At 68.3% G+C, this 43,164-nt stretch carries 42 protein-coding genes and 2 pseudogenes; 37 read left to right on the top strand and 7 right to left on the bottom strand.

Going from position 1 to position 43,164, the window contains the following annotated elements:
- From FXN61_RS17345 to FXN61_RS17325, 5 genes are all read left to right on the top strand, one after another.
- A partial coding sequence (locus FXN61_RS17345) for a hypothetical protein (RefSeq protein ID WP_223165490.1) occupies positions 1 to 1,012 on the top strand: 1,012 nt, incomplete at its 5' end.
- A complete protein-coding gene (locus FXN61_RS17340) occupies positions 1,012 to 1,431 on the top strand; it encodes a hypothetical protein (RefSeq protein WP_167975108.1) in 420 nt (139 codons plus the stop codon). The genes FXN61_RS17345 and FXN61_RS17340, both read left to right, overlap by 1 nt.
- Positions 1,428 to 2,411, top strand: a complete 984-nt coding sequence (locus FXN61_RS17335) for a hypothetical protein (RefSeq protein WP_167975107.1) — start codon at positions 1,428 to 1,430, stop codon at positions 2,409 to 2,411. Before FXN61_RS17340 ends, FXN61_RS17335 begins: the two co-directional genes overlap by 4 nt.
- Entirely contained in the window at positions 2,411 to 2,860 is a 450-nt protein-coding gene (locus FXN61_RS17330; protein WP_167975106.1) for a hypothetical protein, read from the top strand. The genes FXN61_RS17335 and FXN61_RS17330 overlap by 1 nt, the downstream gene beginning before the upstream one ends.
- Positions 2,860 to 3,168 carry a hypothetical protein gene (locus tag FXN61_RS17325; RefSeq protein WP_246291673.1) on the top strand — a complete coding sequence of 103 codons (309 nt, stop codon included), beginning with the start codon at positions 2,860 to 2,862 and terminating at the stop codon, positions 3,166 to 3,168. Before FXN61_RS17330 ends, FXN61_RS17325 begins: the two co-directional genes overlap by 1 nt.
- Positions 3,169 to 3,266: 98 nt before the next feature.
- Here FXN61_RS17325 and FXN61_RS17320 read toward each other — a convergent pair.
- The 4 genes and pseudogenes from FXN61_RS17320 to FXN61_RS17305 form a co-directional block, all read right to left on the bottom strand.
- Positions 3,267 to 4,138, bottom strand: a pseudogene (locus tag FXN61_RS17320) (1,4-dihydroxy-2-naphthoate polyprenyltransferase).
- Between the two features lie 46 nt (positions 4,139 to 4,184).
- Entirely contained in the window at positions 4,185 to 5,288 is a 1,104-nt protein-coding gene (locus FXN61_RS17315) for a DUF8814 domain-containing protein (RefSeq protein ID WP_167975105.1), read from the bottom strand.
- A 77-nt stretch (positions 5,289 to 5,365) separates the two neighbouring features.
- Positions 5,366 to 6,397, bottom strand: a complete 1,032-nt coding sequence (gene menE, locus FXN61_RS17310; RefSeq protein WP_167975104.1) for an o-succinylbenzoate--CoA ligase — start codon at positions 6,395 to 6,397, stop codon at positions 5,366 to 5,368.
- Positions 6,397 to 7,299 (bottom strand): 1,4-dihydroxy-2-naphthoyl-CoA synthase, encoded by a 903-nt coding sequence (locus FXN61_RS17305; RefSeq protein WP_167975103.1) that lies wholly within the window; start codon positions 7,297 to 7,299, stop codon positions 6,397 to 6,399. The genes menE and FXN61_RS17305 overlap by 1 nt, the downstream gene beginning before the upstream one ends.
- Positions 7,300 to 7,370: 71 nt before the next feature.
- Between FXN61_RS17305 and menD the strand changes: the two genes are divergently transcribed.
- From menD to FXN61_RS17285, 4 genes are all read left to right on the top strand, one after another.
- A complete protein-coding gene (gene menD / locus FXN61_RS17300) occupies positions 7,371 to 8,942 on the top strand; it encodes a 2-succinyl-5-enolpyruvyl-6-hydroxy-3-cyclohexene-1-carboxylic-acid synthase (RefSeq protein ID WP_167975102.1) in 1,572 nt (523 codons plus the stop codon).
- Between the two features lie 54 nt (positions 8,943 to 8,996).
- Positions 8,997 to 10,502, top strand: a complete 1,506-nt coding sequence (locus FXN61_RS17295; RefSeq protein ID WP_167975101.1) for a M1 family metallopeptidase — start codon at positions 8,997 to 8,999, stop codon at positions 10,500 to 10,502.
- 95 nt (positions 10,503 to 10,597) lie between these two features.
- The gene (locus FXN61_RS17290; protein WP_167975100.1) at positions 10,598 to 11,143 is read left to right on the top strand and encodes a GrpB family protein; all 546 of its coding nucleotides are present in this window, start codon (positions 10,598 to 10,600) and stop codon (positions 11,141 to 11,143) included.
- 49 nt (positions 11,144 to 11,192) lie between these two features.
- The gene (locus FXN61_RS17285; RefSeq protein WP_223165489.1) at positions 11,193 to 11,945 is read left to right on the top strand and encodes an SDR family NAD(P)-dependent oxidoreductase; all 753 of its coding nucleotides are present in this window, start codon (positions 11,193 to 11,195) and stop codon (positions 11,943 to 11,945) included.
- Here the strand turns inward: FXN61_RS17285 and FXN61_RS17280 are convergent.
- Positions 11,942 to 13,174 carry an isochorismate synthase gene (locus FXN61_RS17280; protein ID WP_167975098.1) on the bottom strand — a complete coding sequence of 411 codons (1,233 nt, stop codon included), beginning with the start codon at positions 13,172 to 13,174 and terminating at the stop codon, positions 11,942 to 11,944. The genes FXN61_RS17285 and FXN61_RS17280 overlap by 4 nt on opposite strands.
- A gap of 165 nt (positions 13,175 to 13,339) precedes the next feature.
- Between FXN61_RS17280 and FXN61_RS17275 the strand changes: the two genes are divergently transcribed.
- The 8 genes from FXN61_RS17275 (at position 13,340) to FXN61_RS17240 (ending at position 18,683) form a co-directional block, all read left to right on the top strand.
- Positions 13,340 to 13,684: a DUF3592 domain-containing protein gene (locus FXN61_RS17275; RefSeq protein ID WP_446684940.1), complete on the top strand. Its 345-nt coding sequence runs from the start codon at positions 13,340 to 13,342 to the stop codon at positions 13,682 to 13,684.
- A gap of 9 nt (positions 13,685 to 13,693) precedes the next feature.
- Positions 13,694 to 14,632: a 1,2-phenylacetyl-CoA epoxidase subunit PaaA gene (gene paaA / locus FXN61_RS17270; protein WP_167975097.1), complete on the top strand. Its 939-nt coding sequence runs from the start codon at positions 13,694 to 13,696 to the stop codon at positions 14,630 to 14,632.
- Complete coding sequence (gene paaB, locus FXN61_RS17265) at positions 14,629 to 14,913, top strand: 1,2-phenylacetyl-CoA epoxidase subunit PaaB (protein WP_167975096.1); 285 nt, start codon at positions 14,629 to 14,631, stop codon at positions 14,911 to 14,913. Before paaA ends, paaB begins: the two co-directional genes overlap by 4 nt.
- Positions 14,910 to 15,794: a 1,2-phenylacetyl-CoA epoxidase subunit PaaC gene (paaC, locus tag FXN61_RS17260; RefSeq protein WP_167975095.1), complete on the top strand. Its 885-nt coding sequence runs from the start codon at positions 14,910 to 14,912 to the stop codon at positions 15,792 to 15,794. The genes paaB and paaC overlap by 4 nt, the downstream gene beginning before the upstream one ends.
- A complete protein-coding gene (gene paaD, locus FXN61_RS17255; protein WP_167975094.1) occupies positions 15,791 to 16,282 on the top strand; it encodes a 1,2-phenylacetyl-CoA epoxidase subunit PaaD in 492 nt (163 codons plus the stop codon). The genes paaC and paaD overlap by 4 nt, the downstream gene beginning before the upstream one ends.
- Position 16,283: 1 nt before the next feature.
- A complete protein-coding gene (gene paaE, locus FXN61_RS17250) occupies positions 16,284 to 17,339 on the top strand; it encodes a 1,2-phenylacetyl-CoA epoxidase subunit PaaE (protein ID WP_167975093.1) in 1,056 nt (351 codons plus the stop codon).
- Positions 17,340 to 17,377: 38 nt separating this feature from the next.
- Positions 17,378 to 17,944 carry a PI-PLC domain-containing protein gene (locus FXN61_RS17245; RefSeq protein WP_167975092.1) on the top strand — a complete coding sequence of 189 codons (567 nt, stop codon included), beginning with the start codon at positions 17,378 to 17,380 and terminating at the stop codon, positions 17,942 to 17,944.
- Between the two features lie 121 nt (positions 17,945 to 18,065).
- Entirely contained in the window at positions 18,066 to 18,683 is a 618-nt protein-coding gene (locus tag FXN61_RS17240) for a hypothetical protein (protein ID WP_167975091.1), read from the top strand.
- On the opposite strand, the gene FXN61_RS17235 is transcribed toward FXN61_RS17240, so the two are convergent.
- On the bottom strand, positions 18,668 to 19,501 hold the full coding sequence (locus FXN61_RS17235) for an inositol monophosphatase family protein (RefSeq protein ID WP_167975090.1): 834 nt from the start codon (positions 19,499 to 19,501) through the stop codon (positions 18,668 to 18,670). The genes FXN61_RS17240 and FXN61_RS17235 overlap by 16 nt on opposite strands.
- Before the next feature lie 109 nt (positions 19,502 to 19,610).
- On the opposite strand from FXN61_RS17235, the gene FXN61_RS17230 reads away from it, so the two are divergent.
- The 19 genes and pseudogenes from FXN61_RS17230 (at position 19,611) to FXN61_RS17140 (ending at position 40,754) form a co-directional block, all read left to right on the top strand.
- Positions 19,611 to 20,720, top strand: coding sequence for a glycosyltransferase family 4 protein (locus tag FXN61_RS17230; protein WP_188135155.1), 1,110 nt, complete (start codon positions 19,611 to 19,613; stop codon positions 20,718 to 20,720).
- Positions 20,717 to 21,814, top strand: a complete 1,098-nt coding sequence (locus FXN61_RS17225) for a glycosyltransferase (RefSeq protein ID WP_167975089.1) — start codon at positions 20,717 to 20,719, stop codon at positions 21,812 to 21,814. The genes FXN61_RS17230 and FXN61_RS17225 overlap by 4 nt, the downstream gene beginning before the upstream one ends.
- Before the next feature lie 36 nt (positions 21,815 to 21,850).
- Positions 21,851 to 22,564: a demethylmenaquinone methyltransferase gene (locus FXN61_RS17220; RefSeq protein ID WP_167975088.1), complete on the top strand. Its 714-nt coding sequence runs from the start codon at positions 21,851 to 21,853 to the stop codon at positions 22,562 to 22,564.
- A gap of 71 nt (positions 22,565 to 22,635) precedes the next feature.
- Positions 22,636 to 23,900, top strand: a pseudogene (locus tag FXN61_RS17215) (geranylgeranyl reductase family protein).
- A gap of 266 nt (positions 23,901 to 24,166) precedes the next feature.
- The gene (locus FXN61_RS17210) at positions 24,167 to 24,532 is read left to right on the top strand and encodes an NADH-quinone oxidoreductase subunit A (protein ID WP_167975087.1); all 366 of its coding nucleotides are present in this window, start codon (positions 24,167 to 24,169) and stop codon (positions 24,530 to 24,532) included.
- A gap of 7 nt (positions 24,533 to 24,539) precedes the next feature.
- Positions 24,540 to 25,091, top strand: coding sequence for a NuoB/complex I 20 kDa subunit family protein (locus tag FXN61_RS17205; protein ID WP_188135154.1), 552 nt, complete (start codon positions 24,540 to 24,542; stop codon positions 25,089 to 25,091).
- Positions 25,088 to 25,831, top strand: a complete 744-nt coding sequence (locus FXN61_RS17200) for an NADH-quinone oxidoreductase subunit C (protein WP_312877798.1) — start codon at positions 25,088 to 25,090, stop codon at positions 25,829 to 25,831. The genes FXN61_RS17205 and FXN61_RS17200 overlap by 4 nt, the downstream gene beginning before the upstream one ends.
- Complete coding sequence (locus FXN61_RS17195; RefSeq protein ID WP_167975086.1) at positions 25,828 to 27,183, top strand: NADH-quinone oxidoreductase subunit D; 1,356 nt, start codon at positions 25,828 to 25,830, stop codon at positions 27,181 to 27,183. Before FXN61_RS17200 ends, FXN61_RS17195 begins: the two co-directional genes overlap by 4 nt.
- On the top strand, positions 27,180 to 27,899 hold the full coding sequence (gene nuoE, locus FXN61_RS17190; protein WP_167975085.1) for an NADH-quinone oxidoreductase subunit NuoE: 720 nt from the start codon (positions 27,180 to 27,182) through the stop codon (positions 27,897 to 27,899). Before FXN61_RS17195 ends, nuoE begins: the two co-directional genes overlap by 4 nt.
- A 9-nt stretch (positions 27,900 to 27,908) precedes the next feature.
- Positions 27,909 to 29,189, top strand: coding sequence for an NADH-quinone oxidoreductase subunit NuoF (nuoF, locus tag FXN61_RS17185; RefSeq protein WP_167975084.1), 1,281 nt, complete (start codon positions 27,909 to 27,911; stop codon positions 29,187 to 29,189).
- Positions 29,186 to 31,651 (top strand): NADH-quinone oxidoreductase subunit G, encoded by a 2,466-nt coding sequence (locus FXN61_RS17180; RefSeq protein WP_167975083.1) that lies wholly within the window; start codon positions 29,186 to 29,188, stop codon positions 31,649 to 31,651. The genes nuoF and FXN61_RS17180 overlap by 4 nt, the downstream gene beginning before the upstream one ends.
- 23 nt (positions 31,652 to 31,674) lie before the next feature.
- Positions 31,675 to 32,970, top strand: coding sequence for an NADH-quinone oxidoreductase subunit NuoH (gene nuoH / locus FXN61_RS17175; RefSeq protein WP_167975111.1), 1,296 nt, complete (start codon positions 31,675 to 31,677; stop codon positions 32,968 to 32,970).
- A gap of 2 nt (positions 32,971 to 32,972) precedes the next feature.
- A complete protein-coding gene (nuoI, locus tag FXN61_RS17170; RefSeq protein ID WP_167975082.1) occupies positions 32,973 to 33,503 on the top strand; it encodes an NADH-quinone oxidoreductase subunit NuoI in 531 nt (176 codons plus the stop codon).
- A gap of 5 nt (positions 33,504 to 33,508) precedes the next feature.
- Complete coding sequence (locus tag FXN61_RS17165) at positions 33,509 to 34,351, top strand: NADH-quinone oxidoreductase subunit J (RefSeq protein ID WP_246291674.1); 843 nt, start codon at positions 33,509 to 33,511, stop codon at positions 34,349 to 34,351.
- On the top strand, positions 34,348 to 34,647 hold the full coding sequence (gene nuoK, locus FXN61_RS17160) for an NADH-quinone oxidoreductase subunit NuoK (protein ID WP_030473209.1): 300 nt from the start codon (positions 34,348 to 34,350) through the stop codon (positions 34,645 to 34,647). The genes FXN61_RS17165 and nuoK overlap by 4 nt, the downstream gene beginning before the upstream one ends.
- A 37-nt stretch (positions 34,648 to 34,684) precedes the next feature.
- The gene (gene nuoL, locus FXN61_RS17155; RefSeq protein WP_167975109.1) at positions 34,685 to 36,589 is read left to right on the top strand and encodes an NADH-quinone oxidoreductase subunit L; all 1,905 of its coding nucleotides are present in this window, start codon (positions 34,685 to 34,687) and stop codon (positions 36,587 to 36,589) included.
- On the top strand, positions 36,586 to 38,154 hold the full coding sequence (locus FXN61_RS17150) for an NADH-quinone oxidoreductase subunit M (RefSeq protein WP_167975081.1): 1,569 nt from the start codon (positions 36,586 to 36,588) through the stop codon (positions 38,152 to 38,154). Before nuoL ends, FXN61_RS17150 begins: the two co-directional genes overlap by 4 nt.
- A gap of 1 nt (position 38,155) precedes the next feature.
- On the top strand, positions 38,156 to 39,733 hold the full coding sequence (nuoN, locus tag FXN61_RS17145; protein ID WP_167975080.1) for an NADH-quinone oxidoreductase subunit NuoN: 1,578 nt from the start codon (positions 38,156 to 38,158) through the stop codon (positions 39,731 to 39,733).
- 19 nt (positions 39,734 to 39,752) lie between these two features.
- Positions 39,753 to 40,754: a polyprenyl synthetase family protein gene (locus FXN61_RS17140; RefSeq protein WP_167975079.1), complete on the top strand. Its 1,002-nt coding sequence runs from the start codon at positions 39,753 to 39,755 to the stop codon at positions 40,752 to 40,754.
- A 3-nt stretch (positions 40,755 to 40,757) separates the two neighbouring features.
- Here the strand turns inward: FXN61_RS17140 and rarD are convergent, their stop codons facing one another.
- Entirely contained in the window at positions 40,758 to 41,681 is a 924-nt protein-coding gene (gene rarD, locus FXN61_RS17135; protein WP_167975078.1) for an EamA family transporter RarD, read from the bottom strand.
- Positions 41,682 to 41,825: 144 nt separating this feature from the next.
- On the opposite strand from rarD, the gene FXN61_RS17130 reads away from it, so the two are divergent.
- Positions 41,826 to 43,164 (top strand): hypothetical protein (locus FXN61_RS17130; RefSeq protein ID WP_167975077.1); only part of this gene is annotated, 1,339 nt, incomplete at its 3' end.

The following is a 43,164-nucleotide window of genomic DNA, read 5'->3' as shown; positions in this document are numbered from 1 at the left end:
GCACGACAGCGACGGCCGGCCCGACGACGGCAAGCCGCATGACACTGACGGCAAGCCGCACGACAGCGAAGACGGCAAGCCCCACGACACCCAGCCCGGCCACGACAGCACCCCGGCCGACAACGCCGACCCGAAAACGCACGGCGACGACGCGGCCACCGGCAACGACGGCCAGGCCGAGAACGCCGGCGGCGGCCAGACGAGCAGTGGCCCGGACCTCAAGGGGCACTTCGACGCGGCCGCGATGGCGGCGCAGGGGCAGGGGTACCAGCACCAGCTCGAGCAGATTCTGCCCAACCAGGCTGAGCGGGACCGGTACGTCGAGCTGAGCCAGAAGCTGTCCACCGAGCTCTCGCCCTCCGAGGCGAAGGACGTGGCCGACGTCCGCAACCAGATCAAGGTCGGCACTGGCGACATCGTCACCAAGGCGCTGAACCAGGGCGCGCTCAGCACCTATCTACCGGACCAGCCTCACGCGCCGGGCACCAAGCAGGCGGACTGGCAGAACCAGATGGGCGGTTCGATCGCCAGGGGCCAGGACGTCGCCCCCATCAACACCCCGGCGGGCCTCAGGGACGGCCTCGCGCTGGACGACAAGGGCAAGGGCTGGACCCCCATCCCCGAGAACGCGCCGTCCGCGATGCAGTTGCGGTACGAGATCACCGATCAGAACGCCGGTGCGCACAACGTGCCGTTCGGCGGGCCGAAGAAGGACACGCCGGACTTCAACACGTTCGGTCCGCGCCAGGAGAGCGAGTACCAGTCGCCGCAGGAGCAGGCGCACTACGAGTCGTCGCAGAAGCAGATGGCCGCGGCGGGAGGGTCAGCCAAGGTCTACGACGGGTACGACCCGTTCACCGGCACCGGCTCCACGATGGGCGGTGTGCCGGAGTGGCGCGTCGACGGCGGCACGCCGTTGCCTGATCGTGCGGAGATCTGGCAGGTGAACGAGGACGGCAGTGAGAAACTGCATGCCGTGTACGACCGCAAGTTCGGCTGGACGAAGCTCTGATGACCAAGTACTCGCAGGAGATGGCCGAGTACCGCGGCGAGGTCTACTACGCGGGCAGCGAAGGCGAGAAGGACGTCTGGATCCGCAAGGTTCCCGGGGTGTCCTACGTCAACGCCGAGGGCTTCGAAAAGTACGGTGACCGGGAGTTCAAGACGGTGCCCGTCATGGAGCTCGACGCCTGGTACGTCGAGAAGATGACGGCCCTCTGGCGCGGGCAGCCGTTCAACGTCATCTCGGTGGAGAACGGCAAGGCCCAGGCGGGATACGCCGGCGGCGAGTACGTCTGGGCGGCGCAGAACGGCCTCGACGGCGACCAGTACAACGGCTACACGGCCACACTCGACGTCGGGGAGCTGGCGGACGTGCGGGTCGACCGCACCGACTACCTGGCGCGGTGGAAGGAGAGGAACCCGGGATGAGCACCCCACAGGCCGTCCGCAAGGCGGCCGGCATCGGGCCGGAGACCATCCTGCAGAAGATCGTGCATCCCGCGATCGCGCAGCTCTACCTGGGCAACGTCGTCGTGCCCGGCAAGTTCGAGCCGCACCGCACCGCCGGGTTCGTGACGCGCGGCCAGGACTTCCCGCAGGGCACCGCCGACCAGTTCGCCGAGGTGTTCGGCGTCGACAAGGTCGCGGACTGGCCGAGGGGAACGCAGTACCTGCTGCGGTTCCTCGCGCACAACACGGAGATCTTCGACACCAGCTTCGGTGGCCCGACGATCGAGGGCGCGCAGAAGATGGGCACGACCCGCGTCTACCCGGTGCCCTTCACCGGCACGGGGTACACGCCGAGTGCGCAGCCGATCCCCGAGTACGTCATGGAACTCTGCGAACTGCCTGCCGGCACTGAACTGTGGCGGTTCGAGCCGAACGGCGACGGGCGCAGCGTCGGCAAGTACCTCAACCGCCAGACCGGCTGGATCCCGACGGGTGACGTCGGCTTCGGGCCCGGAAGGTTTTGGCAGGCACCGGTTCCGCTGCGTCCGACCGTCCGGCGTGGACTGATCGGCCGGTACCGCGGTCAGGAGTTCGACATCGACTTCGGCCCGGCCCCTGGAAGCGTCCTGCTGCACCCGCTGGCCGGTCAGCCCGCGCCGCCGGACTTCACCGAGGAGAACGGGGCCAAGTTCCTCGAGGTGCCGGACGCGGTCGTCGAAGACCTCCAGCTGGTCCGCACGCTCTGCACCTACCGTGGCGCGGAGTTCGAGATCATCGGCGTCCTCGGCGAGCAGGCCGTGCTGCACTTCCTCGGCGAGAACTACGAAACGGCCCAACAGCTCGGTCTGTCCGAAGTAGACTTGCGGCAGTGGCGAACCCTCGCACAGCGCGCCGAGGTGAGCGACATCCGCGGTGACGCCAGGCCGATCCAGCGCGGACTCTTCGCGAGGGAGAACTGATGACCACCCCCAACGACAGCTGGAAGTCGCCGGAGCTGCGTGCGGCAGAGGCGCAGGTCGACGCTCGCTTCAAGGAGGCGCAGGACCTCGCGAACCGGCTGAAGGACACGCCGCTGCCGCCGATCCCGCCCGTCGACTTCAAGGCGATCGCCCAGCAGGTCGAGCGGGCCGCGCAGGAGAAGGACGCGCCGGAACAGCTGAAAGCTTTGAAGCGCAAGGTGGACGCGGGCGAGTTCTCCTGGGAGGACGTCGTCTCCGGCAAGGCCGCCCAGGATCCTGACGTGCAGGCCATGCAGCAGGAGAACGTAAAGAAGATGAAGCAGGCGTTCCAGATGCTGCAGGAGGGCATGACCGCCGACGAGATCATGAACGCGCAGGGCCCGCGCAGAGGCCGGGGTGACGACGGCGACGAGAACGACCCCGACATCTTCGCGGAGGACAAGTGGTGATGACGGCCTGGCGGACACCGGACATCCTCGCGGCCGAGGACTTCCTGACGAACGCCGTCGCTGAGACGGATCGCGCGATGCGGTCCGCCCAGCAGGCACTCAAGGGCAAGGAACCGTCCACTGAGGACGTTCGCAGGGTGATGCAGTTCGCCAAGTCCAGCGAGGCCTCACCGGCGATGCGCCAGCTGGCCGACCGCATCGCCCGTGGCGCCGGCCTGAGCTGGCGTCAGGTCCTCACCGGCGAGGCCGGCCACGATCCGCTGGTGCGCCAGGCACTCGATGCCGACCGCGCGAGCTCGACGAGCTGATCAAGGGCGAGACGGCACCGCCACCGGCCCCGCGCAGGCCGGCCAGGCAGGACGACGACGAGCCGACCCAGTTCACAGAAGACGCGTGGTGAGAAGCGTCAGTCCAGGAACAGCCCGGCGCTGACCAGGATCGCCCAGGCGAGCATGGCGAACCCGGTGAACTGCAGCACCGGGATCAGGTCACGGCCGCCACGCCCGGCGGCCACCCTGCGCACGGCGGGCAGCAACACCGGCGCCGCAAGGAATCCCAGCAACGCGAAAGGCACCCGCACGGTCATCCCCAGCGCGATCAGGAACGGCACCGCCACCAGCGCCAGGTACAGCCTGCGGGTGTCCTTGTCGCCCAGCACCACGGCCAGGGTTCGCTTGCCTGACACGGCATCCGTCGGGATGTCGCGCAGGTTGTTCGCCACCAGAACGGCAGCCGAGATGGATCCCATCGCGATGGCGCCGCCGATGCCGATACCGGTGATCTCACCGGACTGCACGTACAGCGTGCCCAGCACCGCGCCGGGCCGAAGAAGAGGAACACCGCGATCTCGCCGAGGCCCGCGTAGCCGTACGGACGCTTGCCACCCGTGTAGAACCACGCTCCGGCAAGGCACACGGCGCCGAACGCGATCATCCACCAGTACCCGGACAGCGCCACCAGCACGATCCCGGCCAGCGCACCCACGCCGAGCGAGATGAACGCGGCCAGCCGGACCGAAGAAGGCTCCGCGGCACCGGAACCGGTCAGGCGGAACGGCCCCACCCGGTTGTCGTCGGTGCCGCGGATGCCGTCGGAGTAGTCGTTGGCGTAGTTCACGCCGATCTGCAGCGCCACCGACACGACCAGAGCGAGCACCGTGTAGAGCACGTTGAACTCGTCGATGTGGTGTGCCGCCGCCGCGCCCACGATCACCGGAGCGATCGAGTTGGGCAGAGTGCGCGGGCGGGTCCCCTGGATCCACTGGACGACTGAGGCCATGCCTCCATCCTCCGCTATGGCTACTGAGGACCCGCCAACGGGTGTATCAGCAGCTAGTCGCTCCAGAGACACCTGCCACGTACGCCTTGGCGATGTGCTTGCCGGACGCGATGCGGTACCAGATGTTCGAGGTGCCCTGCGTGCCCGACACCGACTCGCCCGTCAGCTGGCACGTCACCCTGACCTTGGCGTAGTTCGCGGCCAGACCCACCTGCGACGTCGAGGAGTTCGCGCCGCTGCGGACGTTCACGGTGCCGTTGGCCGCGGAGGTGCGCACCGTCCCGACAGGACCGGAGCCGGTCCACAGGTACGTCACGGTCACCCAGGAGTTCGTGGTCAGCTTGAGGCCGTCCCAGAACGTGCCGTCAGCGAGGTCGATGCCCGCCGGGTTCGCCACCTCGCGGCCGAACTGGTCCTTGCCGCCGTTGTAATTGTCCTGGTAGGCGGCCTGCGCCTCCGGCTTGCCCTGCGGCAGGTTCTTCCACATCTCACGGGTCGCGGACGGGTTCCAGTAGTCGTCCTTGGTGTTCCACGGACCGACGTCCCACACGGGCGCCCACTCGCAACGGCCGTTCGACGCGCACACCTGCACGCTGTAGCTGCCACTGTTGTTGGGCGCCAAGCCACGCCGCGACGGCAGCGCGACGAAGTGGTCGCGCGAACGGATCGTGTGGCCGTTCGCGGTCGTGCCGCCGACGAGGCCCTCACGCGTCGCGTACACCCGGTACGAACGTCCAGCAGCAGCGACGGAAACATCCGAAGCGGCGGCAGGCGCCTGAGAAGCGGTCAGCTTCACGCGCGATGCCTTGCCACCGTTGAGAACCACGCGCGTCTGGACGGTCGAGGTGGTCACCGGCAACGTGGCCGGCGCCTCCAGCCACTCGGTCCACTGCCCGTCAGGACGCAGACCTCGCACGTCGACGACACCATCGCCGGTCACCGCCGCCGTGACCGCGTTGGCGGGCTGAGCGAGTCTGTGCGACCCGAGCTCGATCAGGCCCGTGCGAGGGGAACCGCCCCACGTGACGGCGTGGCCGCTGACATCGGCGGTCCACTCGTTCGACGGCGTTGGCTCATTTTGGGCCAGGGCAGGGGATGCCAGTCCGACCACCAACGTGGCACCGACGGCCAGAGGTAACAGGTAGCGCATGAGAAAACCCCCATCGCTAACGCGCGCGGCTGGGTTCCGCGTGCTTCGCGGGGAGAGTTGTCCTCAGCGGTAAAGGTTCACCTAAAGAGGTTGGCCACGGCCGTTCTGTCGACTTTGCCCGGTCCGCGCAACGGCAGCTCGGACACGAACCGCACGAGCTTCGGCGTCGCCGCCCTGCCCACGGCCTGCGCGACAGCGGCCTTCAGATCGTCGACCGAAGGCTCCGCACCACGGGCGACGACAGCCGCAGCGACGACCTGGCCCCACTCGTCGTCCAGCACGCCGACGACACACGCCTCCAGCACGCCCTCAACGGTCGCCAGGGCCCGTTCCACCAGCACCGGAGGCACCTTCTCGCCGCCCGTGACGATCACGTCGTCAGCGCGGCCCAGCACCTCCAGCCGCCCGTCGCGCAGCCGCCCGAGATCACCCGTGCGGAACCACTCGCCGAACGGTTCCGTGCTGCCGCGATAACCCAGCGCCAGCACGGGTCCGCTGATCTCGATCACGTCGTCGGTGCGCAGCCGGACGTCCCGCAGCGGCTCACCGTCGTACACACACCCTCCGGCCGTCTCGCTCATGCCGTACGTGGTGACGACCTGCACGCCGAGAGCGCACGCCTGCTGGAGGAGCTTCGACGGGGTGGCGGCTCCGCCGATCAGCACGCCGTCGAACTGCCGCAGCGCCTCGAGCCCCGGACCTTCGCCCACGACGAGCCGGGACAGCTGCGTCGGCACCAGTGCGGTGTAGTGGCGTCCCGGCTGGATCAGCACCGGCCGGGCGGCCTGCGCGAAGCCCATCGCCCGGAAGCCCTTCGACATGTCGAGCGCACCGGGCGTGGTGCCCGCGACGATCGACCGCACCAGCACCTGGATCCCGGCGATGTGGTTCGTGGGCAACGCCAGCAGCCACGTGCCGGGTCCGCCGAGCCGCTCGTGGGTGGCCTGCGCCGACGTGGTCAGCGCGTCGGCGTCGAGCAGCACGGTCTTCGGCTCGCCCGTCGACCCGGAGGTGGGCACGCCGAGCACGGCCCGCTTCTCCCAGCCGTCGAGCGGGCCGTCGACCAGCGGTTCTCCGCCGTTGAGCGCTGCGCGCAGGTCGTCCAGCATCAGAAGTAGTAAGGGTAGTTCGACCAGTCGGGGGCGCGCTTCTCCAGGAAGGCGTCACGGCCCTCGACGGCCTCGTCGGTCATGTACGCGAGCCGGGTCGTCTCACCGGCGAACAGCTGCTGTCCCACCAAACCGTCATCGATCAGGTTGAACGCGTACTTGAGCATCCGCTGGGCGGTCGGCGACTTCCCGTTGATCTCGCGGGCCCAGTCCAGCGCCGTGTTCTCCAGCTCGGCGTGCGGCACGACGGCGTTGACCGCGCCCATCTTGTGCATGTCCTCGGCCGAGTACGTGCGGCCGAGGAAGAAGATCTCGCGCGCGAACTTCTGCCCGACCTGCCGTGCGAGGTAGGCCGACCCGTAGCCGCCGTCGAACGAGCCGACGTCCGCGTCGGTCTGCTTGAACTTCGCGTGCTCCTCGCTCGCGATGGTGAGATCGCACACGACGTGCAGGCTGTGCCCGCCACCCGCTGCCCAGCCGGGAACGACCGCGATGACGACCTTCGGCATGAACCTGATCAAGCGCTGGCACTCGAGGATGTGCAGCCGGCCCGCCCGCGCCGGATCCACCGTGTCCGCGGTCTCACCGGAGGCGTACTGGTAGCCGCTGCGCCCGCGAATCCGCTGGTCACCACCACTGCAGAAGGCCCAGCCGCCGTCACGCGGCGACGGTCCGTTGCCGGTCAGCAGGACGCACCCGACGTCGGACGACATCCGCGCGTGGTCGAGCGCCTGGTACAGCTCGTCCACGGTGTGCGGCCGGAACGCGTTGCGCACCTCCGGCCGGTTGAACGCGATGCGGACCGTGCCCTGGTCGAGCGCCCGGTGATAGGTGATGTCGGTGAAGTCGAAGCCCTCGACGGACTTCCACAGCGACGGGTCGAAGAGCTCCTGATCTGCCACGGACGAGAGCCTAGGCGGCCCGTGCTGAGACCAGCGGGCGACCTCTCAGCCCAGCCGGTGACAATTGGGGGATGAACCCGTCCACGACGCAGGCGAGGCTGATCGTCGACGAACTGGTGCGCAACGGCGTCCGCCACGTCGTGCTGTGCCCCGGTTCGCGCAACGCCCCGCTGTCGTTCGCGCTGCACCAGGCCGAGCACAAAGGCCTGCTCACGGTGCACGTGCGCATCGACGAGCGCAGCGGCGGATTCCTCGCGCTGGGCCTCGCGAAAACGGGCGAACCGGCCGTGGTGACGTGCACCAGCGGCACCGCTGTCGCGAACCTGCACCCGGCTGTCATCGAGGCGCAGCTGACGAACGTGCCGTTGATCGCGCTGACCGCCGACCGCCCGGTCGACCTCTACCGCACCGGCTCCAGCCAGACGATCAACCAGCACGACGTCCTGGGCATCCCGACGCTGCACATGCCGGAGGGCGCCGACGAGCCCACCACGCGCTCGCTGGTCTGCCGTGCCATCGCCACGGACGGGCCGTCGCACGTCAACGTGCCGTTCCGGCCGCCGCTCACGCCGGACGACGACGCGTGGCCGTCCTCGGACCGCGGCCCGTGGACGGTGACGGACCGCACGACCGGCGTCGAGACCCGGCCGTCTGACCTGCCCGCCCGTACGCTGGTGCTGCTCGGCGACGACCGCCCCGAGCGGCTGCGCAGGGCCGCGGGCCTCGGCTGGCCGGTGATCGCCGAGCCGACCGCGCCGAACGGCCTGCGGCACGGCTCGTTGCTGCTCAACGCAGGCCTGCCGGAACACCTGATGCCGGACGCGGTGCTCGTCGTGGGGCGCGTGACCCTCTCCAGGGGCCAGCAGGCCCTGTTGAAGAACGTCAAGATCGTGCACGCCGTCGGTGACCAGGCGCAGTGGCCGGACGTGCAGTTCACCGCCACGCGCGCGTCGACGTGGCTGCCGGAACCCGCGGAGCTCGACGGCGAGTGGCTGCAGGCGTGGCAGAGCGCGGTCAAGAACGTCAGCGTCGCCGTCGACGACCTGCTGGACGCCGAGCCATGGCCGACGGGCCTGCACATCGCCCGCGACCTCACGCAGGCGATGCCCTCGGGCTCGCTGCTGTTCGTGGGCTCGTCCAACCCGATCCGCGACGTCGACTTCGCGGGCGAACGGCGCTCGGACGTCACCGTGCACGCCAACAGGGGTGCCGCGGGCATCGATGGCAGCGTGTCCACGGCCATCGGGCTCGCCCTGAACCATCAGGGTCCGGCATACGCGCTGATGGGAGACCTGACGTTCCTGCACGACAGCAACGGGCTGCTGGCCGACTGCAAGCCGGACCTGACGATCGTCGTGCTCAACGACGACGGCGGCGGGATCTTTTCATTGCTGGAACAAGGTGCGCCGGAGTACGGCCGAAGTTTTGAAAGGATTTTCGGCACGCCCCACGGGACGGATCTGGCCGCTTTGTGCGCGGGCTACCGAATTCCTCACTCCAAAGTGGACGACAAGGATGAGTTCCGTAGCGCACTTGCGTCGCCGGAGGGCCTCCGAGTGGTCGAAGTGCAGGCAAAACGCGACGAGCTGCGCAGGCTGCACCAAAGTCTCAAGTCGACTGTGTCAACCGTTTTCGGCATGTAGGAAACATACGTAAGTCGGTGGTTCACACCTCAACGTGTGGATAGCGTCCCGCGCATGTCGATCAGATCCAAGGCGACGGCCGCGGTCGCTTCCGCGGCCGCGATGACGCTCTTCGCGGGGACGGCGCTGGCGGCGTCTCCCGGCGCACCCGGCGCCGGTGATCCGTACTTCCCGAAGTACGGCAACGGCGGGTACGACGTCTCCCACTACGACATCAGGCTCAACTACAACCCGAACGGCGACCAGCTGTCGGGCACGACGACGATCCTGGCGAAGGCCACCGAGGACCTCACGCAGTTCAACCTGGACTTCCTGCTCAAGGTGAAGTCGGTCCGGGTCAACAACGCGCCGGCCTCGTTCGTCTCCGACGACGGCGAGCTCACTCTCACTCCGCGCGGTGGGGTGCGCAAGGGCCAGGATCTGACGATCGTCGTCACCTACGCCGACACACCGTCTGCCGTGAAGGACCGCAACGGCTTCACGGCGTGGACGAAGACCTCCGACGGCGCCCTGGCCATCGGTGAGCCGGAGATCGCCTCCTGGTGGTACCCGTCCAACGACCACCCGACCGACAAGGCCACCTTCGACGTCAACGTCGCCGTCCCGAACGGCGTCGAGGCGATCTCGAACGGCACCTTCGTGGGTCAGACCCGCCAGATCAACGGCTGGACCCGCTGGAACTGGCGCAGTACCAAGCCGCAGGCGACGTACCTGACGTTCCTCTCCATCGGCCAGTTCGAGGTCCGCCAGTCCACGGCCCCCAACGGCCAGCCCGTCGTGAACGCGTACTCCGAGCGCCTCGGCGAGCACGCCGACGCCGCCAAGTCCAGCGTCGAGCGCACACCAGAGATCACCGAGTTCCTGACCGGCAACTTCGGCCCGTACCCGTTCGAAGCGCAGGGCGGCGTCGTCACGCCAGACCTCGGCTACGCGCTGGAGAACCAGACGCGCTCGAACTACGACGACGCGTTCTTCCGCCGAGGCGCCAACACTTACGTCGTGGCACACGAGATCGCCCACCAGTGGTTCGGCGACTCGGTCTCGGTGCACCACTGGCGGGACATCTGGCTGAACGAGGGCTTCGCCACGTACGCCGAGTTCCTGTGGTCCGAGCACATCGGCGAGGGCACGGCCCAGGAGAACGCCGACTTCACCTACGACCTCTACCCGGCCGACGACCCGTTCTGGCAGGTCCTGCCCGGTGACCCGGGTTCCTCGAACGTGTTCCACGGCGCCGTCTACGACCGCGGTGCGCTCGCCGTGCACGCCCTGCGCGTGGCCGTTGGTGACGAGAAGTTCTTCGAGATCCTCAAGACGTGGCAGCAGGAGAAGAAGTACTCCGACGCCACCATCGAGGAGTTCCTCGCGCTGGCGGAGCGGATTTCCGGTCAGCAGCTCGACCAGCTGTTCCAGACGTGGCTCTTCACCAAGGGCAAGCCGGCTGAGGCTCCTGGGCGTTCTGCCGACGTCGCGGCCAAGTCCCTTTCGGTGAAGGCCGAGCCGAAGTCGCGCGCCAAGATCCAGCTGACGCACGAGCTGCTGGACGCGCACAAGCACTGACTGTCAGACCTGCTGAGTACGTTGTGACGCAGGGGTTCCCAGCTCGGGGGTACCCCTGCGTCAGCGTTTCTTCAGGCCGATGACGGGCGGAATTGATGAGCGAGGGTGCCCCTGCGTGGGCGTATGAACGCGCAGAGATTCGTTCCCACGACCCTCGATGGGCCGTCCGGGCAGAGGCGGAACGCACACGCCTGACCGACCTGCTCGCACCCTGGCTCGTCGACGGAATCGAGCACATCGGATCGACAGCCGTCCCCGGCCTCGCCGCCAAACCGATCGTCGACCTGGCCGCCTCGGTGACCGACCTCGACACCGCAGCCGCAGGGGCCGCCGAACGCCTGGCCGCAGACGGATGGTCCTACGTACCCCCAACGCTCGACGGCCGGCCATGGCGGCGCTTCTACGTCAAACCAGACGCCACCGGACAGCGCCGCGAAGCGCACCTCCACCTGATCCAGGCCGGCCACGAGAGGTGGACCGACCAGATCAGGTTCCGCGACGCCCTCCGCAGCGACTCCAACCGGGCGCAGCAATACGAGGACCTGAAACGCCAGCTGTCTCAGGACAGCGGACACGACCGTGAGGCGTACACGGAAGGCAAGGCGGTGTTCGTGGCGAGCGTCCTGGCCGAACGTTCTTGAGGCAGAAATGGAGTGGCGGCCGCCGACCCGCGAACACCAGGATCGGCTCATGAAGTCACGTGTCGCGCTCGTCACCGGCGGTGGTTCCGGCATCGGCGCAGGTGTCGCCCAGGAGCTGGCAAGCCTCGGCCACCAAGTCGCCGTGCTGGACCGCGTCATCGAGGCCGCCGGCGAAGTCGCCGACCAGATCCGCGCGTCCGGTGGCACCGCCGTAGCGGTGCGCGCGGACGTCAGCGACCCAGTCGAGGTCGCCCAGGCCGTGGACGAGGTGACGGCGGCGTTGGGGCCGGTGGGCATCCTGGTCAACAACGCCGGGTTCGCCAAGGACAACATGGTCCTGGACATGCCGCTCGACGACTGGGACGCGGTGGTGGCCACGCACCTGCGCGGCAGCTTCCTGATGCTCAAGGCCACGGCACCGGCCATGCGCGAGGCGGGGTGGGGACGCATCGTCAACATCTCGAGCATCTCCGCGCTCGGTGACGACGATCGCGTCAACTACGTCGCGGCCAAGGCGGGGCTGGAAGGCTTCACGCGCGCCGCGGCGCTGGATCTCGCCCCCTGCGGGATCACCGTGAACGCGGTCGGTCCTGGCGTCGTGCACACGGGGATGACCACGGTGAGCGCGGCACGTGCGGGGCGGACTCTCGAACAGCATCTGGAGCTGCAGGCGAAGACGATTCCGGTCGGCAGGATCGGCACACCGCACGACATCGCACGTGCCGTGTTGTTCTTCGCCGCTGAGGACGCCGACTTCGTCACCGGTCAGGTCATCTACGTCAGCGGCGGACCGCACGGTTAGAGGCCTTCGAGCGCCTCGCGCATCGGGCGCATCTTGGCGTGCGCCTCCTGCACCTCGATGTCCGGATCCGAGTCCGCGACCAGCCCGCAGCCGGCGAACAACCGTGCGGTCGACCCGCTGATCTGCGCGCACCGCAAAGCGATCCCGAGCTCTCCGTCGCCGTTGCCGTCGATCCACCCGACGGGCCCGGCGTACCGCCCGCGATCCATCCCCTCGAGCTGAGAGATCAACGTCGTCGCGTCCAGCCGGGGCGTCCCGCCCACCGCGGCCGTGGGATGCACGGCCTCGCCGAGGTGCAGCAACGACGTGGGCGCCCCCAACGTGCCGATCACGTCGCTGGACAGGTGCGACACGTTCGGCAGCCGCAGAACCGAAGGTCCCTCCACCGACATCGTTGAGCAAAAGGGCCGGAGGGTCTCCGCGAGAGAAGTGATCGCGTAGTCGTGCTCTTCGAGGTTCTTCTCCGACGACATCAACGCCGAAGCGAGCTCCTCATCGCTGACCCCGTCGTGCGGCCACGTCGTCCCGGCGAGCACCCGCGAGTCGACGACGGAACCGGTGCGGCGCAGCAGCAGCTCAGGTGTGGCCCCCACGAGCCCGTCCACCGCGTAGGCCCAGCACTCCGGATACCGCCGGGCCAGCCCCTGCAGCACGAACCGCTGGTCCAGCCGCCGATCCGTCACTGCCACCAGATCGTGAGCCAGTACGACCTTGTCGAGCTCGCCGCCGCGCATCCGGGAAACGGCCTTCCGCACAGCCTCGCGGTACTGCGTGACCGGCAGCTGGCCGTTCGCGTACCGGACGGTCGAGGGCCTGGACAGCGGCGCGACGTCCGGTGCCGTGTCCGCGGCGCCGATCGTGGTGATCCACTGCTCGCCGTTGCGGCGCCCGACCACGACCTCGGGGACGATCAGCACCGAGTCGCCCGGATCGTCGGCGAAAGCCATCGAAATGAACGCCACGGGCCCGCTGCCGGGCACTCCCAGCTCGTCGTCGACCTCGAGGTGCGAGACGAACTCCTGCCACCACTTGTCGGCCTGTGCGAACCGATCCGGGCCGCTGATCTCCAGCCGTGCGGCCTCACCCCAGCCGACCAGACCGGACCCGTCGCGCACCCAGGCGAGCGCGTGCTCCGGGTTTGGCAGCAGTCCGAGCAGGTCACCGGCGGTGTCCCGCCTCGACCGGACGCGGATTCGCTGCCGTGCTCGCGATGTGGGTGCTGAGGTCACTCTCCGACTGTATGGACCTCAACCTGAAAGCGCGGCACCCGCCCGGCTCTAGACTTCTCAGTTGTGGTGGACGACGCACTGACCAAACCGCCGCTCGGTGTACGCGTCCGCCGTGCGGTTTGCCGAACTCTGCTGGTCGTCGGTGGGGTGGTCACGCTCGTTTGCGTGCTGTTGCCCATCGCGTGCTGGCGTGATGACGTGGCCATCGAACGGTCGATGGGGCAGGCGGTCGCGCAGGTCGACTCCGTGTCCTTCAACAGGACGGTTGTGCGCTACGCCACACCGGACGGCCGCGTGATCATCCCGTCGCAGGGCGTGCTGTACCCGGCGGGTCTGCAGGTCGGGGACAACGTGCGGGTCGAGTACGACCAGACGAACCCCGAGCTGACCCGTGTCGCCGGAAGGACGGCGGTGCTGTCCCTGCTCCCCGTCGGAACCTTCCTCGTGGCCGTCTGGATCGTCATCGCGGCGGTTGTGACAGTCCTGCGCAGATTCGGCCTGCAGGTGTAACATCGGAGCATGGCGGATGACCTGGAGCTGCGCTTCGAGCGCACCGTGCAGGCCGAATCGCGCATCGAGCCGCGCGACTGGATGCCCGACGGCTACCGCAAGACCCTGATCAGGCAGATCGCCCAGCACGCCCACTCCGAGATCATCGGCATGCAGCCGGAGGGCAACTGGATCAGCCGGGCGCCCTCGCTGCGCCGCAAGGCGATCCTGCTGGCGAAGGTGCAGGACGAGGCCGGGCACGGCCTGTACCTGTACTCGGCGACCGAGACGCTCGGCGCCGACCGCGAGGACCTGACGACCAAGCTCATCGAGGGCCGCCAGAAGTACTCCTCGATCTTCAACTACCCGACCCTGACGTTCGCTGACGTCGGCGTGATCGGCTGGCTGGTCGACGGCGCCGCGATCTGCAACCAGGTGCCGCTGTGCCGCACGTCCTACGGGCCGTACGCGCGCGCCATGATCCGCATCTGCAAGGAAGAGTCGTTCCACCAGCGTCAGGGCTACGAGCTGCTGATGACGATGATGCGCGGCACCCAGCAGCAGCGCGACATGGTGCAGGACTCGGTGAACCGGTGGTGGTGGCCGGCGCTGATGATGTTCGGTCCGCCGGACGCGGAGTCCACGAACACCGAGCAGTCCATGGCGTGGCGGATCAAGCGCGACACCAACGACGAGCTGCGGCAGAAGTTCGTGAACATGAGCGTGCCGCAGGCCGAAGCGCTCGGCGTGGCGTTCCCCGATCCCGAGCTCAAGTGGAACGAAGAGCGCGGGCAGTACGACTTCGGCTCGCCGGACTGGGACGAGTTCTGGCAGGTCGTCAAGGGTGGCGGCGTCTGCAACGAGCAGCGCATCGCCCACCGCCGCAAGGCCCACGAGGACGGCGCGTGGGTCCGTGAGGCCGCTGCCGCACACGCGGCGAAGCAGGCTGTGAAGGAAGGTGCCGCGTGAGCACGTCTTGGCCGCTGTGGGAAGTGTTCGTGCGAGGCAAGCGCGGCCTGAACCACGTGCACGTCGGTTCGCTGCACGCGCCGGACGCGGAGATGGCGCTGCGCAACGCCCGTGACGTCTACACGCGTCGCAACGAAGGCGTTTCGATCTGGGTCGTGCCCGCGGCCGCGATCACGGCCTCCTCGCCGGACGAGAAGGACCCGTTCTTCGCGCCGGCCGGGGACAAGGTCTACCGGCACCCGACGTTCTACGCGATTCCCGAGGACGTGCCGCACCTATGAGCTTCGACAACGCATACGAGTCGCTCCTCGGGCACGAGGACGCGCACTGGGCGTTCGGGACGGGCTTCTCCGAGGCCCTGTCCGGCGTGAACCGCGAGTTCCCCACCGGTGTGGACCGCGACGCTCTCGCCGCGTACTGCCTGATGGTCGGTGACGACGCGTTGATCTTGTCGCAGCGGCTCTCGGAGTGGTGCTCGCGCGCTCCGGAACTCGAAGAAGACATCGCGCTGGCGAACATCGCCCTGGACCTGCTCGGCCAGGCCCGCATGCTGCTGACGCGCGCCGGTGAGGTGCTGGGCCGCGACGAGGACGCGCTGGCGTACCTGCGCGACGAACGCGAGTTCCGCAACGTGCACCTGGCCGAGATCGACTGCGGACCAGGTCCCGGCGGTGACTTCGCCACGACGATCGCGCGCCTGCTGGTGTTCTCCTCGTGGCGCCTGGCCCTCTTCTCCTGCCTGCGCGGCTCGGCGGATCCGGTGCTGGCCGCCGTGGCCGAGAAGGGCCTGAAAGAGCTGGCCTACCACCGCGACCACGCCGCCCAGTGGACCGTCCGGCTCGGCGACGGCACCGACGAGTCGCACCGCCGCATGCAGGCGGGTCTGGAGCGCGTGTGGCCGTTCGTGGACGAGCTGTTCGCAAGGCACCGCGTTGAAGCTGCGTTGACCGGTGTGGCCGTCGATCCTGCTTCGTTGCGGTCCGAAGTGGACGGTGTGCTGGACGCGGTGCTGTCGGCCGCGGGTCTTACGCGTCCTGCTGACCGTCGAGCCGCGCGCGTTGCCGGCATGGCCGGTCGCGACGGCGTGCACACCGAGGCCATGGGCTTCCTGCTCGCCGAGATGCAGCACCTGCACCGCTCGCTGCCCGGAGCGGTCTGGTGACCACGGCACTCGAGATCGCGTCGGCCGTGCGGGACCCGGAGCTCCCGGTCCTCACGCTGGCGGATCTCGGCGTGCTCCGCGAAGTGTCCGAAGAGGACGGTCGCGTGGTCGTCACCATCACCCCGACCTACTCCGGCTGCCCCGCGATCGACGAGATGGGCGCTGACCTGCGCCGAACCTTGATCTCCGCGGGCTTCTCCGAGGTCGAGGTGCGCCTGTCGCTGTCGCCGGCCTGGACGACGGACTGGATCAGCCGGGAAGGCCGTTCGAAGCTGGCCGCCGCGGGCATCGCGCCTCCTGCGCGCGTCGGGCCGTCTGCCGCGGGTCCGGTGCCGTTGAACCTGGTGCCGCCGTCACGTCAGGTCGCCTGCCCGCAGTGCGGCTCGCTGAACACCTCGGAGATTTCTCGGTTCGGCTCGACCGCGTGCAAGGCCCTGCGCCGCTGCCACGCCTGCTCCGAACCGTTCGAGCACGTCAAGGAGATCTGAGTTGTCGCCCAAAACCGGAAAGCGGGGCGCAGCCTTCCACAAGCTGACGGTCGCCCGCGTCGACCGCCTCTGCGACGACGCCGTGGCCGTCACCTTCGACGTGCCGGCTGACCTGTCGGAGGAGTTCGCCTTCGCCGCGGGCCAGTACCTGACCCTGCGCCAGGGCGACGAACGCCGCTCATACTCGATCTGCGCCCCGGCCGGTGCCGCACCCCGAATCGGCGTGCGCCGCGTCGACGGCGGCCAGTTCTCGACGTGGCTCGTCGACCGCGTCTCCCCAGGTGATGTGCTAGAAGTCCTGCCGCCCCTGGGCAAGTTCACGCCTTCCGGCGTCGGCACGCACCACGGCCTTGTGGTCGCGGGCTCGGGCATCACCCCGGCCCTGTCGATCGCCGCGACCGTGCTGGCCACAGGCGCCCGCGTGACTTTGCTGTACGGCAACCGCCGCACCGACACGGTGATGTTCGCCGACGAGCTGGCCGACCTGAAGGACCGCTACCCGGCCACGCTCCAGCTGATCCACGTCCTGTCTCGCGAACCCCGCGACGTCGAGCTCTTCACGGGCCGCCTGAACGCGGAGAAGCTCACGGCCCTGTTCGACTCCGTTGTGCCGTTCGAGGCCATCGACGAGTGGTGGCTCTGCGGCCCCTACGAGATGGTGCAGGACGCCACCGCCGTGCTGCGCGAACGCGGCGTGCCGGTAGACCGTGTGCACCACGAACTCTTCTACGTCGACGAGCCCCCGCCCCCGCCGCGTCGAGCGGAAGCCGTGGTGGAGTCCGCCGCCACCGTGACGGTGGTGCTGGACGGCAAGTCGACCACCCTGCCGTTGCCTGCTGATGAGCCGATCCTGGACGCTGCCCAACGCGTGCGCGCCGACCTGCCGTTCGCGTGCAAGGGCGGGGTGTGCGGCACGTGCCGGGCGCTGGTCACGGAGGGCAGCGTCGAGATGCGGCGCAACTACGCGCTCGACGAGTCCGAGGTGGCGGCGGGGTTCGTGCTGACGTGTCAGGCGTTGCCGACGAGCGAGTGCGTGACGGTCGACTTCGACGCCTGATCGGAGTAGCTCGTTACTCCTTTGAGACCATATGGTCCATGTGGCATGGATTTCTGGACGAGTCGCGGCGAGGTACGACCTACCTGGTTGTCGCGGTGGTCGTTCGACCGCGTGAGCTGGACAGGATCCGCAGCGCTCTGCGTCGGCTGGTGAAGCCTGGTCAACGTCGAGTGCACTTCAAGAAGGAGAGCGACTCGCGCAGGCGGGAACTTGTCGCACGGCTGCGCGGCATGGGGCTGCGGGCGGCAGTGTGGACGGTTCGCGAATCGGACGACGTCCACGCCCGTCAGCTCTGCTTGTCCGCAGCGGCGACCTGGCTCCAAGAACTCGGTGTCGCCCGGCTGGCGATCGAGAGTTGTGCGCACCAGGACGTGCGCGACCGGCAGACACTGGCCTCGGCGCTGGAGAAGGTGGACGAACCGTTCACCTACGAGCATCTGCGTCCTGCCGAGGATCCGGTCCTGTGGGCGAGTGACGCGCTCGCGTGGTGTTTCGGTGCGGGAGGCGACTGGCGGCAACGCGTCGCGCCGATGGTCGACGCTGTCGTGCGGCTCGACCAGTGCCCAGAAAGCGCGAAACCCGGCAACCGACCGTCCGGACGGTGAACCGGGTCCACTTTCGGCTCCTACTGGAACCGACAACAAAAACTATAGCAGAGCAATGGTCCGCGACCCGAGTTCTCAGGTGGTCCACGAACCGGCGCCGAACGTGGCACGATCACGAGCCATGGGGGTCGTCGTCCGCTCAGCGCTCTGGGGAGCCGCAATCGGCACCGTGCTCATGGGTGCGCTCACGACGATCGTCGAGGTCTCCGTCCCGAGCGAGAAACCGTCTTCGGTCTTCGTGACGATCATCGCGATCCTCGTCCTCGCCTTCGCGTTCGGCGGCCTCCCGGGAGCGGTGGTCGGCACGGGCGTCGGCTTCATCCGCCGTTCCGTCCAAAGTCCCAGGCAGCCGAAGCCGGCGTATCCGCCGATCCCGCAGCAGCCCTACGACATGTGGTCCGAGCTGGTCGAACGTTGCGCGGAGTCCACCAGGCGGGTCGCGGCGGCAGTGCAGACCGTGCCGAAGTCGGCCGCCAAGGACTGGCTGCAGAGGATCAGCGAGCAGCTGACGAAGGAACTCGACGACGTGCGAGGAATCGCGCAGCTGGGAAGGGCGCTGGGCGCGGTTGACCGGCAGCACCCGGTGTACCAGCGGCTGCTCAAGGCGGCACACGACTTCCACCAGTTCGAGAACGAGGTCGGCAGGGTCGCGTTGCAGATGTTCGACCACCCGGAGCTGGACGAGGCGCGCACCCATCTTGAGGTGCTCGAGAAGCAGCTGCCTCAGTTGTCGGCCTGAAGCGCGGACTGCCACCAGCCCAGCACCTCGTCCGCGGCCTCGGGGGCGGCCACCAGCAACCCGTCCACGGGTAGTTGGGCGCCTTCGCCGCGTCGGTCCAGCACGACGGCACCGGACTCCACGGCCAGTGACACGGCGCCGGCGACGTCCCACTCGTGATAGCCGTGCAGGACGGCAGCAGCTACGTGGCCCAACGCCACCTGGGCGACGGCGAGGCATTTTGAGCCCAGGACGCGCACGCCCGTGCCTGCTATCGCGGCCTTCGAGATGAACTCGCCCATGCCTGGCCACGGCCCGGATCGGGTCATCTCCGTGCACACCACCAGGGAGTCGCCCTGGCGTTCGGTCAGGCGGACCGGCTTGCCGTTCGCGCGCATGCCGCGGCCGCGGGCGGCGGCGTAGATCTGCGAGCGGTACGGGTCGGCGACCACGCCGACGACAGGGCCCCAGCGGTCCACGAGGGCGAGGCTGTAGGCGCACCACGGCATGCCCGCGGTGTAGTTCGCGGTGCCGTCGACGGGGTCGACCACCCAGCGGAACTCGGAGTCGCCGGGGACGTCGACGTCGGAGTTCTCGCAGAACACCGGGATCGAGGGGAACTCGGCCGTGAGCACACGGCGGGTGTGGCGTTCCAGGGTGCGGTCGGTGTCGGTGACCCAGTCGAACGGCGACTCGTCGGAGTCGGGACGTACGCCGCGGCCGGCGGTGGCCATGATGACGTCAGAGGCGTCGTTCGCCAGGCGACCAGCCACTTCCAGCGCGATGGACACCAGTCCGGGGTCGACTGGCTGCGCGGGACGGGACGACAAGACGGTCATGCTGGCCTAGTGTCACCGCGTCGGATGACCGGCAACCTAAGCGAAGATGACGAATCGACGATCACCTGGCCACGACGCGAGGTGTTCTGACCACGTCAAATTTCGTGTCATGCGGACTTCACACGCGCACTACAAGGTGTCTTCTGTGCGCGTAGCGATCGTGACCGAGAGCTTCCTGCCCCAGGTGAACGGGGTGACCAACTCCGTTCTCCGCGTCCTGGAGCACCTGCGCCGCAACGGACATCAAGCGATGGTCGTTGCGCCAGGTGCCGGTGCGGACGAACACCACGGCACGCCCGTCGTCAGAGTTTCGGCGGTCGACGTGCCCATGGTGACCAGCTTGCCCATCGGTGTGCCGAGCCCGAGAGTGCTCCACGCGCTCGCTGACTTCGGGCCCGACGTCGTGCACCTCGCTTCACCGTTCGTGCTGGGTGCGTACGGCCTCAGAGCAGCGCGCAAGATCGACGTGCCCACCGTCGCGGTCTATCAGACCGACGTCGCCGGGTTCGCGGGCAGCTACGGGCTCGGGCTCACCAAGCGCGCGGCGTGGCGGTGGACCAAGCGCCTCCACACGCTGGCCGACCGCACGCTGGCGCCGTCGAGCTCGGCGGTCGAGGCGCTGGAGCAGCACGGTGTGCCTCGTGTGCACCGGTGGGGCCGTGGCGTCGACATCGACCTCTTCCACCCGCGTCCGAAGCACAACGACGAGCTCACCGTGGGCTATGTCGGCCGCCTCGCCCCGGAGAAGCAGGTGCACAGGCTCAAGGAGGTCCACGACCTGCCTGGCGTGAAGCTGCGGGTCGTCGGCGACGGCCCTGATCGCGAGCAGCTCGAGAAGGACCTGCCCAACGCCGAGTTCCTCGGCTTCCGCACCGGGCCCGCCCTCGCCGAGGCCTACGCCTCGCTGGACGCCTTCATCCACACCGGTCCGCACGAGACGTTCTGCCAGGCCGTGCAGGAGGCGCTCGCGACCGGTCTGCCGGTGCTCGCGCCGAACGCCGGCGGCCCGCGCGACCTGGTTCAGCACGGCCGGACCGGGTACCTGTTCGAGGACGACATCGCACAGTACGTGGACCTGCTGCGCGACCCGCTGCGGCGCAAGCGGTTCGGTCTCGCCGCCCGCAAGTCGGTGCTGTCCCGCACGTGGCCTGCGATCTGTGACGAGTTGATCGGCCACTACTCTGCAGTGATCGGACTAACTCACCAGGCGGCCGCTTGAGGATCGTTCAGCTGGCCAACTTCTACGGGCCCAAGTCGGGCGGACTCCGCACGGCACTGCACCACCTGGGCACCGGTTACGTGCAGGCCGGCCACGAGGTGGTGCTGGTCGTGCCGGGCGACGGCCGCGCGGACGAGGTGCTGCCCGGCGGCGTCCGGCGCATCACCCTGCCCGCCGTCAAGATCCCGTACACCGGCGGCTACCGCGTCGTGGACCCGTGGCGCGTGAAGTCGCTGGTGGAACACCTCAAGCCCGACCGGCTGGAGGTCTCCGACCGGCTGACGTTGCGCGGCATGGGCGCGTGGGCGAGCGAGCGCGACATCCCGAACATCGTGATCTCCCACGAACGCCTCGACCGCCTGCTGCGGTTCGTGCTGCCTCCCGGCCCTGCCGAGCGCGGTGCCGACTGGGCGAACCGCCGCATGGCTGCCTCCTACGACACCGTCGTGTGCACGACGGGTTTCGCCCGCGAGGAGTTCGACCGCATCGGCGCCCGCAACGTCACGCAGGTGCCGCTCGGCGTCGACCTCACCACGTTCACGCCGAGCCGTCACTCCGTCGACCTTCGCCGGGATCTCCTGCAGGGCAGGGAGAGCCTGCTCATCCACTGTGGACGGTTGTCGCCGGAGAAGCACGTGGAACGCTCCGTCGACACGCTGGCAGAACTGCACGAGCAGGGCCACTCGGCGCGGCTGGTGATCGCCGGTGACGGGCCGCGCAGATCGTTCCTGGAGAAGCGCGCGGTCGGTTTGCCGGTGACGTTCCTCGGCTTTGTGAAGTCACGTCTGGACGTCGCGTCGCTGCTCGCCTCAGCGGATCTCTCGCTGGCGCCGGGCCCGCACGAGACGTTCGGCCTGGCCGCGCTGGAGGCCTTGGCCAGCGGCACGCCGGTCGTCGTCAGCCAGAGCAGCGCGCTCAAGGAGATCGTCCAACCGTCGTGCGGCGCGGCCGTCGACGACCACGCCACGGCGTTCGCGAACGCCGCCCAACAACTCCTCGAAACCGGCTCACGGGAAGCCGCGCGGGCACGGGCGGAGGAATACCCCTGGCACGCGGCGGTCGACGGCATGCTGACCGCCCTGAAGGTGCCCTGAAGACGATCTCAGCGACCCTGACTTAGGCTCTTGACTATGTCGCGAGCCGGCTTGGACAAGAACCCCCGCGAGGTCGCCGAGATGTTCGACGGCGTGGCCAAGGGCTACGACCGCACGAACTCGGTCATGACGCTGGGCTTCGACCGCCGCTGGAGGGAGTGGAGCAGGCGCGTGCTCGACGCCCGCCCCGGCGAGAAGGTCCTCGACCTCGCCGCCGGCACCGCGGTGTCCACCGTCGAGTACGCCGCGTCCGGCGCCTGGTGCGTCGCCGCCGACTTCTCCGTCGGCATGCTCGCCTCCGGCGCCCACCGCCGCGTGCCCAAGGTCGCCGCCGACGCCCTGCGCCTGCCCTTCAAGGACAACTCGTTCGACGCCGTCACGGTGTCCTTCGGCATCCGCAACTTCAACGACACGGTCGTCGCCCTGGAGGAGATGGCCCGCGTCACCAAGCCCGGCGGCCGCATGGTGATCTGCGAGGTCTCCACGCCGGTGTGGAAGCCGTTCCGCTTCGTCTACATGCGGTACCTGCTCAAGCTGCTGCCGTTCATCGCGAAGTTCGTGTCGAGCAACCCGGTGGCCTACTCCTACCTGGCCGAGTCCATGGCCACCTGGCCGGACCAGCGCTCGCTGGGCGAGCTCATCGCCAAGGCGGGCTGGGAGGACGTCGCCTGGTTCAACCTGACCGGCGGCATGGTGGCCCTGCACCGCGCGACGAAGCCGGAGCCGAAGGCGGAAGAGCCGACGCCCTGACCCTCAGCGAACGCCGGTTAGAGTCGCGAGCAGAGCTGTGAGCTGTGACCGGTACACGTTAGGGAGTCTGGATGAGCAGGCGCGGGATCAACGAGGACGCCGACGTCATCGTGGTGGGGGCGGGACCGGCGGGCTCGACCGCGGCGACCTACCTGGCCAGGGCGGGCCTCGACGTCCTCCTCCTCGAGAAGAGCTCCTTCCCCAGGGAGAAGGTCTGCGGAGACGGTCTCACCCCCCGCGGCGTCAAGCAGCTGATCGACCTGGGCATCGACACCCGCGAAGACAACGGCTGGCTGCACAACAAGGGGCTCAGGGTCGTCGGCGGTGGCGTCACGATGGAGCTCGACTGGCCGGACCTGGCCACGTTCCCCAACTACGGCGTCGTCCGCCCGCGCATGGACTTCGACGAGATGCTCGCGAACACGGCGAAGGCGGCCGGCGCGCGCATGCACGAGAACACCACGGTCACCAAGGCCATCATCGAGAACGGCCGGGTCGTCGGCGTCGAAGCCAAGCAGGGGCCCGAGAAGAACCCCGTCACCTACCGCGCCCCGATCGTCGTCGGCTGCGACGGCGTCTCGGCGAGGCTCGCCCTCTCCGTGGGGCTCCAGAAGGACGACGCCAAGCCCATGGGCGTCGCGGTCCGCCGCTACTACGCGAGCCCGCGGACCAAGGACGACTACCTCGAGTCGCACCTGGAGCTGTGGGCGCCTGACGGCCAGCTCTTGCCCGGCTACGGCTGGATCTTCGGCATGGGCGACGGCAGCGTCAACGTCGCCTCGGCATTCTCAGCACGTCAAAGGCCTACGGCACCACGGACTACCGGCAACTTCTCCGCAGCTGGCTGGACGGAACGCCCGAGGAGTGGGGCTTCCGTGAGGAGAACGCGACGAGCCGCATCGGTGGCGCCGCGCTCCCCATGGGCCTCAACCGCAAGCCGCACTACCGGGCGGGACTGGTCCTCGTCGGCGACGCCGGCGGCATGGTCAACCCGTTCAACGGCGAGGGCATCGGCTACGCCATGGAGTCGGCCAAGATCGCGAGCGAGTCGATCGTCCAGGCCCTCGCGCGGACCGGCGTCAACCGTGAACGCGCGCTGCACGGCTACCCGGTCCGGATCGAACAGGCGCTCGGCAGTTACTACCGGCTCGGCAACGTCTTCTCGAAGCTCATCGGGAACCCGGCGGTCATGCGGACCGCAACGAAGTACGGAATGCCGCGAAAGCGCCTGATGAAACTCGTGCTCAAGCTGCTCGCGGGCCTCTACGACCCCAAGGACGGCGACTCAATGGACCGCCTGATCGTGGCCGCCACGAAGCTCGCGCCGACGGCGTAAATTACTCCGAACAGGCGACGGCACCGGCTCAATACGAGCCGGTGCCGTTTCGCATGTGTCGTCCAAGTTAAAGCCCCAGGTCAGACCCTGTGATCTAGGTCATTTACAGGCGTTCTACACTGGCGATCGACCTTGTGAATCACTTCACAACAGTGTGAGAGAGCTTGTGAACTGTTTCACAAGCGTTCGTTAGGTTCGCCTAACAAACGAGTCGCAGAACTACACCCATAGGGTGCGCCTCGACCGCGAGGAAAGGACGACGGAGCGTGCTGGACCCTTACCTCCCCCTCGTATTGATGTTCGCGCTCGCCGGGGCGTTCGCACTGTTCTCGGTGACCGCAGCGCCCTACATCGGACCCCGCCGCTACAACCGGGCCAAGCTCGACGCCTACGAGTGCGGCATCGAGCCGAGCCCGCAGCCGGTCGTGGGTGGTGGGCGCATGCCCGTCGCCTACTACCTGACGGCGATGCTCTTCATCTTGTTCGACATCGAAATGGTCTTCCTCTACCCGTTCGCCGTGGCTGCCGACAAGCTCGGCCTGTTCGGGCTGGTGGAGATCGTCCTGTTCGTCGCAACGGTCGGCTTCGCATACGTCTACGTGTGGCGTCGCGGCGGCCTCGACTGGAACTGAGGAAGTCATGGGTCTCGAGGAGAAGCTCCCGAACGGCATCCTGCTGGTCAGCGTCGAGAAGCTGGTCAACTGGACCCGCAAGTCCTCGCTGTGGCCTGCCACCTTCGGCCTGGCCTGCTGCGCCATCGAGATGATGACCACGGGCGGTCCGCGCTACGACCTCGCCCGCTTCGGCATGGAGGTCTTCAGGGCCTCACCGCGCCAGGCGGACCTGATGATCGTCGCCGGCCGCGTCACCAACAAGATGGCGCCGGTGCTGCGACAGATCTACGACCAGATGCCCGAGCCGCGCTGGGTGCTGGCGATGGGCGTGTGTGCCAGCAGTGGCGGCATGTTCAACAACTACGCGGTGGTGCAGGGCGTCGACCACATCGTGCCCGTCGACATGTACCTGCCGGGCTGCCCGCCGCGGCCGGAGATGCTGATGGACGCGATCCTCAAGATCCACGCCAAGATCATGGACGAGCCGCTGAACGCCGTGCGGGCCAAGGCACTCGCCGACTCGGGCTACCGCACCGATCTCATCCCGTCCTCCGAGCGTTTTGCGAGGAAGAAGTGACCGAGCCAGGGGGAGAGCACTCCAGCGCCGACCGCGCTGTCGAAGGGCTCGAGAAGACCAATGGCGCCGAAGCGAAGGCGCCGATCTTCGCCGGTAAGGAACGCAAGGGCCTCTTCGGCGTCTCCGGTTCCGGTGACACGTCGGGCTTCGGTGGCCTGCGCCTGCCCGCGCACGTGGCGGCGCCCTCCGAGCGCCCGTTCGGGGGCTGGTTCGACGAGGTCGCCGACGAGCTGTTCGCCGCGATCAGCGACAAGGGCCTGCCGGCCGACACGGTGCAGCAGGTGACGGTCGACCGCGGTGAGATCACCTTCTACCTCAGGCCGGAGACGTTGCTGGAGGTCGCGCGGATCCTGCGCGACACCCCGTCGCTGCGCTTCGAGCTCTGCAGCTCCGTGTCCGGTGTGGACTACGGCGCCGACGTCCCGCAGCGCCTGCACTCGGTCACGCACCTGACGTCGATGACGTACCGCCGCCGCATCCGGCTGGAGGTCGCGGTCGACGTCGAGAACCCGCACGTGCCGAGCCTCGTCGAGGTCTACCCGACGGCGGACTGGCAGGAGCGCGAGACCTGGGACATGTTCGGGATCATCTACGACGGTCACCCCGGACTGACCCGCATCCTCATGCCGGACGACTGGGACGGTCACCCGCAGCGCAAGAACTACCCGCTGGGCGGCATCCCCGTCGAGTACAAGGGCGCGGAGATTCCTCCGCCGGACCAGAGGCGGTCGTACTCATGACCGAGCGACTTTCCGACGTCACCACGGGTACCAACACCGAGATGCCAGAAGAGATCGCCGAGTCCCGCAGGACCACCGAGGGCACCGTCTACACGGTGACCGGCGGCGACTGGGACGACGTGCTCGCGGACGCGGTCCACGACGAGCGCATCGTCATGAACCTCGGCCCGCAGCACCCGTCGACGCACGGTGTGCTTCGCCTGATCCTGGAGCTCGAGGGCGAGACGGTCACGCACGCTCGCAGCGTCGTCGGTTACCTGCACACCGGTATCGAGAAGAACGTCGAGTACCGCAACTGGGTCCAGGGCGTCACGTTCGTGACGCGCACGGACTACCTGGCGCCGCTGCACCACGAGGCCGCGTACTGCATGGCCACGGAGAAGCTGCTCGGCATCACGGTTCCCGACCGGGCGCAGGCGATCCGCGTGCTGCTGATGGAGCTCAACCGGATCAGCTCGCACCTCGTCGCGCTCGCCACCGGCGGCATGGAGCTCGGTGCCCTCACGGGCATGACCTCCGGCTTCCGCGAGCGCGAGGAAGTGCTGCACCTGCTGGAGCACCTCACCGGTCTGCGCATGAACCACGCGTTCATCCGGCCCGGCGGCCTCGCGCAGGACCTGCCGAGCGACTCGATCGAGAAGATCAACGCGTTCCTCAAGATCATGCACAAGCGCTTGCCGGACTACGACAAGCTGCTCACCGGTCAGCCGATCTGGCGCAACCGCATGGCCGGCGTCGGGTACCTGCCCGTCGACGCGTGCCTCGCGCTCGGCATCACCGGCCCGATCCTGCGTTCCGCGGGTCTGGCCTGGGACCTGCGCAAGATCGAGCCGTACTGCGGCTACGAGAACTACCAGTTCGACGTGCCGACCTCGAACGCGGCGGACTGCTTCGCGCGGTACCTGCTGCGCCTCGAGGAGATGCACCAGTCGCTGCGGATCATCAAGCAGGTCGTGAAGAGCCTGCCGACCGGTCCGGTGATGGTCGAGGACGCGAAGATCGCGTGGCCCGCGCAGCTCACGATCGGCAGCGACGGCATGGGCAACTCGCTCGAGCACGTCCGCAAGATCATGGGCCAGTCCATGGAGTCCCTGATCCACCACTTCAAGCTGGTGACCGAGGGCTTCAAGGTGCCGGCCGGCCAGGTGTACGTGCCGGTCGAGTCGCCGCGCGGCGAGCTGGGCTACCACGTCGTCTCCGACGGCGGCACCCGTCCGATGCGCGTGCACCTGCGCGAGCCCAGTTTCATCAACCTCCAGTCGATGCCCGCGATGTGCGAGGGCGGCATGGTCGCCGACGTGATCGCGTCCGTCGCCTCGATCGACCCGGTGATGGGTGGTTGCGACCGATGACTCAAGCTCCAGAGAGCACCACTTTCGACCAGTCCACTGTGGACCGCGCGCAGGCGATCGTCGCCCGCTACCCGCAGGCCCGCAGTGCGCTGCTCCCGATGCTGCACCTGGTGCAGTCGGTCGAGGGGTATGTCTCCCAGGACGGCATCCGGTTCTGCGCCGGGCAGCTCGACCTGAGCGAGGCCGAGGTCAGCGCGGTCGCGACGTTCTACACGATGTACAAGCGCCGCCCGTGCGGTGAGCACCTGGTCAGCGTGTGCACGAACACGCTGTGCGCGGCGCTCGGCGGCGACGAGATCTACTCGACCCTCAAGAGCCACCTCGGTGTGGGTCACGAGGAGACCGCGGGCGAGCCGGGCACGCCGGGCTCGATCACCCTGGAGCACGCCGAGTGCCTCGCCGCGTGCGACCTCGGCCCGGTGCTGCAGGTGAACTACGAGTTCTACGACAACCAGACGCCGGACAAGGCGCTGGGCCTCGTGAAGGCGTTGCAGTCGGGGGAGAAGCCCGCTCCGACCCGCGGCGCTCCGCTCACCGATTTCAAGCAGGCGGAACTCCAGCTCGCCGGCTTCTTCGAGGGCCGCGACGCGGACCTCGACGGACCGTCGGCGGCACCGGAGACGTTGCGCGGCGCGCAGATCGCCAAGGACCGCGGCTGGGACGCGCCGAAGATGCCGGCCAACGCCGAGTTCCCCGCCCTGCCGGAAAAGAAGTAGGGGGAACCAATGGCCAACCCGCTGACTCCCGTTCTCACCACGCGCTGGACCGAGCCCAAGTCCTGGACCATCGAGACCTACGAGCGCACCGGCGGCTACACCGCCCTGCCCAAGGCGCTGGGGGCCCACCCGGACCAGCTCATCCAGCAGTGCAAGGACTCCGGGCTGCGCGGCCGCGGCGGCGCGGGCTTCCCCACCGGCATGAAGTGGGGCTTCATCCCGCAGGGCGACGGCAAGCCGCACTACCTCGTCATCAACGCCGACGAGGGCGAGCCGGGCACCTGCAAGGACATCCCGCTGATGATGGCGGACCCGCACTCGCTGATCGAGGGCGTGATCATCACGTCGTACGCGATCCGCGCGAACTTCGCGGCGATCTACGTCCGCGGCGAGGTCCTGCACTGCATCCGCCGCCTCAACGCGGCCGTGCGCGAGGCGTACGCCAAGGGCTACCTGGGCAAAGACATCCTCGGCAGCGGGTTCGACCTCGACGTGGTGATCCACGCCGGCGCCGGCGCGTACATCTGCGGCGAGGAGACCGCGCTGCTCGACTCGCTGGAGGGCCGTCGTGGCCAGCCGCGACTCAAGCCGCCGTTCCCCGCGACCTCGGGCCTGTACGCGTCGCCCACCGTCGTGAACAACGTCGAGACGATCGCGTCGGTTCCCTTCATCGTCAACGGTGGCGCCGACTGGTTCCGCGAGATGGGCCGTGACCGCTCACCCGGTCCGAAGATCTACTCGCTGTCCGGTCACGTCACGAACCCCGGCCAGTACGAGGCGCCGATGGGCACCACGCTCCGGCAGCTGCTGGACATGGCCGGTGGCATGAAGGACGGCATCCCGCTGAAGTTCTGGACGCCGGGTGGCTCGTCCACCCCGCTGTTCACCGCGGAGCACCTCGACGTGCCGCTGGACTTCGAGGGTGCCGCAGAGGCCGGTTCGATGCTGGGCACGACGGCGCTGCAGATCTTCAACGAGACCGTGTCCGTGCCGTGGGCCGTCATGAAGTGGACGGAGTTCTACAAGCACGAGTCGTGCGGCAAGTGCACGCCGTGCCGTGAGGGCACGTACTGGCTCGTGCAGATCCTGCAGCGGATGGTGCGCGGCGAGGGCAACGCGAGCGACATCGACACGTTGCTCGACGTCTGCGACAACATCCTCGGCCGCTCGTTCTGCGCACTCGGTGACGGTGCTGTCAGCCCGATCACCAGTGGCATCAAGTACTTCAAGGACGAGTTCCTCGCGCTGTGCGACACGAACTCCAAGGTCCTGGCTGGAGCGAACGCATGACCATCGCCCCTGACAAGAGCACGACCGCAGAGGTTGCCGTGCCCGAGGGTCACGTCAAGCTCATCATCGACGGCGTCGAGGTCATCGCGCCCAAGGGTGAGCTGCTGATCCGCACGGCGGAGCGCCTCGGCACGGTCATCCCGCGCTTCTGCGACCACCCGCTGCTGGAGCCCGCGGGCGCCTGCCGCCAGTGCCTCGTCGAGGTCGAGATGGGCGGCCGGCCGATGCCGAAGCCGCAGGCCTCCTGCACGATGACGGTCGCGGACGGCATGGTCGTGAAGACCCAGCTGACCTCGCCGGTCGCGGACAAGGCCCAGCAGGGTGTGATGGAGCTGCTGCTCATCAACCACCCGCTGGACTGCCCGATCTGCGACAAGGGCGGTGAGTGCCCGCTGCAGAACCAGGCGATCGCGCACGGCCGCAGCGACTCCCGCTTCCACGAGCACAAGCGGACGTTCCCGAAGCCGATCAACATCTCGACGCAGGTGTTGCTCGACCGCGAGCGTTGCGTGCTCTGCCAGCGCTGCACGCGGTTCTCCGCGCAGATCGCCGGTGACCCGTTCATCGAGCTGCTGGAGCGCGGTTCGCAGCAGCAGATCGGTACGGCGCAAGAGAAGCCGTTCCAGTCGTACTTCTCCGGCAACACCATCCAGATCTGCCCGGTCGGCGCGCTGACGTCGGCGGCCTACCGGTTCCGCGCCAGGCCGTTCGACCTCGTGTCGACGCCGGGTGTCTGCGAGCACTGCTCGTCCGGCTGCGCCGAGCGCACCGACTGGCGTCGCGGCAAGGTGCAGCGCAAGCTCGCCGGCGACGACCCGCAGGTCAACGAGGAGTGGATCTGCGACAAGGGCCGGTTCGCGTTCCGCTACGCCACGGCCGACGACCGCATCACGCGGCCGCTGGTCCGCGACCCCGAGACCGACGAGCTGCGCGAGTCCTCGTGGACCGAGGCGCTGCAGATCGCGGCGGCTGGTCTCGCCGAAGCCCGCGACGCGGGCGGTGTCGGCGTGCTGACCGGCGGCAGGCTGACCGTCGAGGACGCGTACGCGTACTCGAAGTTCGCCCGGATCGCGTTGCGCACCAACGACATCGACTTCCGCGCCCGGCCGCACAGCGCCGAGGAGCTGGAGTTCCTGTCCGGCACCACGGTGTTCACCAACCCGGACAACGGCGTCACGTTCCAGGGCATCGAGAAGGCGCCGGCCGCGTTGCTGGTCGCGTTCGAGCCCGAAGAAGAGGCGCCGATCGTCTTCCTGCGCCTGCGCAAGGCCGCCCGCAAGGGCACCACGAAGGTCTTCCACCTCGGCCAGTACACGACCCCGGCCGTGGAGAAGACGTTCGGCACGCTGCTCGCCTGCGTGCCCGGTGCCGAGGCGAACGCCATCAACGCGTTGGCGGAGCACGCTTCCGATGTCGTCGAGCTGCTCGGCAAGCCGGGATCGGTGATCCTGGTCGGCGAGCGCGCCGCCGAGGTCCCCGGCGCGTTCACCGCGGTCGCGAGACTGGCGGAGCGCACCGGCGCCAAGGTGGCGTGGATCCCGCGCCGTGCCGGTGAGCGCGGTGCGCTCGCGGTCGGTGCCACGCCGAACCTGCTGCCCGGCGGTCGCCACGTCGCGAACGCGGCGGCGCGCACGGAGGTCGAGCGCACCTGGGGTGTCGAGGAGGGCACGATCCCTGCGAGTCCGGGCCGTGACACCAACGGAATCCTCGAAGCCGCCGCGAACGGCGACCTGGCCGGCCTGGTGATCGGCGGCGTCGACCCGTTCGACCTGCCGGACCCGGCTCTGGCCGAGAAGGCGCTGGCGGGTGCCGCGTTCATCGTCAGCCTCGAGCTGCGGCCGAGCGCCGTCACCGCGAAGGCCGACGTCGTGCTCCCGATCGCCCCGTCGGTCGAGAAGTCCGGCAGCTACCTCAACTGGGAGGGCCGCCGCCGCGAGTTCGGCACGACGCTCGAGGGCACCGGCGCGCTGCCGGACTGCCGCGTGCTCGACACCCTCGCGGTGGAGATGGACGCCGACCTGTTCACGCAGACGCCCGCTGCCGCGGCCGCCGACCTGGCTCGTCTCGGCGAGGGCACCCCGAGCGGCTCCTCGCTCAACGTCGCCGCGCCGCTGCACAGCCCGGCCGGTTCCGGCAAGGCCGTGCTCGCCACGTGGCACCGCCTGATCGGCAACGGCTCGCTGCAGGTGGACGAACCGCACCTCGCCGGCACGGCACGACCTGCCGTCGCGAAGGTCGCGGAGACCACCGCGCAGCAGCTCGGCCTGACCTCCGGCGGGTACGTGACGGTCTCCACCGACCGCGGCGCGATCACGCTCCCGGTCGAGACCGACGACCTGCCCGAGGGAGTCATCTGGCTGCCCACCAACTCGGGTGACGTGACCGTCCGCCGCACGCTCGGCGCTGGCCACGGCTCGATCGTCTCCGTCAGCGGAGATTCTTCCTTTGGGGTGAAGTCATGACCCAGCACGTCTTCGCAGCGGAGATCGGCGACACCGCCAAGCTGCTCGCGGACGACCCGATCTGGCTGATCCTGATCAAGGTCGTGGGCATCTTCGCGTTCCTCGTGGTCATGACCCTGTTCATGATCAACTGGGAGCGCAAGGTCGTCGCGCGCATGCAGCACCGCCCCGGTCCCAACCGGGTCGGCCCGAACGGGTGGCTGCAGTCGCTCGCGGACGGTCTGAAGCTCGCCTTCAAGGAGGACATCCGCCCCGTCCTCGCGGACAAGTGGGTGTTCTTCCTCGCTCCGGTGATCTCCTGCATCCCCGCGTTCCTCGCGTTCTCGGTGATCCCGATCGCCGGCGAGGTCAACATGTTCGGCCAGCAGACCGCGCTGCAGCTCGTCGACCTCCCGGTCGGCGTGCTGGTGGTGCTGGCCTGCTCCTCGCTCGGCGTCTACGGCATCGTGCTGTCCGGCTGGGCCTCCGGCTCGCCGTACCCGCTGCTCGGCGCGCTGCGCTCGGCCGCGCAGGTGATCTCCTACGAGATCGCGATGGGCCTGTCGATCGTCGCGGTGATCATGTTCACCGGGTCGCTCTCGACCGGCGACATCGTCGGCGCCCAGGCGGCCACCGTGCTCGGGTTCCTGCCAGGCTGGTTCGGCATCCTGCTGTTCCCCAGCTTCGTGATCTACGTGGTGTCGATGGTCGGCGAGACCAACCGCGCGCCGTTCGACCTCCCCGAGGCCGAGTCGGAGCTGGTCGGTGGTTTCCACACGGAGTACAGCTCGCTGAAGTTCGCGCTGTTCTTCCTCGCCGAGTACGTCAACATGGTCACCGTCTCCGCGCTCGCGACCACGCTGTTCCTCGGCGGCTACCACGCACCGTGGAGCGGCGACTTCATGAACACCGGCTGGTGGGGCCTGCTCTGGTTCATCGGCAAGACGCTGTTCTTCCTGTTCCTCTTCATCTGGCTGCGCGGCACGCTTCCTCGCCTGCGCTACGACCAGTTCATGAAGCTGGGCTGGAAGGTGCTGGTCCCGACCAGCCTCGTCTGGATCATGGCCGTCGCGGTCATCCGCACCGGTGCGATCCAGCAGCTCTCCACGGCGCAGCGGCTCATCGCGCTCGGCGTGATCGTCGGCCTGGTGCTGCTGGTCTCGTTCCTGCTGCCGGACAAGAAGGTCCAGGACACCAAGGGCGTTCCGCTCGCGGGTTCCGGCTTCCCGGTGCCGCCTCTCGACCTCGCCGTCCCCAAGTCAGCGCCCAAGCGCAAGGTCAAGGTCGCCAACATCCCCAAGGACACGGCAGCCGTCACCACCGGTAAGGAGGCTGAGTAGGGATGTTCGAGTCCCTGAAAGGCTTCGGCGTCACCTTCGGCACCATGTTCAAGAAGGTGGTGACGGAGGAGTACCCCGAGGTCAAGAAGGTGACCGCGCCGCGGTTCCACGGCCGTCACCAGCTGAACCGGCACCCGGACGGGCTGGAGAAGTGCGTCGGCTGCGAGCTGTGCGCGTGGGCCTGCCCGGCAGACGCGATCTTCGTCGAGGGTGGCGACAACACCGAGGACGAGCGCTACTCGCCCGGTGAGCGCTACGGCATGGACTACCAGATCAACTACCTGCGCTGCATCGGCTGCGGCCTGTGCATCGAGGCGTGCCCGACCCGTTCGCTCACGATGACGAACGAGTACGAGCTCGCCGACGACAACCGGCAGGACCTGATCTTCACCAAGGAAGACCTGCTCGCCCCGCTGCTGCCCGGCATGGAGCAGCCGCCGCACCCGATGCGGCTGGGCGAGAACGAGCAGGACTACTACGTGAACGGCCCGCAGCTCGCCAAGGCGGCCCAGAAGGAGGAGGGTCAGCAGTGAGCTTCCTGACCTTCCTGGCCCAGCAGCAGCCGGAGCCCGTGCAGCGCGTGGTCGACACCGTCACGACCGGTGAGGCGATCGCGTTCTGGGTGCTCGGCCCGCTCGCGCTGGCAGGTGCCCTCGGCATGCTCTTCGCGCGCAACGCGGTGCACTCCGCGCTGTGGCTCGTGGTGACGATGCTCAGCCTCGGTGTGCTGTACATGATCCAGCAGGCGCCGTTCCTCGGCTTCGTGCAGATCATCGTCTACACCGGCGCGATCATGATGCTGTTCCTGTTCGTGCTGATGATGGTCGGCCGCGACAGTTCGGACTCCGTCGTCGAAGTCATTCGCGGACAACGACTCGCGGCCGCGTTGCTCGGCATCGGGTTCGCCGTGCTGATGGTCGGCTCCGTCGCCCGTGCGCTCACGTCGGTCGAGCCCGCCGGCCTCGCAGAGGCGAACGCCACGAACGGCGGCAACGTCGGCAACATCGGCGTGAAGCTCTTCACGGACTACCTGTTCGCGTTCGAGCTCACGTCGGCTCTGCTGATCACCGCCGCGCTCGGCGCGATGATCCTGGCCTTCGTCGGCAGGGACGGGAAGCCCGCCAAGAAGACGCAGAAGGAACTCGTCGAGGAGCGCTTCCAGGAGGGCAAGCGGGTCGGGTCCATCCCCGGTCCTGGTGTCTTCGCCACCGCGAACTCGGTGGCCACTCCCGCACTGCTGCCCGACGGCAGCGTGTCGGAGGAGTCGCTGTTCGAGGTCATCGAGGCGACCGACAAGTCCACGCTTTCGGACGACGTCGCCGACGTGGCCGGCACCGGGCACGAGGCCGACGCGCACGCGCTCAAGGGAAGTGAGTCGTGACTCCCACCTACTACCTGCTGCTGTCGGCACTGCTGTTCAGCATCGGCGCCGTCGGTGTCCTGGTGCGCCGCAACGCCATCGTGGTGTTCATGTGCGTCGAGCTCATGCTCAACGCGGTCAACCTGAGCCTGGTGACGTTCGCGCGGATCAACGGCTCGCTCGACGGTCAGGTGATGGCGTTCTTCGTGATGGTCGTCGCCGCGGCGGAGGTCGTCGTCGGCCTCGCGATCATCATGTCCATCTTCCGGACGCGTCGCTCGGCCTCGGTCGACGACTCGAACCTGCTGAAGTACTGAGGGGTCACCGGTGACGGAACCTGTTGCCGCCAGCGGGATCGCTTCTCTCGCCTGGCTTTTGTTGGCGCTGCCCGCGTTCGGCGCGGCCGTGCTGCTGGTCGGTGGCAAGCGCACCGACAAGTGGGGCCACCTGCTCGGCTGCGCCACCATCCTCGGCGCGTTCGGGTACGGCCTGGCGCTGTTCTTCGACACCCTCGGGCAGTCGGGGGAGCGGACCAGTGAGCTGTTCCTGTTCAACTGGATCGACGTCAACGCGCTGAAGATCGACTTCGCGCTGCGGCTCGACCCGCTGTCGCTCACGTTCGTGCTGCTGATCACCGGTGTGGGCGCGCTGATCCACATCTACTCGGTCGGCTACATGGCGCACGAGGAAGGCAGGCGGAAGTTCTTCGCCTACCTGAACCTCTTCGTCGCGGCGATGCTCCTGCTGGTGCTGGGCAACGGTTTCGTGACCCTGTACTTCGGCTGGGAGGGCGTCGGTCTCGCCTCGTACCTGCTGATCGGCTGGTACCAGTACAAGCCGGAAGCGGCGTCGGCGGCCAAGAAGGCCTTCCTGATGAACCGCGTCGGCGACCTCGGTCTGGCCATCGCGATCTTCATGATGTTCAACCGGCTCGGCACGACCGACTACACCGAGGTCTTCGCGCGGGTGAGCGAGTTCTCCTCCGGTGAGGTCCTCGCGATCACGTTGCTGCTGCTGCTCGGCGCGTGCGGCAAGTCCGGTCAGTTCCCGCTGCAGGCCTGGTTGCCCGACGCCATGGCCGGTCCGACCCCGGTCTCCGCACTGATCCACGCGGCAACGATGGTCACCGCGGGCGTGTACCTGATCGCCCGCTCGAACCCGCTCTACAACCTGAGCGAGGACGGCCGCCTGGTCGTGATGATCATCGGTGCTGTCACGCTGCTGATCGGTTGCATCATCGGTTGCGCCTACGACGACTTCAAGAAGGTCCTGGCGTACTCGACGGTCTCGCAGATCGGTTACATGATCCTCGCGGTGGGCCTCGGCCCGATCGGGTACGCGCTGGGCATCATGCACCTGCTGACGCACGGCTTCTTCAAGGCAGGGCTCTTCCTCGGTGCCGGTTCGGTCATGCACGGCATGAACGACGAGGGCAACATCCGCAGGATGGGCGGCCTGGCGAAGTACCTGCCGATCACGTTCGTCACATGGACGCTCGGCTACCTCGCCCTGATCGGCATCCCGCCGTTCTCCGGCTACTTCTCCAAGGACGCCATCATCGCGGCGGCGTTCGGTGCGGAGGGCTGGCGCGGCTACGTGTTCGGTGGCGTCGCACTGCTCGGTGCCGCGCTGACCGCGTTCTACATGACGCGCCTGTTGATCCTCGTGTTCCTCGGCAAGCCGCGCTGGAAGGAACTGAAGTCGGAGGACGGCCGCGAGTACCACCCGCACGAGTCGCCGCTGACGATGACGATCCCGATGATCATCCTCGCGGTCGGTTCGGTCGGCGCCGGTTGGTGGTTCGCCTCCGGCGGCAGGCTGGCCGGGTGGCTGGAGCCGTCGCTCGGCGAGCTGAAGGAGTCGCACGGCGTCCTGTCGCACGGCATGGTCGGGATCCTGACCGTGGTGCTCTCGCTCGTCGGTGCCGGACTCGCGTTCCTGCTCTTCGGCCGCGGCAAGCAGCCGGTCGAGGCGCCGTTGCGGGTGTCGTTCCCGGTGCGCGCAGCCCGTGCTGACCTGTACGGCAACGCACTGAACGAGGCACTCTTCGCGCGGCCGGGCACCTGGCTCACCCGCGCGCTGGTGTTCCTCGACCTGAAGGGCGTCGACGGGCTGGTCAACGGCACCGCGGCGCTGCTCGGCGGTAGTTCCGGCCGGTTGCGCAGGCTGCAGACCGGGTTCGTCCGCTCCTACGCACTGTCCATGCTGCTGGGCTCGATCTTCGTGCTCGGAGCGCTCCTGGTGGTGAGGTTCTCGTGACCTGGGTTCTGATCGCGCTGCTGGTCGTGCCGCTGGTCGGCGCGCTGGTGGTGACGTTCCTGCGCAAGGACGACACGAAGGCCAAGCTCGTCGCGCTGGCGTTCTCGCTCGTCGAGCTCGTGCTCGCCGGCCTGCTGTGGTTCGCCTACGACCCGGACGGCGACCGCATCCAGCTCGCCGCCGGCGTGGACTGGATCCCGGCGTTCGGCGTGCGGCTGTCGTTCGGCATCGACGGCATCGCACTGGTGATGATCGCGGTGATCGCGCTGCTGATCCCGCTGGTGATCGGTGCCGGCTGGACGGAGAAGCTGCCGGCCGGCCGTTCGCAGGGCGGGTACCTCGCGCTGATTTTGGTGCAGGAGGCGGTGACGGTCGCGGTGTTCGCGGCCACCGACGTCTTCCTGTTCTACGTGCTGTTCGAGGTCATGCTGATCCCGATGTACTTCCTGATCGGCGGCTACGGCGGCGCGCGCAGGCAGTACGCGGCGGTCAAGTTCTTCCTCTACTCGTTCCTCGGCGGCCTGATCATGCTGGCCTCCGCGATCGGCGCCTACGCGATGGCGTCGGACGAGCTGGGCAAGGGCACGTTCGACTGGGCGACCCTGGTGACGGTGGTCCGCGACGCCGACTCGACGACGCAGACCTGGCTGTTCCTTGGCTTCTTCCTGGCGTTCGCGATCAAGGCGCCGCTGGTGCCGTTCCACACCTGGCTGCCGGACGCGGCCGCCGAGGCGCCCATCGGCGTCACGGTGATCGTCGTCGGCATCCTGGACAAGGTCGGCACGTTCGGCATGCTGCGCTACCTGCTGCCGATGTTCCCGGAGGCGTCGAAGAACCTGGCGCCGTTCGTGCTCGTGCTCGCGGTGGCCGGTGTCCTTTATGGATCCCTGCTCGCCACGGGGCAGCGGGACATGAAGCGGTTCCTCGCTTACGTCTCGATCGCCCACTTCGGCTTCATCGCGCTCGGCATCTTCTCGTTCACGTCGCAGGCGGGCGTGGGCTCGGTGTCGTACATGCTCAACCACTCGATCTCGACCGGCATGCTGATCCTGGTGATCGGCATGGTGATCGCGCGCGGTGGTTCCTCGCAGATCTCCGACTACGGCGGCATGTCGAAGGTGGCCCCGCTGCTCGCGGGCATGCTGCTGCTCTCCGGTCTGACCACGCTGTCGCTGCCGGGCACGAACTCGTTCGTCTCCGAGTTCCTGGTGCTGATCGGCTCGTTCCCGACGCAGCCGGTCCACACGATCCTCGCGACGGTCGGCATGGTGCTCGCGGCGCTCTACGTGCTGTGGCTCTACCAGCGGATGATGACCGGCCCGCTGCGCGGAGACGCTCTCGTGGCTGCTGCCGCCGGTCCGGGCGCTGTCGGCGACCCGGAGAAGAAGACGGCCATCGGCGACCTCGACAAGCGCGAGATCGCCGTGCTGGCACCGCTCGTTGTCATCGTGCTGGCACTCGGGTTCTACCCGCAGCCGGTGCTCGACGTCATCACCCCGACTGTCGGGGCGACGCTGACCGAGGTCGGCGTGACCGACCCGGTCACCGTGCAGGAAGGCAAGTGACGTGAACCTTCTCGTCGCTCAGGCGCAGACGATCGAGGCGCCGGAGATCGATTACGGCGCCACCGCGCCGGTGCTGATCGTGCTCGGCGCGGCGTGCATCAGCGTGCTGCTGGAAGCGTTGCTGCCCAAGCACCAGCGGTGGGCCGTGCAGCTCGTGCTGTCGCTCGTGACGCTGGTCGGGGCCACCGGCGCGTTGATCCTCTACGCGACCTCGGAGCGCCCCGCGCAGGGCGTGGCGACGCTGGCGGGTGCGATCGCGGTCGACTCGCCGTCGCTGTTCCTGTGGGCCACGTTGCTGGTGCTGGCGTTCGGCTCGATCCTGCTGATCGCCGACCGCTCGGTGGAGCCCGGTGGCGCGTTCGTGGCCCAGGCCGCGATCCGTCCCGGCACCATCCAGGACCGCGCGCAGGCGACGAAGACCGGCATGCAGACCGAGGTCTTCCCGCTCACGCTGTTCGCGCTCGGCGGCATGATGACGTTCGTCGCGTCGAACGACCTGCTCACCATGTTCATCGCGCTGGAAGTCCTGTCGCTGCCGCTGTACCTGTTGTGCGGCCTGGCTCGCCGCCGTCGCCTGCTCTCGCAGGAAGCGGCCGTGAAGTACTTCCTGCTCGGAGCGTTCGCCTCCGCGTTCTTCTTGTACGGCGTGGCTCTGCTGTACGGCTACGCGGGCTCGGTGAAGCTCTCGGCCATCGCGTCCGCTGCCGCCGGCACCGACCGCTCCGACACGCTGCTGTTCGCGGGCTTCGGCCTGCTGGTGGTGGGTCTGCTCTTCAAGGCAGCGGTCGGCCCGTTCCACGCCTGGACCCCGGACGTGTACCAGGGCGCGCCGACGCCGATCACGGCGTTCATGGCCGCGTGCACCAAGGTCGCCGCGTTCGGCGGCATCCTGCGCGTGCTCACCGTGGCGTTCCAGAACACGCAGTGGGAGTGGCGCGGCGTGCTCTACGGCGTCGCGGTCGTGTCGATGGTGATCGGCGCGGTGCTGGGTCTCACGCAGACCGACGTGAAGCGCATGATCGCGTACTCGTCGGTGGCGCACGCGGGCTTCCTGCTGATCGGTTCGATCGCGCTGACCCCTGCGGGCTCGGCTTCCGGCGTGAGCGCGACCATGTTCTACCTGCTGGCGTACGGGTTCACCACGATCGCCGCGTTCGGCATCGTGTCGCTGGTCCGCAACTCGGACGGCGAGGCGACGCACCTGTCGCAGTGGGCGGGTCTCGCGAAGCGGTCGCCGATCGTGGCGGCCGTCTTCACGTTCCTGCTGCTGGCACTGGCCGGAATTCCGCTGACGTCCGGCTTCATCGGCAAGTTCGTCGTGTTCAGCGCGGCGATCGACGCCGGCCTGACCCCGCTCGTCGTGATCGCGCTGGTGGCCTCGGCCGTCGCCGCGTTCTTCTACCTGCGGGTGATCGTGCTGATGTACTTCAGCGACCCGGCGCCGGACGGCCCGACCGTGACCGTGCCGGGTGCGTTCACCACGATCGCGATCACGTTGGGTGCCGTCGTGACCCTGGTGCTGGGGTTGTGGCCCACGTTCGTGCTCGATTGGGCGGGTACCGGCACCTTCCTCAGCTAGGTGTACGTAGTCTGCTGGTGTGACCAGTAGCGAGCATGAGGGACCGGGGTTCGCGTTGGTGGACCCCGTGCTCTCCGAGGTAGTCCAGGACGGCCTTGCCGAGGTGGAGCGCAACCTGCACGACGTCGTGCAAAGCGAGTTCCACCCGGTCACGGAAACCTCGCTTCACCTTGTGGAGGCGGGCGGAAAGCGGATCCGCCCGCTCTTCACACTGCTCGCATCGCAGTTCGGCGCCGACTGGGACCGGGAGAAGGTCATCAAGGCGGCCACTGTGGTCGAGCTCACCCACCTCGCGACGCTCTACCACGACGACGTCATGGACGAAGCGACCATGCGGCGCGGCGCGGTGTCCGCGAACGTCAAGTGGGACAACAGCATCGCGATCCTGACAGGCGACTTCCTGTTCGCCCACGCGTCACGGCTCACCGCCGATCTGGGGACGGACGCGGCGCGGATCATCGCGGAGACCTTCTCGGTCCTGGTGACCGGGCAGATGCGCGAGACCGTCGGCCCGCAGCCGGGCGAGGACCCGATCTCCCACTACCTCACGGTGATCGAGGAGAAGACCGGTGTCCTGATCGCCACCGCGGCCAGGTTCGGCGGGATGTTCTCCGACGCGACCGAGGACCAGACGGACGCGCTGCGCCGGTACGCCGAGGTGATCGGGGCGGCGTTCCAGATCTCCGACGACGTCATCGACATCGCCTCGCCGTCGGCCGAGTCCGGCAAGACGCCGGGCACCGACCTGCGCGAGGGCGTGAAGACGCTGCCGATGCTCTACGCGCTCGCTGAGCCGTCCGAGACGCGGCTCGCCGAGCTGCTGGCAGGGCCGATCACCGAGGACGCGCTGGTGGACGAGGCCCTGTCGCTGCTGCGGAAGTCCTCCGGCATGGACAAGGCACGCGAGACCCTCGACGAGTACGCGGACCGGGCTCGCACGGAACTGGGCAAGCTGCCGCCGTGCGCCGCGCGTGACGCACTCGATGAGCTCGCGACCTACTGCGTGGCGCGGTCTCGTTAGGGATCACTCGACCGGCGCGAGCAGGTGCTTGCGCCGGTTCTTCACCGCGTCGAAGGTGAAGATCGTGAGGGCGAGCCAGACGAGGGCGAACCCGATCCACCTGCTGGGCGGCATCGGTTCGCTCACGACGAACACGCCCCAGACGAACTGCAGGATCGGCGCGAGGTACTGCAGCATGCCCATGGTGATCAGCGGGATCCGTTGCGCGCCCGCGCCGAACAACACCAGCGGGACCGCCGTGACGATGCCGGTGCTGAGGATCATCAGCGTGTGGCCGGTGCCTTCGGTCGTGAAGGTGTTCGCGCTGCCGAGTGCGATCAGGTAGATCAGCGCGATCGGGGCGATCACCGCGCTCTCCGCGGTGAGGCTGGAGATGGCGTCGAGCGGCACCTTCTTCTTGAGCAGCCCGTAGATGCCGAACGAGCCCGCCAGGATCAGCGAGATCACCGGCAGCCTGCCGTAGTCGATGGTGAGCACGATCACAGCGGCGACGACCACGCCGATCGCGATGGTCTGCGGCAGCCGAAGGCGCTCCTTCAGGAAGATCATTCCGAGCGCCACGCTGACCAGCGGCGTGATGAAGTAGCCGAGCGCCGCCTCGACGACGTGCTGGCTGTTGACCGCGTAGATGTACGTGCCCCAGTTCGCCGTGATCAAGATCGCTGCGGCGGTAACGATGAGCCAGCCTTTTCCTGATAACTCAAGGAAAGGACGCCATCTCCTGAGCACCGCGACGGCGATGGCGAGCGTGAGGAACGACCAGACGATCCGGTGTGCGAGCACCTCGACGGGCTGGGCGGGGATGAGGAGTGGCCAGTACGCCGGGAACAGTCCCCAAAGGACGTAGGCGAGTGCGCCGTAGGTGACACCTCGCCTCTCGGTGTGAACTTCTGCCGAAGTAGTGGTCGAAGTCGTCAGGGGCGGCACAAAATGTCACTCTACGCTGGGGTTTCCACCCGTTATTTGCGCTGAACGGCGTAGTGACGGAGCATCATCAAAGGCACTGTAGTTTGGCCATGCTCACCCTTCCGAGTGAGTGAGGTCGGGTGTGGTCGTAGAAGGGGCTTACCCGTGAATGTCTTCGGGCAGGTCTGGCTGTGGAGTCTGCTGTCGTTCGTCGCGGGAGTGGCACTCACGTGGCTGGTGATGGTTCGGCCCGCACGCCGGCAGGTGGCCGAGCTCGAAGATCGACTTCGTGATGCGCGCCGGTCGGCCCCGCCGATCGCGATGCCTCCTGAGGCCGATGACTTCGAGGTCGACGATTGGGACGACACTCCGCCGCGTTCGCTCAGCGACGAGATGCTGGCCCCGCCGCCGCCTTCGCCCGCTCCCGCGCCGTACGTGGAGCCGCCCGCCTACTTCGGTGAGCCCGTGCCCGCACCGGCTCCGGCGCCGATTCCTGTGCCGGCCCCTGTCGTGGAGGAGCCTGTCGAGGCTCCCGTCGAAGAGGTCGAGGAAGAGCCTTCCGCCCCGGTCCGCCAGTACATGGAGCCGGACGAGTCGCAGTGCCGGTTCGAGGAGCAGCTGGCCGAGCAGAAGGCGCTGGCCGACGCCGACGACGACCGTCCGCGTTCGCTGTTCGAGCGCCTCTCGCCGGAGGACGTTCCCGCCGAGTCCCCGGCCGAGATGACGACGGTTCTGCCGCGCTCCGGTCTCGAGGCCGCCGACTTCGACGACGAGCCTGAGCTGCCTGCCGAGCAGACGTCGTACGTGCCGACCGTCGAGCCGGTCGCCGAGGTCGGGCCGCCTGCCCGGGAGCCGACCGCGCCGCCGGAGGTCGACGAGCAGGCCGACGACTTCATCTACCAACCGCGCGAGGTGTGGGCGGAGCAGGAGCAGGAGGCGTTCCTCGACGAGGCCGAGGAGCAGGAGGACGAGCCCGCGGGTACTCGCTCCGAGCAGACGACGTTCATCGCGGTCGAGGAACGCAGCTGGCCCGACACCGACCTCACCGGTGAGTACCCCGGCATGCGGGACGAGATCTCCGGCCAGCTCGACGGCTTCACCGAGCCGGAGCCGGAGCCGGAGCCGGAGTCACCGGCGGAGCGGACCCAGCTCGTCGAGCCGGTCGACCTGGACGCGCCGCACGTCCGCAACGGCGTCTTCGAGACGACGCTGGCCGAAGAGCAGGCCTTCACGGAGCCTGAGCGCGAGCAGCCGGCCGCGCACGCCATGCGCGAGCCCGTGAGCCCTGAGCCGTACTCCCACGCCCTCCGTGAGCCTCTCGAGCCGCAGGAAGCCGAACCGGTTCTCGAGGAGTTCGTCGAGCCCAAGGTCAGCTCCGCCCAGCCGTTCAGCGATCCCGGTGCTCCTGCGCCCGCGCCGTTCTCGGCGTTCGGCGCGCCCGCCGAGGTCGAGGACACCACCCAGGAGCGCAGGCCGCACGGCGTCGGCGCCGCCTTCGCCCACG

Source organism: Lentzea indica (genome assembly GCF_012184385.1).
In the GTDB taxonomy this organism is placed as follows: domain Bacteria; phylum Actinomycetota; class Actinomycetes; order Mycobacteriales; family Pseudonocardiaceae; genus Lentzea; species Lentzea indica.
This window is presented reverse-complemented; position numbering and strand designations above follow the sequence as displayed.

Bases quoted from the DNA above. Each gene is read 5' to 3' on its own strand.
- menD (WP_167975102.1), top strand. From the start codon at position 7,371: ATGAACCCGTCCACGACGCAGGCGAGGCTGATCGTCGACGAACTGGTG.
- nuoE (WP_167975085.1), top strand. From the start codon at position 27,180: ATGACTCAAGCTCCAGAGAGCACCACTTTCGACCAGTCCACTGTGGAC.
- FXN61_RS17205 (WP_188135154.1), top strand. From the start codon at position 24,540: ATGGGTCTCGAGGAGAAGCTCCCGAACGGCATCCTGCTGGTCAGCGTC.
- paaA (WP_167975097.1), top strand. From the start codon at position 13,694: ATGGCGGATGACCTGGAGCTGCGCTTCGAGCGCACCGTGCAGGCCGAA.
- FXN61_RS17230 (WP_188135155.1), top strand. From the start codon at position 19,611: ATGCGGACTTCACACGCGCACTACAAGGTGTCTTCTGTGCGCGTAGCG.
- menE (WP_167975104.1), bottom strand. From the start codon at position 6,397: ATGCTGGACGACCTGCGCGCAGCGCTCAACGGCGGAGAACCGCTGGTC.
- FXN61_RS17335 (WP_167975107.1), top strand. From the start codon at position 1,428: ATGAGCACCCCACAGGCCGTCCGCAAGGCGGCCGGCATCGGGCCGGAG.
- FXN61_RS17295 (WP_167975101.1), top strand. From the start codon at position 8,997: ATGTCGATCAGATCCAAGGCGACGGCCGCGGTCGCTTCCGCGGCCGCG.
- FXN61_RS17325 (WP_246291673.1), top strand. From the start codon at position 2,860: ATGACGGCCTGGCGGACACCGGACATCCTCGCGGCCGAGGACTTCCTG.
- FXN61_RS17180 (WP_167975083.1), top strand. From the start codon at position 29,186: ATGACCATCGCCCCTGACAAGAGCACGACCGCAGAGGTTGCCGTGCCC.
- FXN61_RS17220 (WP_167975088.1), top strand. From the start codon at position 21,851: ATGTCGCGAGCCGGCTTGGACAAGAACCCCCGCGAGGTCGCCGAGATG.
- FXN61_RS17315 (WP_167975105.1), bottom strand. From the start codon at position 5,288: ATGCGCTACCTGTTACCTCTGGCCGTCGGTGCCACGTTGGTGGTCGGA.
- FXN61_RS17290 (WP_167975100.1), top strand. From the start codon at position 10,598: ATGAGCGAGGGTGCCCCTGCGTGGGCGTATGAACGCGCAGAGATTCGT.
- nuoI (WP_167975082.1), top strand. From the start codon at position 32,973: ATGTTCGAGTCCCTGAAAGGCTTCGGCGTCACCTTCGGCACCATGTTC.
- FXN61_RS17240 (WP_167975091.1), top strand. From the start codon at position 18,066: ATGGGGGTCGTCGTCCGCTCAGCGCTCTGGGGAGCCGCAATCGGCACC.
- FXN61_RS17285 (WP_223165489.1), top strand. From the start codon at position 11,193: ATGAAGTCACGTGTCGCGCTCGTCACCGGCGGTGGTTCCGGCATCGGC.
- paaC (WP_167975095.1), top strand. From the start codon at position 14,910: ATGAGCTTCGACAACGCATACGAGTCGCTCCTCGGGCACGAGGACGCG.
- FXN61_RS17235 (WP_167975090.1), bottom strand. From the start codon at position 19,501: ATGACCGTCTTGTCGTCCCGTCCCGCGCAGCCAGTCGACCCCGGACTG.
- FXN61_RS17330 (WP_167975106.1), top strand. From the start codon at position 2,411: ATGACCACCCCCAACGACAGCTGGAAGTCGCCGGAGCTGCGTGCGGCA.
- FXN61_RS17245 (WP_167975092.1), top strand. From the start codon at position 17,378: ATGTGGCATGGATTTCTGGACGAGTCGCGGCGAGGTACGACCTACCTG.
- FXN61_RS17340 (WP_167975108.1), top strand. From the start codon at position 1,012: ATGACCAAGTACTCGCAGGAGATGGCCGAGTACCGCGGCGAGGTCTAC.
- nuoF (WP_167975084.1), top strand. From the start codon at position 27,909: ATGGCCAACCCGCTGACTCCCGTTCTCACCACGCGCTGGACCGAGCCC.
- FXN61_RS17195 (WP_167975086.1), top strand. From the start codon at position 25,828: ATGACCGAGCGACTTTCCGACGTCACCACGGGTACCAACACCGAGATG.